This window comes from Catenuloplanes niger, from assembly GCF_031458255.1.
Taxonomy (GTDB): domain Bacteria; phylum Actinomycetota; class Actinomycetes; order Mycobacteriales; family Micromonosporaceae; genus Catenuloplanes; species Catenuloplanes niger.
This window is the reverse complement of record NZ_JAVDYC010000001.1, coordinates 7755827-7812921: the sequence shown is the minus strand read 5'-3', so window position 1 is coordinate 7812921 and position 57095 is coordinate 7755827. Positions and strand designations below refer to the sequence as shown.

The 57095-nt window shown below is 74.3% G+C and carries 51 protein-coding genes (2 of these 51 running past the window's edge); 25 read left to right on the top strand and 26 right to left on the bottom strand.

The features are described 5' to 3' along the window. On the bottom strand, positions 1-968 hold the 5' portion of the coding sequence (locus J2S44_RS34245; protein ID WP_310422602.1) for a serine hydrolase domain-containing protein. Its footprint begins 373 nt before the window's first position; only the first 968 of its 1341 coding nucleotides appear in the window; it begins with the start codon at positions 966-968; its stop codon lies beyond the left edge, outside the window. Between the two features lie 79 nt (positions 969-1047). On the opposite strand from J2S44_RS34245, the gene J2S44_RS34240 reads away from it, so the two are divergent. Further along, positions 1048-2259 carry a saccharopine dehydrogenase family protein gene (locus J2S44_RS34240; RefSeq protein ID WP_310422600.1) on the top strand — a complete coding sequence of 404 codons (1212 nt, stop codon included), beginning with the start codon at positions 1048-1050 and terminating at the stop codon, positions 2257-2259. A gap of 192 nt (positions 2260-2451) precedes the next feature. After that, positions 2452-3873 (top strand): pectinesterase family protein, encoded by a 1422-nt coding sequence (locus tag J2S44_RS34235; RefSeq protein ID WP_310422598.1) that lies wholly within the window; start codon positions 2452-2454, stop codon positions 3871-3873. Here the strand turns inward: J2S44_RS34235 and J2S44_RS34230 are convergent. Both J2S44_RS34230 and J2S44_RS34225 read right to left on the bottom strand, forming a co-directional pair. Then, the gene (locus J2S44_RS34230) at positions 3870-5054 is read right to left on the bottom strand and encodes a DUF5925 domain-containing protein (RefSeq protein WP_310422595.1); all 1185 of its coding nucleotides are present in this window, start codon (positions 5052-5054) and stop codon (positions 3870-3872) included. The two genes, J2S44_RS34235 and J2S44_RS34230, sit on opposite strands and share 4 nt — an antisense overlap. Positions 5055-5106: 52 nt before the next feature. Continuing rightward, entirely contained in the window at positions 5107-5610 is a 504-nt protein-coding gene (locus tag J2S44_RS34225) for a GNAT family N-acetyltransferase (RefSeq protein ID WP_310422593.1), read from the bottom strand. 293 nt (positions 5611-5903) lie between these two features. On the opposite strand from J2S44_RS34225, the gene J2S44_RS34220 reads away from it, so the two are divergent. Then, complete coding sequence (locus tag J2S44_RS34220; RefSeq protein WP_310422589.1) at positions 5904-6455, top strand: TetR/AcrR family transcriptional regulator; 552 nt, start codon at positions 5904-5906, stop codon at positions 6453-6455. Positions 6456-6473: 18 nt separating this feature from the next. Here J2S44_RS34220 and J2S44_RS34215 read toward each other — a convergent pair whose 3' ends face one another. After that, on the bottom strand, positions 6474-7376 hold the full coding sequence (locus tag J2S44_RS34215) for an NmrA/HSCARG family protein (RefSeq protein ID WP_310422586.1): 903 nt from the start codon (positions 7374-7376) through the stop codon (positions 6474-6476). A gap of 89 nt (positions 7377-7465) precedes the next feature. On the opposite strand from J2S44_RS34215, the gene J2S44_RS34210 reads away from it, so the two are divergent. Then, the gene (locus tag J2S44_RS34210) at positions 7466-8074 is read left to right on the top strand and encodes a TetR/AcrR family transcriptional regulator (protein WP_310422583.1); all 609 of its coding nucleotides are present in this window, start codon (positions 7466-7468) and stop codon (positions 8072-8074) included. Positions 8075-8315: 241 nt separating this feature from the next. After that, positions 8316-9521, top strand: a complete 1206-nt coding sequence (locus J2S44_RS34205; RefSeq protein ID WP_310422580.1) for a sensor histidine kinase — start codon at positions 8316-8318, stop codon at positions 9519-9521. Here the strand turns inward: J2S44_RS34205 and J2S44_RS34200 are convergent. Further along, positions 9461-10066: an HD domain-containing protein gene (locus J2S44_RS34200; protein ID WP_310422577.1), complete on the bottom strand. Its 606-nt coding sequence runs from the start codon at positions 10064-10066 to the stop codon at positions 9461-9463. The genes J2S44_RS34205 and J2S44_RS34200 overlap by 61 nt on opposite strands. A 31-nt stretch (positions 10067-10097) precedes the next feature. Between J2S44_RS34200 and J2S44_RS34195 the strand changes: the two genes are divergently transcribed. Continuing rightward, complete coding sequence (locus tag J2S44_RS34195) at positions 10098-10619, top strand: DUF1697 domain-containing protein (protein ID WP_310422575.1); 522 nt, start codon at positions 10098-10100, stop codon at positions 10617-10619. Here J2S44_RS34195 and J2S44_RS34190 read toward each other — a convergent pair. Beyond that, positions 10599-11462 carry an alpha/beta fold hydrolase gene (locus tag J2S44_RS34190; protein WP_310422572.1) on the bottom strand — a complete coding sequence of 288 codons (864 nt, stop codon included), beginning with the start codon at positions 11460-11462 and terminating at the stop codon, positions 10599-10601. The genes J2S44_RS34195 and J2S44_RS34190 overlap by 21 nt on opposite strands. A 22-nt stretch (positions 11463-11484) precedes the next feature. On the opposite strand from J2S44_RS34190, the gene J2S44_RS34185 reads away from it, so the two are divergent. After that, positions 11485-12048, top strand: coding sequence for a TetR/AcrR family transcriptional regulator (locus tag J2S44_RS34185; protein WP_310422570.1), 564 nt, complete (start codon positions 11485-11487; stop codon positions 12046-12048). Between the two features lie 162 nt (positions 12049-12210). Here J2S44_RS34185 and dhaM read toward each other — a convergent pair whose 3' ends face one another. Further along, positions 12211-12597: a dihydroxyacetone kinase phosphoryl donor subunit DhaM gene (gene dhaM / locus J2S44_RS34180; RefSeq protein WP_310422567.1), complete on the bottom strand. Its 387-nt coding sequence runs from the start codon at positions 12595-12597 to the stop codon at positions 12211-12213. 69 nt (positions 12598-12666) lie between these two features. On the opposite strand from dhaM, the gene dhaK reads away from it, so the two are divergent. The 4 genes from dhaK (at position 12667) to J2S44_RS34160 (ending at position 16399) form a co-directional block, all read left to right on the top strand. Then, positions 12667-13659 carry a dihydroxyacetone kinase subunit DhaK gene (gene dhaK / locus J2S44_RS34175; protein WP_310422564.1) on the top strand — a complete coding sequence of 331 codons (993 nt, stop codon included), beginning with the start codon at positions 12667-12669 and terminating at the stop codon, positions 13657-13659. Between the two features lie 2 nt (positions 13660-13661). After that, the gene (dhaL, locus tag J2S44_RS34170) at positions 13662-14243 is read left to right on the top strand and encodes a dihydroxyacetone kinase subunit DhaL (protein WP_310422561.1); all 582 of its coding nucleotides are present in this window, start codon (positions 13662-13664) and stop codon (positions 14241-14243) included. Positions 14244-14327: 84 nt separating this feature from the next. Further along, positions 14328-15899, top strand: a complete 1572-nt coding sequence (locus J2S44_RS34165; RefSeq protein ID WP_310422558.1) for an FAD-dependent oxidoreductase — start codon at positions 14328-14330, stop codon at positions 15897-15899. A 194-nt stretch (positions 15900-16093) separates the two neighbouring features. Next, on the top strand, positions 16094-16399 hold the full coding sequence (locus J2S44_RS34160; protein WP_310422556.1) for an antibiotic biosynthesis monooxygenase: 306 nt from the start codon (positions 16094-16096) through the stop codon (positions 16397-16399). 97 nt (positions 16400-16496) lie between these two features. Here the strand turns inward: J2S44_RS34160 and J2S44_RS34155 are convergent, their stop codons facing one another. Continuing rightward, entirely contained in the window at positions 16497-16838 is a 342-nt protein-coding gene (locus J2S44_RS34155; RefSeq protein ID WP_310422553.1) for a YnfA family protein, read from the bottom strand. A gap of 121 nt (positions 16839-16959) precedes the next feature. Here J2S44_RS34155 and J2S44_RS34150 point away from each other — a divergent pair, with 121 nt between their 5' ends. Next, positions 16960-17970, top strand: a complete 1011-nt coding sequence (locus J2S44_RS34150; protein ID WP_310422551.1) for an SDR family oxidoreductase — start codon at positions 16960-16962, stop codon at positions 17968-17970. 20 nt (positions 17971-17990) lie between these two features. Beyond that, positions 17991-18557 carry a GNAT family N-acetyltransferase gene (locus J2S44_RS34145; protein WP_310422548.1) on the top strand — a complete coding sequence of 189 codons (567 nt, stop codon included), beginning with the start codon at positions 17991-17993 and terminating at the stop codon, positions 18555-18557. A 331-nt stretch (positions 18558-18888) separates the two neighbouring features. Here J2S44_RS34145 and J2S44_RS34140 read toward each other — a convergent pair whose 3' ends face one another. After that, positions 18889-19524 (bottom strand): DUF2306 domain-containing protein, encoded by a 636-nt coding sequence (locus tag J2S44_RS34140; protein WP_310422545.1) that lies wholly within the window; start codon positions 19522-19524, stop codon positions 18889-18891. On the opposite strand from J2S44_RS34140, the gene J2S44_RS34135 reads away from it, so the two are divergent. After that, positions 19523-21382, top strand: a complete 1860-nt coding sequence (locus J2S44_RS34135; protein WP_310422541.1) for a dienelactone hydrolase family protein — start codon at positions 19523-19525, stop codon at positions 21380-21382. The genes J2S44_RS34140 and J2S44_RS34135 overlap by 2 nt on opposite strands. Positions 21383-21424: 42 nt before the next feature. On the opposite strand, the gene J2S44_RS34130 is transcribed toward J2S44_RS34135, so the two are convergent. Continuing rightward, positions 21425-22096, bottom strand: a complete 672-nt coding sequence (locus J2S44_RS34130) for a 4a-hydroxytetrahydrobiopterin dehydratase family protein (RefSeq protein ID WP_310422538.1) — start codon at positions 22094-22096, stop codon at positions 21425-21427. Between the two features lie 35 nt (positions 22097-22131). After that, positions 22132-22806, bottom strand: coding sequence for an excalibur calcium-binding domain-containing protein (locus J2S44_RS34125; RefSeq protein ID WP_310422535.1), 675 nt, complete (start codon positions 22804-22806; stop codon positions 22132-22134). Between the two features lie 178 nt (positions 22807-22984). Here J2S44_RS34125 and J2S44_RS34120 point away from each other — a divergent pair, with 178 nt between their 5' ends. The 3 genes from J2S44_RS34120 (at position 22985) to gap (ending at position 25702) form a co-directional block, all read left to right on the top strand. Then, a complete protein-coding gene (locus J2S44_RS34120) occupies positions 22985-23467 on the top strand; it encodes a DUF2231 domain-containing protein (protein ID WP_310422531.1) in 483 nt (160 codons plus the stop codon). A gap of 93 nt (positions 23468-23560) precedes the next feature. Further along, positions 23561-24496 (top strand): GlxA family transcriptional regulator, encoded by a 936-nt coding sequence (locus J2S44_RS34115; RefSeq protein ID WP_310422529.1) that lies wholly within the window; start codon positions 23561-23563, stop codon positions 24494-24496. A gap of 210 nt (positions 24497-24706) precedes the next feature. Further along, a complete protein-coding gene (gap, locus tag J2S44_RS34110) occupies positions 24707-25702 on the top strand; it encodes a type I glyceraldehyde-3-phosphate dehydrogenase (RefSeq protein WP_310422526.1) in 996 nt (331 codons plus the stop codon). 764 nt (positions 25703-26466) lie between these two features. Here the strand turns inward: gap and J2S44_RS34105 are convergent. The 3 genes from J2S44_RS34105 to J2S44_RS34095 form a co-directional block, all read right to left on the bottom strand. After that, a complete protein-coding gene (locus tag J2S44_RS34105) occupies positions 26467-27336 on the bottom strand; it encodes an NADP-dependent oxidoreductase (protein ID WP_310422523.1) in 870 nt (289 codons plus the stop codon). A 96-nt stretch (positions 27337-27432) separates the two neighbouring features. Continuing rightward, on the bottom strand, positions 27433-29160 hold the full coding sequence (locus J2S44_RS34100) for a cellulase family glycosylhydrolase (protein ID WP_310422520.1): 1728 nt from the start codon (positions 29158-29160) through the stop codon (positions 27433-27435). Between the two features lie 21 nt (positions 29161-29181). Next, complete coding sequence (locus J2S44_RS34095) at positions 29182-29604, bottom strand: cellulose binding domain-containing protein (RefSeq protein WP_310422517.1); 423 nt, start codon at positions 29602-29604, stop codon at positions 29182-29184. Between the two features lie 112 nt (positions 29605-29716). Here J2S44_RS34095 and J2S44_RS34090 point away from each other — a divergent pair, with 112 nt between their 5' ends. Continuing rightward, complete coding sequence (locus tag J2S44_RS34090) at positions 29717-32701, top strand: AfsR/SARP family transcriptional regulator (protein ID WP_310422513.1); 2985 nt, start codon at positions 29717-29719, stop codon at positions 32699-32701. Positions 32702-32874: 173 nt separating this feature from the next. Here the strand turns inward: J2S44_RS34090 and J2S44_RS34085 are convergent, their stop codons facing one another. Then, positions 32875-34068 carry a helix-turn-helix domain-containing protein gene (locus J2S44_RS34085; protein WP_310422510.1) on the bottom strand — a complete coding sequence of 398 codons (1194 nt, stop codon included), beginning with the start codon at positions 34066-34068 and terminating at the stop codon, positions 32875-32877. 147 nt (positions 34069-34215) lie between these two features. On the opposite strand from J2S44_RS34085, the gene J2S44_RS34080 reads away from it, so the two are divergent. The 3 genes from J2S44_RS34080 to J2S44_RS34070 all read left to right on the top strand — a co-directional run bounded on the left by J2S44_RS34080 (position 34216) and on the right by J2S44_RS34070 (position 38544). Further along, positions 34216-35205 carry a hypothetical protein gene (locus J2S44_RS34080; protein ID WP_310422507.1) on the top strand — a complete coding sequence of 330 codons (990 nt, stop codon included), beginning with the start codon at positions 34216-34218 and terminating at the stop codon, positions 35203-35205. Positions 35206-35457: 252 nt separating this feature from the next. Then, on the top strand, positions 35458-37257 hold the full coding sequence (locus J2S44_RS34075) for an alpha-amylase family glycosyl hydrolase (protein ID WP_310422505.1): 1800 nt from the start codon (positions 35458-35460) through the stop codon (positions 37255-37257). Positions 37258-37350: 93 nt separating this feature from the next. After that, positions 37351-38544: a beta-ketoacyl-[acyl-carrier-protein] synthase family protein gene (locus tag J2S44_RS34070; protein WP_310422502.1), complete on the top strand. Its 1194-nt coding sequence runs from the start codon at positions 37351-37353 to the stop codon at positions 38542-38544. A gap of 118 nt (positions 38545-38662) precedes the next feature. Here the strand turns inward: J2S44_RS34070 and J2S44_RS34065 are convergent, their stop codons facing one another. Continuing rightward, entirely contained in the window at positions 38663-39130 is a 468-nt protein-coding gene (locus tag J2S44_RS34065) for a molybdenum cofactor biosysynthesis protein (RefSeq protein ID WP_310422499.1), read from the bottom strand. 103 nt (positions 39131-39233) lie between these two features. Here J2S44_RS34065 and J2S44_RS34060 point away from each other — a divergent pair, with 103 nt between their 5' ends. Together J2S44_RS34060 and J2S44_RS34055 are read left to right on the top strand one after the other, a co-directional pair. Continuing rightward, the gene (locus J2S44_RS34060; protein WP_310422496.1) at positions 39234-40829 is read left to right on the top strand and encodes a Na+/H+ antiporter; all 1596 of its coding nucleotides are present in this window, start codon (positions 39234-39236) and stop codon (positions 40827-40829) included. 309 nt (positions 40830-41138) lie between these two features. Further along, a complete protein-coding gene (locus tag J2S44_RS34055; protein WP_310422493.1) occupies positions 41139-41564 on the top strand; it encodes a PPOX class F420-dependent oxidoreductase in 426 nt (141 codons plus the stop codon). Between the two features lie 143 nt (positions 41565-41707). Here J2S44_RS34055 and J2S44_RS34050 read toward each other — a convergent pair whose 3' ends face one another. The 8 genes from J2S44_RS34050 to J2S44_RS34015 all read right to left on the bottom strand — a co-directional run bounded on the left by J2S44_RS34050 (position 41708) and on the right by J2S44_RS34015 (position 54189). Beyond that, positions 41708-42382 (bottom strand): ABC transporter ATP-binding protein, encoded by a 675-nt coding sequence (locus J2S44_RS34050; RefSeq protein WP_310422490.1) that lies wholly within the window; start codon positions 42380-42382, stop codon positions 41708-41710. Next, complete coding sequence (locus J2S44_RS34045) at positions 42379-43323, bottom strand: ABC transporter ATP-binding protein (protein ID WP_310422487.1); 945 nt, start codon at positions 43321-43323, stop codon at positions 42379-42381. The genes J2S44_RS34050 and J2S44_RS34045 overlap by 4 nt, the downstream gene beginning before the upstream one ends. Beyond that, positions 43323-46043, bottom strand: coding sequence for an FtsX-like permease family protein (locus J2S44_RS34040; protein ID WP_310422483.1), 2721 nt, complete (start codon positions 46041-46043; stop codon positions 43323-43325). Before J2S44_RS34040 ends, J2S44_RS34045 begins: the two co-directional genes overlap by 1 nt. An 11-nt stretch (positions 46044-46054) precedes the next feature. Beyond that, positions 46055-49192, bottom strand: a complete 3138-nt coding sequence (locus J2S44_RS34035; RefSeq protein ID WP_310422479.1) for an FtsX-like permease family protein — start codon at positions 49190-49192, stop codon at positions 46055-46057. Positions 49193-49299: 107 nt separating this feature from the next. Next, positions 49300-49866, bottom strand: coding sequence for a thymidine kinase (locus J2S44_RS34030; RefSeq protein WP_310422476.1), 567 nt, complete (start codon positions 49864-49866; stop codon positions 49300-49302). 753 nt (positions 49867-50619) lie between these two features. Further along, entirely contained in the window at positions 50620-51312 is a 693-nt protein-coding gene (locus tag J2S44_RS34025) for a hypothetical protein (protein ID WP_310422473.1), read from the bottom strand. Between the two features lie 250 nt (positions 51313-51562). After that, on the bottom strand, positions 51563-52573 hold the full coding sequence (locus J2S44_RS34020; protein WP_310422470.1) for a threonine ammonia-lyase: 1011 nt from the start codon (positions 52571-52573) through the stop codon (positions 51563-51565). A gap of 50 nt (positions 52574-52623) precedes the next feature. Then, complete coding sequence (locus tag J2S44_RS34015) at positions 52624-54189, bottom strand: DUF6194 family protein (protein WP_310422467.1); 1566 nt, start codon at positions 54187-54189, stop codon at positions 52624-52626. A gap of 60 nt (positions 54190-54249) precedes the next feature. Here J2S44_RS34015 and J2S44_RS34010 point away from each other — a divergent pair, with 60 nt between their 5' ends. Further along, positions 54250-54951, top strand: a complete 702-nt coding sequence (locus J2S44_RS34010) for a MerR family transcriptional regulator (protein WP_310422464.1) — start codon at positions 54250-54252, stop codon at positions 54949-54951. Positions 54952-55000: 49 nt separating this feature from the next. Here J2S44_RS34010 and J2S44_RS34005 read toward each other — a convergent pair whose 3' ends face one another. Together J2S44_RS34005 and J2S44_RS34000 are read right to left on the bottom strand one after the other, a co-directional pair. Further along, complete coding sequence (locus J2S44_RS34005) at positions 55001-56035, bottom strand: hypothetical protein (RefSeq protein WP_310422461.1); 1035 nt, start codon at positions 56033-56035, stop codon at positions 55001-55003. A 27-nt stretch (positions 56036-56062) separates the two neighbouring features. Further along, positions 56063-56962, bottom strand: coding sequence for an AraC family transcriptional regulator (locus J2S44_RS34000; RefSeq protein ID WP_310422458.1), 900 nt, complete (start codon positions 56960-56962; stop codon positions 56063-56065). Positions 56963-57044: 82 nt separating this feature from the next. On the opposite strand from J2S44_RS34000, the gene J2S44_RS33995 reads away from it, so the two are divergent. Beyond that, a protein-coding gene (locus J2S44_RS33995; RefSeq protein WP_310422455.1) for an SDR family NAD(P)-dependent oxidoreductase crosses the window boundary here: on the top strand, positions 57045-57095 show its beginning. 810 nt of this gene lie beyond the right edge of the window; 51 of the gene's 861 nt are visible here — the first part of the coding sequence; its start codon is at positions 57045-57047; its stop codon lies off the right edge, out of view.

Genomic DNA, 57095 nt, shown 5'->3' with positions numbered 1-57095 from the left:
GTCGTCGCGCGCGGGTCGTTGCCGTACCCGGTGAGGACCAGATCCTGTCCCGGTACGACGGCGAGCAGCGCGACGCCGCCCGGCGAGGCACCGCTCATGGTCAGCACGCCGTCCGGCCGGACCAGCCAGCCCAGCCCGATCGGCGAGATGCCCGGCGTGCCCATGTCGTGGGTGACGGTCCGCATGCGCGTCACCGACTCGGCGGACAGCACGCCGGCGCCGTGGCCGAGGTGCACGCGGCCGAACGCGAGCAGGTCCGCCACCGTGCCGATCACCGTGCTCCCGGCCGGGCCCCAGGTGCGCGGCAGCATGAACATGCTGGTCGGGCGCCGGTCCGGGAAGTGACCGACCGCGGTGGAGCGCAGGATCGCCGCCTCCGCGGACGTGCACGCGGTGGACATCCCGGCGGGCGCGAACAGGTCGCGGGCGAGCAGCTCGTCATAGGTCAGCCCGGTCACCACCTCGAGCAGCCGGCCGGCAACGATCATGCCACCGTTGGTGTAGCTGACGTACTCCCCCGGCGGGAACAACGTGCCGCACTCACGTACCAGCCGCCGCACGTAGATCGTCAGCGCGTCGCGGCCGCGCTCGTCCGGGAAGAACAGGTCCGCGTCGATGCCGCTGGTGTGGTTGAGCAGGTGCCGCACCCGCAACCCCGGGATCGTCAGCTCCGGCAGGTGCGCGGCGACCGGCGTGTCCAGGTCCAGCAGCCCGCGCTCGACCTGCCGCAGGACCAGCGTGGTCGTCATGATCTTCGTGACCGATCCGATCAGGAACCCGGTCTCCTCCCGCATCGGCGCACCGGTGGTCACGTTCGCCACCCCGTGCGCGACCACGTGCTGCGCTCCGCCGCGGTACACGCCGGCCACGATGCCGGGTGCCTGCGTGCCCGCCGCGGCCAGCCGGTCGATTGCTGCGATCTCGTCCATGCCGTCGATGCTGCGGCCCTGCCCCTGGGGCAGGGTCAAGCCCGGCGATCGTGCCGGCGTACGGATCGTCGGCCTGTCGGCTGGCGGCACCCGGCGAACCGGCGAAGAATCGACGTCCATGGCCGATCACGACGTCGTCGTCCACGGTGCCACCGGGTTCGCGGGATTCCTGGTGGCCGAGCATCTCGCCGCGCACGCGCCCGCCGGTCTACGGATCGCGCTGGGCGGGCGGTCGGCCGCGCGGCTGGCCGAGGCCCGGCGGCGGCTGGGTGTCGACTGGCCGGTGATCGTCGCGGACGCCACCGACGACGTGGCGCTGCGGGCACTGGCCCGGTCGGCGCGGGTGGTGGTGACGACCGTCGGGCCGTACGTGCAGCACGGCCACGGCCTGGTGCGCGCCTGCGCCGAGGCGGGCACCCACTACGCCGACCTGACCGGTGAGGTGCTCTTCGTGCGGCGCAGCATCGACGACAACCACGAGCCGGCGCGGCGCACCGGCGCCCGGATCGTGCACTCGTGCGGCTGGGACTCGATCCCGTCCGACCTGGGCGTGCACGTCCTGCACGCGGCCGCGGGCGCGGAGCTCACCGACACCACGCTGGTCGTCACGGCGGCGCGCGGCGGGGTCAGCGGCGGCACGATCGACACGATGCGGCGCCAGCTCGACATGGTCCGGGCGGACCGGGCGCTGCGCCGGGTCGCGGCCGACCCGTACGCGCTGAGCCCGGACCGCGCCGTGGAGCCGGACCTGGGCCGGCAGCCGGACCTGATCAGCATGCCCGGCCGCACGCTGGGCCTGCGCGGCACGCTGGCGCCGTTCATCATGGCCGTCCACAACACCCGGGTGGTGCGCCGCAGCAACGCGCTGCACTCCTACGCGTACGGCCGCACGTTCCGCTACCGGGAGGTGATCAGCACCGGCACCTCCGCGCTGTCGCCGCTGCTGGCCGCCGGGGTCCGGGCCGGCATGGCGGCGCTGCTGGCCGGCCTGCTGCTGCCGCCCACCCGGTTCGTCCTCGACCGCCTGGCGCCGCGGCCCGGTTCCGGCCCGTCCGAGCGGGCCCGGCGGGACGGGCACTTCACCATGGACCTGTTCGCGACGACCCGGGCCGGCACGCGCTACCGGGCGCGGTTCCGGATGCAGGGCGATCCGGGGTACGCGGCGACCGCGGTGATGCTCGGTGAGACCGCGCTGGCGCTGGCCGTGGACACCGGCCGGCTGCCGGCCTCGGGTGGCGGCGTGCTCACCCCGGCGACCGCGCTGGGTGACGTGCTGGTGGACCGGCTGCGCGCCGCCGGTGCGGAGATCACCGCCGGCCCACGACGCTGATAGTTGCCCGCGAAAACTATGTCCGCGCACGTCGGCCAATTACGGCAATCCATTGACTCTAATTGATGCCACTCCTACAGTGAGCGGGACCGGTACCGCCGCGCGATGGCCCGCGCCACGGCCGCACCGGATCGGACGCGCCATCCCGGGCAGCGCGCCGCGCCCGTCACCGTCCTCCCGTAAGGAACTGCCATGCCCCGAAAGCGCACCCTCGGCGTCCTGGCCGCGCTGGCCGTCGCCGTCCCGGCCGCGATCGTCCACGCCGCCGGGCTCTCCCTGGCCGCCGCCGCGCCCGCCGCGGGCGGCGTCTACACGCTGGTGCCCGGCGCCAGCGGCAAGTGCGTGCAGGCACCGTCCACAGCGTCCGGCGCCCTGCTCGCCCAGGCCGCCTGCGCGGCCGGGAACACCGCACAGCAGTGGAAGGCGATCACCGCCGGCAACGGCTACTTCCTGACCAACGTGGCCAGCGGCCTCTGCGCCGACGTACCCAGCGGCGCCACCACGAACAACCTGCAACTCCAGCAGTACGCGTGCGGCAGCCCCCAGACCAACCGGGTCTGGAACTTCACCGCCTCCACCGCCGCACCCGGAAAATACCGGGTCACCAACGCCGCCACCGGACTCTGCCTGAGCACCCGGGACGGCTCCACCGCCGGCAACAACCCGATCGTCCAGGAAACCTGCGCCGACACCGCCCGCATGCAGATCGCGGTCAACCCGGTCGGCGGCGCACCGAGCACGTCACCACCGGCCGCCGGCACGCCCACCGTGGCGAAGGACGGCACCGGGCGCTACTCGACCGTCCAGGCCGCGGTCGACGCCGCGGCGAACAACAGCGTGATCACCATCAAGGCCGGCACGTACCGGGAGATCGTCACGATCCCGGCCACGAAGCCGGGCCTCACGCTGCGGGGCCTCGGCACGTCCGCGAGCCAGGTCGTCATCGTGAACAACCACAGCTCCGCCGGCGGGTACGGCACGTCCGGCAGCGCCACGGTCTTCGTCAACGGCCCGGACTTCCGGGCCGTCAACCTGACGATGGCCAACGACTACGGCGAGGGCAGCCAGGCCGTGGCGGCGAACCTGAACGGCGACCGCGGCGTCTACGACAACGTCCGGTTCCTCGGCAACCAGGACACGCTGCTGGTCAACCGCAACCGGCACTACGTCGTCAACTCGTACGTCGAGGGCACGGTCGACTTCATCTTCGGCAGCGGCACCGCGGTGTTCCACAACAGCGCCATCCACCAGCGGCGGTCGACCGGCGGGCCGATCACGGCGGCGCGGACCGACCCGGCCGTCGCCTACGGGTTCCTGATCTACCGGTCCACGGTCACCGGTGCCACGGACAACACCACCCAGCTCGGGCGGCCGTGGGGGCCGGACGCGCAGGTGCTCTACCGCGAGTCCACGCTGAGCGCCACGATCAGGACGGCCGAGCCGTGGACCGACATGTCCGGCAACGTCTGGGAGAACGCGCGCTTCCGGGAGTACCGGAACACCGGCGCGGGCGCCACCGTGAACGGCAACCGGCCGCAGCTCAGCGACGCGGAGGCCGCGACCTACACCCCACAGAGATACCTCGCGGGTACGGACGGGTGGAACCCGATCTAGAGATACATGCCCGTGTTCGCGGGCGGCTCCGGCACCGCCACCGGCGCGGTGCCGGAGCGCAGCGCGAAGAGCTCCGCGAGCGTGGCGCCGTCCGGGCCGATCCCGTCGGAGCGGCCCAGCCACGCGGACGCCTCGTCGAGCGGCAGCCGGCCCACCTCGATCTGGGCCAGGCAGCGGCCGGGGCGGATCACCGCGGGATGCAGCGCGGTCAGGTCCTCGTTCGTGGTGATCGCGATCAGCGCGTTGCGGCCCTGACCGAGCAGGCCGTCGGTCAGGTTGAGCAGCCGGGACAGCGACTGCCCGGAGCTCATCTTGGCCTCGCCGCCGATCAGTTCGTCGCAGTCCTCCAGCACCAGCAGCCGCCAGCGCGGGCCGTCCTCGTCGTCGCCGCCGAGCGCCACGTTCATCAGGTACGCCGGGTCGGCGAACAACCGCTCCGGGTCGAGCACGCAGTCGACCTGGCACCACGACTTCCACTGCTGGGCCAGCGCGCGGATCAGCGTGGTCTTGCCGGTGCCGGGCGGGCCGTGCAGCAGCAGGAGCCGGCCGTCCAGCGACTCGCCGTCCTGCGCCATCACCCGGTCCAGTGCGGACGCGACCCCGCCGGCGTAGTTCGCCCGGATCGCCTCCCACGGCGCCGCGTCGATCTGCCGCTCCACCCGGCGCGGGCCGTGCGGGCCGAAGTGCCAGAACCCGATGCCCACCGTGTCCGGCGTCGGCTCCGGCTCCTCCACCGCGCCGTCGATCACCTTCGTCACCACGGACTCGGCCAGTTCCGCGCTGATCGCGGTGACCATGACGGTGGCGCGGCGCGACTGCGTCCAGTGGTTGACGTGCAGCGTGAACCCGTCGCCGACGAGCAGGCGGCCGCGGCCGGTGTCCTCGACCGCCTCGCGCAGCACGCGGGCGCCGTCGACCGTGAGCCGCGCGTCGGAGCGCACGTTCTCCAGGTGGGTGGTCCGCCCGTACGGCTCCCGGCCGGTGGTGAACGCGCTGATCGCCAGCAGGTCCACCACGTCGACCAGGCGGTCGCCGTCGTCGACCGAGCCGGCCATCGGCAGCGCGCCGACCAGGCCGTTGTCCTTGTCCACGGTCTTGGCGACGGCCTTCGCCGAGGCCTTCCCGCCGCTACGGGCGGACTTCGAGTCCCGTGAGTCGACGGGCTGCCGGGGCGTGTTCATCTGTCCCATGATCCGGGGCCGGACGGGCGCCGACCAACCTATTTCTGCTTTCTTACACGTGCTTGCGAAAGATCGTGGTAGCGGCCCGGTCACCCGACGGGGTGAGGGCGAACTCCGGGATCTCGCCGACCCGGGTCCAGCCGCGCCGGGCGTAGAGGCCCTCCGCGACGCTGCCGGTCTCGGTGTCCAGCACCAGCAGCGTCCGGCCGAGCGCGCGGGCGCCCTCCTCCGCCGCGACCAGCAGCGCGCCGCCGAGGCCGTGGCCGCGCCCGTCCGGGTGCACCAGCAGCTTCGCGATCTCCGCGCGGTGCGGCGCGTTCGCCTGCGCGGCCGGCAGCAGCCGGACCACGCCGAGGATCCGGCCCGCGTCCCGCGCGACCCAGGTGCGCGCGTCCGGGTCGGCCAGCGCGCCCCGCCAGTACGCGCGGGCGTCCGCCACCGTGAACGGCAGCGTGAACCCGACGCTGGCGCCGCCGAGCACGCATTCCAGCAGCACCTCCGCCAGGTCGGTCTCGGCGGCGGCATGGTCCTCGGCGGTCAGCGGTGCGATCTCCATGCCTTCATGATCAACGATCTGGAGCCGTACCGTGCGGTGAGGTTTTTCATCGGAGTGTCCGGACGGACAGCTCCCACGGCCGGGCCGCGGCGCCGTCACGCAGGATCTCCGCGGCGGTCGACTCCCGGTCGAACATGTCGTCCCCGTCGTGGATCTTAACCGGAGGTTCCTCCGGTAACGTTGCGCATCGGGGGCCGTGCCCGGCCGGGCCCCGACTGATCCACCACAGGCGGGAACAACCAGGCGCGATATCCTGGCCAACCCGTTCGACGACCAGAGAGGGTGTTCAACCCATGCGTGCGGACGCGCAGCGCAACCGCGAACGGCTGCTCGACGCCGCGGTGAACGCCTTCACCCGGGAGGGCCCGGACGTCACGCTCGAGTCCGTGGCCAAGGCCGCCGGCGTCGGCATCGGCACGCTCTACCGCCACTTCCCCACGCGCGAGGCCCTGGTCGAGGCCGCCTACCGCAACGAGCTGTCCCGGCTCTGCGACGCCGCCCCCGAGCTCGCCGCCACGCTGCCGCCGGACCGGGCGCTGCGCGCCTGGATGGACCGTTTCCTCGACTACATGACCACCAAGCACGGCATGGCCGACGCACTCCGCGCCGTCATCGCCTCCGGCGGCAACCCCTACGCGCACAGCCGCGACCGCATGCTCGACGCCCTCGACGGCCTGCTCACCGCGGGCATCACCGCCGGTCTCCTCCGCCGCGACGTCTCCACGGACGACGTCCTGGTGGCGCTGTCCGGCGTCACGCTCGCGGCCGGCAAACCCGACCAGCGCACCCAGGCCGGCCGCCTGCTCGACCTGCTCCTCGACGGCCTGCGGCAGAGGGCCCGCTAACGCTCCGGCGGCCGTGGTCTACAGCGCGGCGCGGGCCCAGGTCTCGAACGAGGTCAGCGGGATGCCGAGCGCGCGGGCGAACTCGGGCCGGGCCGGCTGGCCGGCGACGTTGAGGAACTCGTGGGACAGCGCGGCGTACGGCGGCATCCCGGCCGCGAGCGCCTCGGCCTCGGTCATGTCGGGGGCGGCGACCGGCACCCCGAGCGCGCGGGACAGCGTCGCCGCGACCTCGGTCATGGTCAGGTAGTCGCTCGCCAGCTCCAGCTCGACCCGGTGGAAGCGGTCCGGCTCGATGAACGCGGCCGCGGCGGCGCGGCCGATGTCGTCCACCGCGACGAGCGAGAGGTGGGTGCCGGGCCGGAGCACCGTGGCCAGGCCGCCCTCGACGCCGCGCGGGAAGAGGTAGGCGGCGTCCGGGTGCAGGTTCGACATGAAGAAGCCGGGCTTGAGGATCGTCCATCGGGGGAAGCCGGCGGCGCGGACGCGCTCCGCGGCGGCGACCTTGGGTCGGTACACCGCCTCCATCGGCACCCATCGGCCCTCCGCCCAGCCGGGGACGTCGGCGGTCCGGCCGGCGCCGGAGACGGACGTGTGCACGAACTGCGGGACGCCGCCGTCCCGGGCCGCGTCGATCAGGTTGACCGCCTGGCGCAGCTCGTCGTCGAAGTCGGCGGAGCCGTCGGCGTTCCACGCGGGCATCTGGACGGAGAAGACACCGCGGACGCCGGCCACCGCGCCGGTCAGGGACGCGGGATCGCGCAGGTCAGCGCGGTACAGCGTGGCACCGAGCGCCGCGATCTCCCGCGCCCGGGGCGCCTCGGGGTCGCGGACCAGGGCACGGACGGGCACGCCGGCGGCCAGCAGCGCACGCGCGGTGGCGCCGCCCTGCCGGCCGGTGGCGCCGACGACGAGAACGGTCATGACAGTCCACCTCCAATAAACGGCGTGGCCCGCCGTTTCGATGTCGCTACAATACGGCGGGGTCCGCCGTTTAGCCAGAGGGTGATGCGATGACCGGTCAGCGCGCGGACGCGCGGCGCAACTACGCGCTGCTGCTCGCGGTCGCGTCGGAGGCGGTCGCCACGGACGGCGCGGACGCGTCGCTGGAGCAGATCGCCCGCACCGCCGGCGTCGGTTCCGGCACGGTGCGCCGCCACTTCCCGACCCGGCGCGCACTGCTCGAGGCGGTCTTCCACGACCGGATCGAGAGCCTGTGCACGCTCGCGCGCGAGCTCGCCGGCCACGCCGACGGCCGGGCCGCGCTGCTGGAGTGGCTGGCCGCGGTCACCGCGTCCACGGCCACGATCGGCGGGCTGGCCGTCGCGCTCAACCGCGACCGGATGGCCGGGACCGAGCCGCACTGCGCGACCAGCCGGCTCACCGAGGCCGGATCGCCGCTGGTCGCGCGCGCGGCCGCGGACGGCGTGCTGACCGCCGGCGTGACCACGACCGACCTGCTCGCCCTGGTCACCGGCATCGCGCTGGCGACCCAGGACCACCGGGACGCGGCCACCGAGTCGGCGCGGCTGCTGGCCATCACGGTCGCCGGCATCAGCCCGGACCCGGCCCGGGGCGCCGTCGACCCCGCACGCGGCGACACCGGCGCCGGCCCGGTCTGACACCGCGCCGGCCCGCCCCCGCGGAGGGAACCGCACGCGACCGCGCACGACGGCACCGGTTCGTCCGCACCGGCCGGGAACCGGCCGGGAACCGGCCGGGAGGAACGCCGACGACGGCCGGTGCCCGCGCCGGGCACGCGGACCGCGACCACGCCGGAAGCGGGTACGGCGGAAGTCTCCCGGCCGGAGCCGGTCGCGGATTCGCCGGATTTCGGGGCTGCAGGCCGATATTTTCGGGCGTATGGCCAGTTCCCGGCGGTGGTGGGCCGGGCTGCGCGCGCGGGCCGGGCTCGGCGGGGAGGGTCCGCGGGCCGCCGCGCGGCAGGCCGCCGTGCTGCTGGCGATCTCCGGTCTGGTCGCGCTGCTGGCGCTGGCGGCCGGGTCGCCGCGCACCGGCACACTGGTGATCATCGCGGCGACGGACCTCGGGTCGGCCGCCCTGGTCTGGCTGCTGCCCTGGTCGCGCTGGCCGCCGCCGGCCCCGATCGCGGTGACCCCGTTCGCGCTCGGCGTGCTCGGCTTCTCCACCTGGGCGTTCGGCGGGGTGGCGGCCGGGACCGGGCCGTTCTTCGTGCTGTTCTTCGCGTGGCTCGGGCTGCACTTCGCGAAGTGGGTGACGTGGCTGCTCAGTCCGGTCGCCGCGGTCTGCTACGTGGTGCCGCTGCTGCTCACCGGCCAGCCGCCGGACGTGGTCGGCAGCGTCGCCGGCCTGATGCCGGTCGCGGTCGGCGTCGCCCTCGTGATCAACGAGCGGGTGGAGGCGCAGCGGCGGGCACTGGACGAGCTGGCCGGCGTGGAGCGCTGGCGGCGCGCGCTCACCTCCGCGGTGGCCCACGACGTGCGCTCCCCGCTCAGCACGATCCAGCTGGTACTGGAGATGATCCGCGACGGCGACCTGCCGCCGGACAGGCGCAACCAGTTCCTGGACTCGGCGCTGCGCCAGTCCGCACGGCTCAGCCGCCTCGCCTCCGGGCTGCTCGACCTGGACCGGGTCGAGTCCCGCGGCACGCTCCGGCTGGAACTGACCTCGATCGTTCTGCGCCGCGCCTGCCGGGACGCGACCGGCTTCCTGAACCTGCCGCACGTCGTGGTCGGCGTCCCGCCGGACCTGACCGTGTGCGCGGACCCGCAGCGCCTCGAGCAGATCCTGGTGAACCTGATCGGCAACGCCGCCAAGTACGGCGCCGCGCCGATCGAGATCACCGCCGGCCCGGGCCAGGACGGCATGGTCCGGCTCGCGGTGCGCGACCACGGCGCCGGCGTGTCCGAGGCCGGCCGCGCGCGGCTGTTCGCCCGGTTCGGCACGTCCGGCGACGTACCCGGCGCGGTCGGTCTCGGCCTCTGGCTGGTCCGCGAGCTGGCCCGCGCCCACGGCGGCGACATCCGCTACGAGGACGCGTCCCCCGGCGCCCGGTTCATCGTCACGCTGCCGTCCGCGACCGGGTGAGCGGCTTGGAACGCGAGGCGCGCGTCGGCACCGTCGGCGAGGCCCTGGAGGACATCGTCGAGCCGCAGGAACGCCGCCCACCGGTCGGTCGCGGCCAGCCGGTCGATGACGAGGTCCTCCAGCTCCGGGACGCGCTTCGCCTTCCAGATCTTGTCGGCCAGCGCGATCAGCAGGTCCTCGGTGCGGATGTCCGGCCGGGTCCAGGAGGCGTGGTCCCGCGCGGACCGGGCCAGCGGCTCCGGTTCGCCGCGGTCCAGCAGCAGCGCGTAGCCCGCGGCCTCGTGCGCGTGCCCCGGCCCGGACAGCTCCTCGGGGTGGCGCACCTTGCCGATGTCGTGCAGCGCCGCGCCGGACAGCACCAGTTCCCGGTCGAAGGCGAGCTGCCCGGCCAGGCCGGCGGTCAGGTGGCGGGCCACGTCGTGCACCGCGCGCAGGTGCGCGGCGAGCCGGGGCGGCGCGTGCAGCGCCTCCAGGTGGGCGACCGCGGCCGCGGGGAGCGGTGCCAGGTCGCCGCCGGTGAGGGCGGCCGTGAGCCGTCGGGACATGGCGGGAGAGGATAGTCGATACGCTGGCCGGGTGACCAGGTACGCGCTGCTGCTCCGCGGGATCAACGTCGGCCGGAACCGGCGGGTCGGGATGGCCGATCTGCGGGCGCTGCTGACCGGGCTGGGCTACCGCGACGTCGCCACGCTGCTGCAGTCCGGCAACGTCGTGCTCGGCTCGGAGCAGTCACGCGCGGAGCTGCGGGCCACGGTCGAGGCCGCGATCGAGGAGCGGTTCGGCTTCCCGGTCGACGTGATCGTCCGGGACCGGGCCGAGCTGGCGGCCGTGCACGCGCTCAACCCGCTCGGCGACGTGGCGCACGACGGCTCGCGCTACGCGGTGACGTTCCTGCACGAGCCGTTCACGTTCACGCTGGACGGCGTGGATCAGGGTGCCGACCGTTTCCTGGCCGCCGGCCGGGAGCTGTACGTCTGGTGCCCGCACGGTCTCAGTGACAGCCCGGTGATGACCGCGCTCTCGAAGATCAAGAACGGCCCGCCCGCCACGGTACGGAACTGGAACACCGTCGGGAAACTACTGTCCATGATGGACTGACTCGAGGAAGTTCGTCATCCGCTCGGCGACCAGCTCCGGCGCGTACGTCGGCACGTCGTGCGACGCACCCCTGATGATCTCCACCCGGGCGGCCGGCATCACCGACTCCAGCCGGGCCGCGGCGTCCGCCGCCGGGTAGAGCGCGCTGTGCTCGCCGAGCAGGAACATCGCGGGCGCGGTCACCGACGCCAGCTCCTCGTCGGTGAACACGGCCGGCGCCGGGATCCGCCGGCGGAACCTCATCAGCGACGGCAGCATCGCGGCCAGGTGGTCGTCGCGCAGCGTCGCGTTCCGCACCGGCCCGGCGAGCCGGTGCCGCAGCCCGCGCGGCGCGAGACCGGCCAGCCCGCCCGCGATCAGCCACACCATGAAGCCCGCGGTCACCCGCCCGAACCCGGCCGGGTCGAGCAGCGTCACGCTGGCCACCCGGGACGGTGCCGCGATCGCGTAGCGCAGCGCGGCCCACCCGCCGTACGACATGCCGACCAGGTGCATGCGTGGGGTGTCGAGGCCGTCGAGCGTGGCGGTGAGGCACTCGACCGCCTCGGCCGTGCCGGTGATCGGCCGGGTCTGCTCCGCGAGGCCCGGCTCACCGATCAGGTCCAGCGCGACGACCGGGTGGTCGCGGCCGAGGGGTGCGACGTACCGGTGCCAGGCCACGGCGTTGCCACCCGCGCCGGACAGCAGCACGACCGGCGTGCCGGTGCCGGTGCCGCCGTGGTGCGCCACGGCCGTGCCGAACGGCGTGCGGATCGGCGTCGACGAGGGGAACGGCGCCAGGGCCGGGCGGTACGCGGCGAGGAAGCGCTCCCGGGCGGCGGGGGTGGTGAACGACGAGTTCATGGTACGACCGTATCATCAAAACATGCCGAAGCGAGTGGACCATGACGAGCGGAAGCGGCACATCGCCGGAGCACTGCTGCGCATCGCGGTGGAGCGCGGCCTGCAGCACGCCAGCATGCGGGAGGTCGCCACCGCCGCCGGCGTCTCCGTCCGCCTGGTGCAGTACTACTTCCACACCAAGGACGAGCTGCTGCTGGCGTCGCTCGGTTACCTGGCCGAGCAGCTGGCCGACCGGATGACGTCGCGGTTGGCGGCCACGATGAAGCCCCGCGAGTTCGTCACCGCGCTGCTGCTGGCCGTGCTGCCCACCGACGCGGAGGGGGTGCGCATCACGCGCGCGTTCGCGGCCTTCTACAGCCTCGGCCTCGCCGAGCCGCACCTGAGCCGGCAGGGCATGGACTACCCGGACGGCCTGGAACGCCTGGTCGCGTCGCGGCTACGCGCGGCGGGAAACGCGGCGCCCGAGCTGGCCGCCGCCGGCCTGCTGGCGCTCACGAACGGTCTCGGTTCCAGCGTCCTCAGCGGCCAGCGCGACGCCGAGTCCGCGACCGAGATCCTCCGCCACCACCTGGACCTGGTGTTCTAGGCCCTGTATCGACGTGGGGGTCGGAGCGAGGCGCGGTCCGGGTGTCGTCCGGGTGCGCGGCGCGGAAGCCCTCATACCGGTGTTGTCTGTGGGCTTTTGTGACGTGCGGCCGGGCGGCGCCTGGGCCTCGCCGCAGCCCGGCCATCCACTTCGATACAGGGCCTAGGGCAGCTTGTGCGCGGTCCGTGCGTCCTCGGCCGCGGCCTCCACGAGGGACAGCGCGGCGCCGGTCGACGCGGTCACCACCGCGGCCACGCCGCCCTCGACCAGTGGCGCGTCCGCCAGCCGCAGGTCCGCGCGGTCCAGGTCCTCCAGGACGGTCAGCGTGGTCAGCACCGAGCTGCCGATGTCGGCCAGCAGCAGCACGCCGTCGCCGTGGTCGGCGCGCGCGATCGCGCCCAGGATCAGCTCCTCGCTGGTGCCGAGCCCGCCGTCCGTGGTGCCGCCGGCCGTCTCGACCGGGACCACGCCCTTGCTCAGCTCGGTGAGGAGATCCCGAAGGCCGTCCACGAGCCGGCCGCTGTGCGAGACGAGCACGATCCCCACCATGCCGGGATCGTAACGCCTGGCGTAATCCGGGGCAGCGGGAGAAGCTGAGCGGTGGAAGGGAGCGCACCGATGAAGAAGTTCATCAACGACCCGGGTGAGGTGGTGGCGCAGGCGCTGGCCGGTCTGGCCGCCGCCCACCCCGAGCTGCGTGTAGACCCTGATAATCAACTGGTGATCCGCGGGGACGCGCCGGTCCGCGGCAAGGCGGGCATCGTCTCCGGCGGCGGTTCCGGGCACGAGCCGCTGCACGGCGGCTTCGTCGGCCCGGGCATGCTCGACGCGGCCTGCGCCGGCGAGGTGTTCACCTCCCCGGTGCCGGACGCGATCCTGGCCGCCACGCGCGCGGCCGACGGCGGCGCGGGCGTGCTGCACATCGTCAAGAACTACACCGGTGACGTGCTCAACTTCGAGATGGCGGCGGAGCTGGCCGGCGACGAGGGGATCGCGGTGGAGACCGTGCTCGTCGACGACGACGTGGCGGTGCGGGACTCCACCTGGACCGCGGGCCGGCGCGGCACCGGCGCCACGCTGATCGTGGAGAAGGTGACCGGCGCGCTGGCCGAGGAGGGCGCGTCACTGAAGGACGTGGCCGCGATCGGCCGCGCGGTGAACGAGCGGTCCGGCTCGTTCGCGGTCGCGCTGACCGCGGCGACCACGCCCGCGGCCGGGCGACCCGGCTTCGACCTGCCGGACGACGAGATGGAGGTCGGTGTCGGCATCCACGGCGAACCCGGCCGCCGCCGCGCGAAGATCGCCCCGGCGGCCGAGATCGCCCGCGTGATGGTCGACGCGATCCTCGCCGCCAAACCCGCACAGGGCAGGACGATCGTGCTGCTCAACGGCCTCGGCGGCACCCCGCTGCTGGAGCTCTACCTGCTCTACGGCGAGGTCGCGGCGCTCCTGGCCGAGCGGGACGTCGAGATCGCCCGGAATCTCGTCGGCAACTACGTCACCAGCCTGGACATGGCCGGGGCGTCGCTCACGATCTGCCACGCGGACGACGAGATCCTGCGGTTGTGGGACGCTCCCGTCCGTACCGCCGGCCTGCGCTGGGGGGTCTGATCGTGAACGTCGAGCAGGCGCGCGAGTGGATCGCGGCGATCGCCGAGACCGTGGAGGCGGAGGCGGAGACGCTGACCCGGCTGGACTCCGCGATCGGCGACGGCGACCACGGCGCGAACCTGAAGCGCGGCTTCGCGGCCGTCCGGGTGGCGCTGGACGGGTTCGAGGCACACACCGTCGGTGACGTGCTGACCAAGACCGGCGCCACGCTGATCTCCAAGGTCGGCGGTGCCTCCGGACCGCTCTACGGCTCCGCGTTCCGGGCCATGGGCAAGACGCTGACCAGCCCGGACGTCACCACGGAGCAGCTCGGCGACGCGCTCGACGCCGGGCTGGCCGCGATCCGGAAACTGGGCGGCGCGCAGCCCGGCGACAAGACCATGGTCGACGCGTGGTTGCCGGCCGTGGCGGCGTTCCGCCGGAAGGGCCCGCAGGCGGCCGCCACCGCGGCGGAGGAGGCCGCGCGTGCGACCACCGATCTGCAGGCCCGCAAGGGACGCGCGTCGTACCTCGGTGAACGCAGCATCGGTCACCAGGATCCGGGAGCGACGTCGACCGCGCTGATCTTCCGGGCGCTGGCCTGACTTTTGCCAGAACGGCAAGCTTTCTTGCCGCGGAGGACCGGGCCGGGCCACTCTCGTTCACAGCGAGAACGAGGAGGCAGGACCGTGAAAGAGCAGTACGACGTAGTGGTCATCGGCGGCGGGGCCGCCGGTCTGAGCGGTGCGCTCGCGCTCACCCGGGCGCGCCGCTCGGTGCTGGTCGTCGACGCGGGCGAGCCGCGCAACGCGCCGGCCGGGCACGTGCACAACTACCTGGGCCGGGAGAACACGCCCCCGGCCGAGCTGCTGCGGGCCGGCCGCGCGGAGGTGGCGTCCTACGGCGGCGAGTTCCTGGACGCGGCCGTCACGGACGTGACCGGCGACGCCGACCACGGCTTCACCGTCACCACGACCGAGGTGTCCGTCCGGGCGCGACGGGTGCTCGTCACGACCGGCCTCGTCGACGAACTGCCGGACATCCCCGGGCTCGCCGAGCGGTGGGGCCGCGACGTGCTGCACTGCCCGTACTGCCACGGCTACGAGGTCCGCGACCGGGCGATCGGCATCGTCGCGACCGGCCCGATGGCGGTGCACGGCGCGTTGCTCTGGGGCCAGTGGACCGACGACGTCACGCTCTTCCTGCACGACGGGTTCCCGATCACGGACGAGCAGCGTGAGCGGCTGGAGGCGCGCCGGGTGCGGGTCGTCGAGGGCCGGATCGCCGGCGTGCTGGTGACCGAGGACCGGCTGACCGGCGTCCGCCTGGAGTCCGGCGAGGTCGTCGCCCGGGACGCACTCGTGGTGCAGACCGGCGTGCGGCCGCGCGACGGGCTGCTGACCAGGCTCGGCATCGTCGCCGAGGAGAAGCGGATCGGCCCGGTCTCGATCGGCGCGTTCGTCCCGGTCGCACCGACCGGCGCCACCGGCGTGCCGGGCGTCTTCGCGGCCGGCAACGTCGTCGACCCGATGGCCCAGGTGATCATCGCGGCCGGCAGTGGCCTGTCGGCCGGCGCCGCGCTGAACATGGACCTGATCGAACAGGACACCCGGCGCGCGGTCGCGTTCCGGCGGCTCGGCGTGAGCGGCGACGACCCGGCCGAGCTCCACTCCCGCGACTACTGGGAGCGCCGGTACGCCGAGCACGGCGTCACGTTCAGCGGCGACCCCAACCCGCACCTGGTCAGCGACGTCGCCGGCCGCACCCCCGGCCGCGCGCTGGACGCCGGCTGCGGCGACGGCGGTGACGCGATCTGGCTGGCCCGGCAGGGCTGGCGGACCACCGCGGTGGACATCTCCGCGACCGCGCTGGCCCACGCCGCCGAGCGCGCGGCGGAGGCCGGCGTGACGGTCACCTGGGAAGTGGGCGACCTGCGCGACTGGACGCCGGAACCGGGCGCGTACGACCTGGTCAGCACGCACTTCGTGCACATGTACGGCGCCGCGGCCGAGGACCTGTACCGGCGGCTCGGGTCCGGCGTCGCGCGGGGCGGCACGCTGCTCGTGGTCAACCACAGCTACACCGACGTCGCGCAGCCCCAGCTCAACCGCCCGGACCTGCCCGAGATGTTCATGACCGCCGCGCAGATCGCCGCCACCCTCAAGCCGGACGAATGGGACATCGAGGTGGCCGAGGAGCGGGCCCGGTCCGCCAGGGGCACCACCGTGCACGACGTGGTGGTGCGCGCCCGGCGCCGCTGACCGGCCCGGCGGTTCGCCCGGCACCACACCGTTCCGCACCCGCGCACCGGATGGCCGGTCCCGGCCCTCCGGTGCGCCGGACGCGTCGTTACGGCCGTGTGAACCCGCTGCTGGAGGCGCGTGTTCGCCCCCTGCGTGCGGCGGCCAACGGGCACAATCGACCCGACAACCAACGCTGAAGGCGAGGTCGGTTCGTGATCGCACGAGTCTGGCGCGGCTGGGTCCGCGCCGAGGACGCCGACGGATACGACCGGCACTACCGGGCCGAGGTGCTGTCCACGCTGCGCGCCGTCAACGGTTTCAGCGGCGCCCGCCTGATGCGCCGCGCGGTCGGCGACGAGGTCGAGTTCCTCGCCATCACCTACTTCACCGACATGGACGCGGTCCACCGATTCGCCGGCGCCGACCCGGAGGTCCCGGTGATCGCGGACGCGGTGCGCGCGCTGTTCATCCGCTACGACACGCTCGTCCGCCACTACGAGGTCGACTTCGAAACATAGATCACCCGAGGGTACGGGGGGCACCGTCCCCGCGACGGCACACATCCGGCCCGGTGGTCCCCGCTGCCCGGTCCACGGTGGCTCGCCGGGCGGCCGCTCAGTCCGCGCCCGCGCGCGGGGCGTACATGATGACGGCGACGCCGGCCAGGCACAGCGCGGCGCCGATCAGGTCCCAGCGGTCCGGCCGGAAACCGTCCACGACCACGGCCCAGGCCAGCGAGCCGGCGACGAACACCCCGCCGTACGCGGCCAGGATCCGCCCGAAGTTCGGGTCCGGCTGGAACGTGGCCACGAAGCCGTAGACGCCGAGCGCGATCACGCCGGCCGCGATCCACCACAGGCCCCGGTTCTCCCGCCAGCCCTGCCAGATCAGCCACGCACCGCCGATCTCGGCCAGCGCCGCGAGGCCGAACAGCAGAAGCGATCGCACGATGTCCACGCCCGGACCGTACCCGGTGATGATCGTGACCTGGATCGCGCCGTGGTCCCTACGATGGTCCGGTGACCGACCGACTCCGGGCGCCGGCCCGCCACGCGTCCCGCGACACCGGCGGCCCGCCATGACCGTGCTGGTCACCGGCGGGTCCGGGTTCCTCGGCGGGCACTGCGTCGCACACCTGCTGCGGCTCGGCTACCGGGTGCGGACCACGGTGCGGTCGCCGGCCCGCGCCGACGCGGTCCGCGCCGCGATGGCGACCGCGGCCGGCGTACCGGCCGGGCTGTCGTTCGTGATCGCGGATCTGACCTCGGACGACGGGTGGGACGCGGCGGTCGACGGGTGCACGGCGGTGCTGCACGTGGCGTCGCCGTTCCCGGCGGGCGAGCCGCGCCGCGCGGACGACGTGATCGTGCCGGCCCGGGAGGGCACGCTGCGGGTGCTGCGGGCCGCCCGGGACGCGGGCGTCCGCCGTACCGTGGTGACGTCGTCCTTCGCGGCCGTCGGCTACGGCCGGCGGGACCCCGGCCACGTCTTCACCGAGGACGACTGGAGCGACGCGCCGACCGGTGCCTACATCCGGTCCAAGCTGATCGCCGAGCGGGCCGCGTGGGACTTCGCCGAACGGCACGGGACCTCGCTCACCGTGATCAACCCGACGGGCATCCTCGGCCCGCCGCTCGGCCGCGACCACTCGCTCTACGTCGCGCTGATCGCGCAGCTGCTCAACGGCCGGCTGCCCGCGCTGCCCCGCCTCCGCTACCCGCTGGTCGACGTCCGGGACGTCGCCGACCTGCACGTGCGCGCCCTCGACGCCCCCGCCGGGCACCGTTTCATCGCCACCGCCGGGCAGCTGTCCCTGGACCGGATCGCCGCGCTGCTGCGCGCCCGTCTCGGCGAGGCCGCCCACCGGGTGCCCACCCGCACGGTGCCGGACCGGCTCGTCCGCCTCGCGGCCCGGGTCAGCCCGCGGCTGGCCCTGGTCGCGCCGGACCTCGGCGTCACCCGGCTCACCACCGCCGACAAGGCCCGCACGCTGCTCGGCTGGACGCCACGCCCGGTCGAGGAGTCCATTATCGACACTGCCACCCGGCTGTCCCGGCTCGGTCTCCTGCGTACCCCGATCCGTTCATGAAACGGAGGTAATGTCCGTGAATGCCCGCGCGCCCGTTACCCGTGCTGTGCCGGCCGACCGGCCTGCACGTGACACAGACCGACCGGCTGTGGCTCGTCACCGACCGGGTCACCGACCACGCGCGCTGGGCCCGGCAGGCGGCCGACGACCCCGCGCCCGCCGCGGAGTGGCCCGCGGAGCTCCTCCGGCACGGCCGCGGCGTGCTGCTCGGACCGGTCGCGGACGCCATCGTGGACGGTGACGGCCGGGACCTGCTGCCGCCCGACCCGGACCGCTTGTTCGTGGCCGCGATCAACCGGTCGACGCACCGCCTGATCGGCGGCGTGTCCCTCACCGGCCACCACCTTCTCGGCGGCATCGACCGGGCCGAACGGCGCCGGGGATACGGTCACGAGATGCTGTCCGCGGTGTGCCGGCTCGCCCACCGCCACTTCGACCTCGCCCGCCTCACCGCCGTCTGCACCCCCGGCAACGAGCCCGCCCGCCGCTGGCTGGCCGCCGCCGGTTTCACCCCGGACGGCGCCACCTGGGAGCACACCGACCCGGGCCACACCCTCCGCTGCCCCGGTCGCCGCCCCCGGCGATAGCCACCCGCGCCGGCCGGCACGTTCGGCGCGCCCAGCGCGATCCGCGCACCGGACGGGATTCGCGCGCCCCACGCAATCCGTGCACCCCACGCGGCCTCCGGTGCAGGCCCGGGATCGCCCCGCATCCACGTTGGACGGTTTCCGGACGGCGGGGTGCGACGTCGCGCGGTGAGGCAGACGAACCGCACTGGGTGCGATCCGCGGACGAACCGGCCGAAGGATCGGGACGGGCAGCGGCGGAACCGATTGCGCCGCCGGGAGCGGCGGCGGAGGCCGGGGCGGCGGCGGAGGCCGGGGCGGCGGGTGGGCGAGAAGTGTCCCGGCCGGTGGGTCAGGTGCCGGTGGCCGGGGAGAGCGCGGCCGGGACCGGTGGGTCGGGTCGGCGGCGTGGGGTGCGTTCCAGCCACCACTCGGCGATCAGCGGCGGGACGGTCCAGCCGAGCCAGGTGGTCATGCCACCGATGAACCAGCCGGTCGGCACGGGGTCCTCGCTGATCGCCGGTGGCAGGCCGGGAAGTACGGAGATCGCGATCAGCGCGCCCCAGATCCGGTTCGAGATGATCGAGGTGGAGAGCACGTAGCTGCGGATCATCCAGCGGCGGTGCTCGCGGGGGCGCCGGCGCCGGGCCGCCCGCCAGCCGGCCGGCGTGGTGCCGAACCAGAGGATCGCCAGGATGACGCTGCCGGACATGGCGATCGGGCCGAACGGCGAGTGGATCGCGAGGAGCAGCGCGGTGGCGGCGGCGGGGAGCGCGCCACCGAAGACGTAGACGCGGCCGGCGCGCCGGTGCAGCGCGGGCCGGGTCTGCCGCGACCAGGGCCGGACCTGCAGCGCGCCGGCGAGCGGTGCCACGGAACCGGACAGCACGTGCGCGGAGATCCACCAGTCGCGGGCGCTGACGCTGGAGCGGATCGTCACGGCGGCCATCGAGATCGCGGACGCCGACGGCATCGCCGCGCTCTCCATGGCCCGCCTCGCCGAGCGCCTGGGCAGCGCGACCATGTCGCTGTACCGGCACGTGGCCAACAGGGAGGAGCTGCTGGTCCTCATGGCCGCGGCGGCACCGGGCACGCCACCGGCCGTCGACGCCGAGCGCGGCTGGTGGCCGGGCCTGCGGACCTGGGCGCACGCGTTGCGCGAGGTCCACCTCCGGCACCCGTGGATCCTGACCGTCAACCCGGGGCGCCCGCCGATCGACCCCGGTCAGCTCCGGTGGGCGGACGCCGGCCTGGCCGTGCCGAGCCGCACCGGGCTGAGCGGCGACCGGCGGCTCTCCGCGATCATGGCGGTCCTGCACTACGTGCGCGGCGAGGCACAGCTCGGCGCGGGCCTGGCCGACTCCGACCGGGCCGACGACGCGACCCAGGAGGCGTACGTCCGGCTGGTCGCGGCCGACCGCTTCCGCACCTGTCGGCCGCGATCCGGGACGGCGCGTTCTCCGGGGAGGGCGCGGTGGTGGGCGCGGACGTCGAGTTCGGCCTGGCGCGAGTGCTCGACGGGATCGGCCACCTCATCGACACCGCTTGATGGAAAGCGCTTTCCCGCCTACCATCGGCGCATGAAGCGCCGGGCCTTCACCGCACTCCCCGCCGCCGCGCTGCTGCCGGCCGCCACCGCACCGTTCCCCGGGGCCGCACCGGCCCACGCGACCGCCGGCCCGCCGGCCCCTACACCGGGCGTGCATCCCCCGGGCGCGGGGCCGGGCACACCACCCGGGCCGGGGACGCCGCTCGGCTCGTTCGAGTCGCCCGGCGTCGTCCACGGCAACCTGCCCGCGTTCTACGAGCGGCTGCGCGCCGATCTGCGGTACCCCGACGCCTGGGGTAGCTCCCCGATCCGCGACTTCGACGGGTGGCGCCGGCACGCCCGCGCGCTCGTCGAGCGCCATCTCGTCCATCCCGCCGACGACCGGCTCCCGTTCCGGCCGCACGTGCTCGACGAGCGGCGCACCACCCGGGGGTACGTGCGGCGTCTGGTCGCGTTCGACATCACCCGGTACAGCCGGGTGCGCGCCGCGTTGCTCACGCCGGACCGGCCGGGCCCGCACCCGGCCGTGCTGCTGCTGCACGACCACGGCGCCCGCTTCGACATCGGCAAGGAGAAGTTCGTCGAGCCGTGGTACGACGAGGCCCGCCTCAACTCCGCCCGGGAATGGACCACCCGGCTGATGAGCGGCCGTTTCGTCGCCGACGAGCTGGCCGCCCGGGGTTACGTCGTGCTCGCCGTCGACACGCTCGGCTGGGGCGACCGCGCCGGCCTGACCTACGAGGCGCAGCAGGCGCTCGCGAGCAACCTCTACGAGCTCGGTTCCTCGCCGGCCGGCCTGGCCGCCCGCGAGGACGCCCGGGCCGCCGCGTTCCTGGCCTCGCTCCCCCAGGTGGACCGCCGCCGGATCGGCGCGGTCGGCTTCTCGATGGGCGCGTTCCGCGCGTGGCAGGTCGCCGCGCTCTCCGACCACGTCGCCGCCGCCGTCTCCGCCTGCTGGCTCACCACGGTCGCGGACATGATGGTGCCCGGCAACAACACGCTGCGCGGCCAGTCCGCGTTCTGGATGCTGCACCCCGGCCTGCACCGCCACCTGGACATCCCGGACGTGGCCACGATCGCCGCCCCGAAACCGCTGATGGCCTTCGACGGCGAGCTGGACACGCTCTTCACCCCGGCCGGCGTGGCCGCCGCCCACGCCCGGCTGCGCGAGGTCTGGGCCGGCCGGCACGCGAGCCGCAACCTCGTCACCGAGGTCTACCCCGGCAAGGGCCACGTCTTCGACGCCGACATGCAGGAGGAGAGCTTCGCCTGGCTCGACCGGACCCTGCGGCGCTGACCCGACGACGACCCGGCGGCCCGGAGGACGGCCGCGGGACGGTCAGGCGGCCGGTGCGTCGCGGCCCTCCCAGCCGCTGACGCACGCCTCGTTGCCCTCGGGGTCGGCGAGGACCCAGAAGGCCGGGGCCGCGGCGTCGGAGAGCAGGGTGCCGCCGGCGTCGAGCGCGGCGGCGACGCGTGCCGGTGCGACGTCGTGCGGGACGCTGATGTCGACGTGGACGCGGTTGCGCTGCGGGCGTGCGGCGTCCATCCGCTGGAACCACACGGCGGGGCCCTGGCCTCGGGGATCGTGCAGGCCGGCGTCGCCGCGGTAGCCGAGGACCGCCCGCCAGAACGGACGGATCGCGTCGGCGTCGAGGGCGTCGACGGCGATCTCCAGGGCCTGGACGGCGTGCTCGGCGACCGCGTCCGCGGTGAGGCCGGCGGCGCGGATCTCGGCGGTCAGGACGGCCGCGAGGGCCAGGCTCTCCGGCGTCAGCCACCGGGCCGGCCAGGTGCTCAGCGTGAGCAGCACGCGGTCCGCGCGCAGATCGGCGCGCAGGTGCTCGGTGCTGCCGTCGACGGCGGCGAGGCGGGTGACGAGCGCGGCGGCCTCGGCGAGGTCCCGGGTGCGGACGGTCGTGCTGACCGCGCCCAGGACGTATCGCCAGCCGAGGTCGTGGACGGTGTCGGAGGCGTGCTGGCGGGTCAGGCCCGCGGCGATCTCACCCATGCCCGCCAGCATTCCATCCGGCACCGCGGGTTCGGCTACTCGCAGCCGACGCCGTCGCCGTCGCGGTCCAGATGCCTGCCGTAACCCGGCTGGCCCGCACGGACCGGCGCGGCACCGGCGGCACGCGCGGCGGAACAGTTCTCGTAGTACACGGCACCGCCCCCGGAATCACCGGACCCGCCACCCGAGGACGACCCACCGCCCGAGGAGGACCCGCCGCCCGAGGAGGACCCGCCGCCCGAGGAGGACCCGCCACCGGAGGACGACCGCTCGCACACCACGCCGTCGCCGTCCGCGTCGCGGTACCACGCGTACTCCGGATCCGTGCCTTCCCGGTAGGGTCCCAGCCCGTCGGCCAGCACCTCCGCGCACGTCTTGTAGCGCTTGTCCCCCGCCGGGGCCGCCGACGTCACGACCGGCTTCGGCGACGGAGAACCCGACGGCGACAACGACGGCGACAACGACGGGGAGGGTGACGGAGACGGGGACACGGACGGGGACGGCAGCGGGGAGCGGGACGGCGCGGACGAGGGCGAGGAGACGACCGCGACATCCGCCGGTGGGCCACCGTCCCGGCCGCCGTCGCCGTCGTCCGCGAAGAGTCCGATCGCACCGCCGCAGCAGCACAGCCCGAGCAGGGCCGCGCTGATCGACGCCCATATCGCCTGCTGCGGCGTCGGCTTCCGCAGCGCATTGGCCTGATTACTCACAGGGAGGATCATCCGATCGCCGGGCGGGACGCGGCACCGGCCGACCGGATCGCCGTCGCCGCACGCAGCTGATCCGGCATCCGCGCCTCAGCCCCCGTACCCTCGATCGATTGTGGACTTTGCGGGCCGAACGGCCGGTGCGTTCCGTATTGTGTGAGCACCCGACCCAGGAGGCACCGTGTTCGAGACCGTGATGGGCATTCCGGCCCACCCGCTGATGGTGCACGCCGCGGTGGTGTTCGTGCCGCTGCTGGCCGTGCTGGCGATCGTCTACGCGTTCGTGCCGGTCACCCGCGCGCACACCCGGTGGGTGCTCGGCCTGCTCGCGATCGGCGCGCCGCTGTCCGCGCTGCTGGCGAAGCTGAGCGGGGACGCGTTCTACGCCCGGCTGGACTCGCAGGGCCGGATCAGCGACGGCTACTACCCGCGGCTCAACGAGCACAGCGACCTGGGCACCACCACGCTGCTCGTGTCCGTCGCGCTCGGCGTCATCACGCTGGCGCTGGTCTGGTTCGTCCGCCCGAAGGACGGCTTCGCCGCGTCCAACCGGGTCCTCGGCATCCTGCTCGGCGTGCTGGCGCTCGCCGCGTCCGGTGCCACGCTCTACTACGTGATCCGCACCGGTGACACCGGCGCGAAGGCGGTGTGGGAGGGCCAGTAGGCCCCGGGTGACCTCATGTGTCGGTCCACGCACCGGGCGTCATGCCGCGCGCCACCGGACACGCACGACCGTGGGATCCGGCATGATCGCCGGGTGCATCAGATCGCCGTACTCGTGCTGGAGGGCGCCAAGCCGCTGGACGTCGGCATCCCGGCGCAGGTCTTCTCCAACCGGCCGAGCATGCCCTACGAGGTGCGCGTCTGCGGTCCCGCGCCCGGCCTGGTGACCGGCGGTGACGGCCTGTCGTACCACGTGGCCGAGGGCCTGGACGCGTTCGACCGCGCCGACACGATCTTCATCCCGGGCTACCGGGAGCCCGCCACCACGGAACCGCCGCCCGCGGTCGTCGAGGCGCTGCGGCACGCGCACACCCGCGGCACCCGCCTCGCCGCGATCTCCACCGGCGCGTTCGCGCTGGCCGCGACGGGCCTGCTGGACGGCCGCCGGGCCACCACGCACTGGCACTACACGCGCGCGCTCGCGGACCGCCATCCGCTGGTCCGGGTGGACGAGAACGTGCTGTTCGTGGACGAGGGCGCGGTACTCACGTCCGCCGGCGCCGCGTCCGGCATCGACCTGTGCCTGCACCTGGTCCGCCGCGACCACGGCGTCGGCCTGTCCAACCACGTGGCACGCCGGCTGGTCGCAGCCCCGTACCGCAGCGGCGGCCAGGCACAGTACGTGCCGCGCAGCGTGCCGGAGCCGCTCGGTGATCTCTTCGCCGGCACGCGGGAGTGGGCGCTCGCGCACCTCGACGAGCGCCTCACGCTCGAGGTCCTGGCCCGCAACGCGCGCGTCTCCGCGCGCACGTTCTCCCGCCGCTTCGTCGAGGACACCGGCTACACACCCATGCAGTGGGTGCTGCGCGCCCGCGTCGACGTGGCGCGCGAACTGCTGGAACGCAGCGACCTCAGCGTCGAGGCGATCGCCCGGCGGGTCGGCCTCGGCACCGGCGCCAACCTGCGCCTGCACTTCCACCGGATCCTCGGCACCTCGCCGTCGGAGTACCGCCACACGTTCTCGGCGTAGCGCGCGAAGAACCCTTCCGAAGCGGATCTTCGGCGCTTCCGGCGTGGCCGGGGTCCGCATGCTCCCGCGGGCACCGGTCGCACGTCGCGCGGTGGCCGGGCGAGAGCCGCCGCGGCGCGGCGGAACCACGCCGCGGCTTTGGCGGGATCCTTGCGTGCGATGGCGTTCCGGTCGCTGCCGCGGCCGCGCGCGACCCCGCAGCATGGAGGCATGACACGCATCGCCGTCAACGGATTCGGCCGTATCGGACGCAGCTTCCTCCGTGCCCTTCTCGATCGGGACAGCAAGCTCGAGGTGATCGCGATCAACGATCTCACCGCCCCGTCGGCGCTGGCCCACCTGCTCAAGTACGACAGCACGCTCGGCCGTCTCGGCCGCCCGGTCGAGGTGGACGGCAACACGTTGGTCGTCGACGGCCACCGGATCACCGTCCTGTCCGAGCGCGACCCGGCCCACCTCCCGTGGCGGGACCTCGGCGTCGACATCGTGCTGGAGTCGACCGGCCGGTTCACGTCCGCGGACGCCGCCCGCGCGCACCTCTCCGCCGGTGCCTCGAAGGTCCTGGTCAGCGCGCCCGCGTCCGGCGCCGACGTGACGCTCGCCTACGGCGTCAACACGGACGCGTACGACCCGGCGCACCACACGATCGTCTCGAACGCGTCCTGCACCACGAACGCGCTCGCCCCGCTGGCCGCCGTCCTCGACGACCTGGCCGGCATCGAGCACGGCTTCATGACCACGGTGCACGCGTACACGCAGGAGCAGAACCTGCAGGACGGCCCGCACCGCGACCTGCGCCGTGCCCGCGCCGCCGCCGTCAACATCGTGCCCACCACCACCGGCGCCGCCAAGGCCATCGGCCTGGTCCTGCCCCGGCTCGACGGCCGGCTCTCCGGCGACTCGATCCGCGTCCCGGTCCCGGTCGGCTCGATCGTCGAGCTGAACACCACGGTGGCCCGCGACGTGACGCGCGACGAGGTCCTCGCCGCCTACCGGAAGGCCGCCGAGGGCCCGCTGAAGGGCATCCTCGAGTACGCCGACGAGCCGCTGGTCTCCGGCGACATCACCGGCAACCCGGCCTCGTCCGTCTTCGACGCCGCCCTCACCCGCGTCGACGGCCGCCACATCAAGGTCGTCGCCTGGTACGACAACGAGTGGGGCTTCTCCAACCGCGTCATCGACACCCTCGAACTCCTGGCCGGCTGACCCAAGGACTGGATGTGTCGGGGGCGCGCGAATCCCGCCCCTGACACATCGGCGTCATGAGCCTTAGGATTCTCTACTTACTGAGCAGCGACTTCTGGGCCGCGGTGGCCTCCTCCACGGTTTGTATTGCAAGTGCCGCAGGAAAGCGTCCCCGTCCGAGCGTAGCCCGCATGGTTGCCACACAGTAATCACGAGCCGAGTCGACTCGCTTACGCTCGTAGTGCTCCTCTAGATTCATCTCCGCGTCCGACGTACGCACCGATTTGCGCCACGCCTGCTTCATTTGTTCACCGACCTCGGCCTTCGCCTCTTTCGTGAGCCATCGGCACGCCGGGATCCCTGACCGAAAATCTCGTAGGGCCGGGCCCCGAGCAGAGGCGATCCGTGCAATGCCTCGCGCAGCTGCCCAGCGGCCCAGGCCATTAGAAATTCTTCGGGATGCAAGCCTCGAGCTGCTGCCGCCTCTCCACAGAATGCAAGACGTGGAAGTGAAGACTTGACAGTAACGCCTGACATTAGGGGCGACCGGGCTGCCGAGACCACCACGGATCGCGGCAACCAAGCCGACGAATCTCACAGATCCGACAATCCGTCTCACGCAACGTAACGGCCATGACGCTAATTATGCACCTGGGCTCCACACCATGCGCACCTCAATCGAGTGGTGAGGTGGTGGGGAATTTGCATACTGGCTACACACCGGCGCGTCAGCGCGGGCCGGTGTCGTGAACGCGAGGACACAGGCGTGGGACACATACCGCCCGCTACAGCACGAGGGCCAAGCGGTGGCCGGAGTCGCTGAGGCGGTGGGCCTCGGGGGCGTCGGCGAGCGGGAGCGTGCGGTCGACGGGGAGGCGGAACTCGCCGCGTTCGAAGAGGCCGGCGGCCTCGGCCAGGCCGTGCCAGGCGCGGCGGGGCGCGTCGGTGGTGAGGCTCAGCGCGCCGGTGTCGCCGGCCGGGCCGGTCGTGACCACCCGGTCGGCGGCGCCGGCCAGCGCGATCAGGCCGGGCGTCACCGCGCCGGCGGCGTCGAAGACGCAGTCGATGCCGTCCGGGATCAGCGACCGCACGGCCTCCGGCGCGGTGACCGGCGTGATGCCGGCGTCGCGCAGCAGGTCGTGCGCGCCCGCGTCAGCGACGCCGGCGACCAGCAGGCCGCGGGCCCGGGCGAGCTGGGCCGCGGCCAGGCCGACCGCGCCGGCCGCACCGGTGATCAGCAGGACGTCGCCGGGGGCCGGGCGCAACGTCTCCAGCGCGCGCACCGCGGCCTCCACCGCGGTGGGCAGACCGGCCGCGTCGGCCCAGCTCATCGCGGGTGGCTTGTGCGCGAAGTGGGTCAGCACCGCGTGTTCGGCGCAGGCGCCGCCGGGCGCGATGCCGAAGACCTCGTCGCCGATCCGGTAGCCGCGCACGTCCTCGCCGACCTGGTCGACGACGCCGGCCGCGTCCAGGCCGGGGATGCGCGGCAGCGGCACGGGCGGCGTGGCACCGGCGCGGATCCGGGAATCGGCGGGGCTGACGCCGGCGGCGCGGACCGCGATGCGGATCCGGCCGGGACCGGCGTTCGGCGCGGGCGTCTCGACGACGCTCATCACCTCGGGCGGTCCGAACTCGGCGAAGCGCAGAGCTTTCATGACGGCACCTCGATCAACCGGCGGAGGGGCGCCGGCCGCCCAGCGGCCCGTTACAGACCGGCCGCAGCGCTGTTTCGCCACGGTAACACCGCAGGTCTACCAGGTGGCGTCGGCCCAGGCCTCGAGTTCGGCGCGGGCGGCGGCGAGCTGCGCCGCGGTCGGCGGCGCGCCGGTCGACGCGTTCACCACGAGCGCGACCCGGACGGACGTGCCACTCGCGGACAGCGACAGCTTTCGCTCCGACACCGTGGCGGCGGCGGAGGACACCACGACGGTGCGCGCGGGAGCGAACGACGCCGGCAGGTGCATCTCGGTGGGCGCGTCGAGCCCGGTCGTGCGCCACACCAGCACGCCGTACTGACGGCCGCTCACCAGCGCGGACACCGTGGGCAGCCCGGCCGGCGGCGTCATCCAGGCCGCGGTGCTGCCGGCCCCGCCGTACCCGTCGCGGGCCAGGTCCTCGTAGCCGAAGGCGAGCTGCCGGCCCGCGATCGCGGTCGGGTGGAGCCGGTCCAGCACGCGTGGGTCGAGCCGGAGCGCACCCGCGCCGGAGATCACCGAGTGGTCCTCGTCGTTCCACGCGTCGCCCTCGGTCCGCACCTTCGCCGGGTTGCCGTTCATCGCCTCGGCGTGCCGTCCACTGTAGATGTCCCAGTGCCACTGGGTGGACGAGAGCACCGGGCCCGCGGCGGCCGCGTCCCGCCACCAGTTCGCGCCCGGCAGCCGCGAGTCGAGTCCCTGGTACATCGCCCGGATCATCCACGGTGTGCGGGCGGCGCTGCCGGTGCCGGAGAGCGCGTTGCCGAACTCGGAGACGAACGCGGTGGTGCCGAGCGCGGCGGCCCGGTCCCGGATCCGGTTCATCGCGGCGGAGTAGCTGCCGTCCCGGGCCGGGGTCGGGTCGAGCGTCATCCGCGCGCCGTCGTAGTAGTGGGCGTTGAACACGAACCGGGTGCCCAGGGGTGGGACGGTGTCGAAGCCGCCGGCCTCGCCGAACGTGGTGTTCCAGAAGACCAGCGGCTCCACGAACGCCGGCCGGGCGGCCCAGCCGTTCGCGTCCATCACGGCCCGGAAACGCTGGTGGAACGGCATCAGCCGCTGCCGCTCCCACTCGCTGCCGGACATGCCGTCCAGGCCGCCGTCGAACGGCTCGTTGAGCGGGTCGACGCCGAGCATCAGCGCGAACGACGACGGCGGCAGCGTGTCCGCGAGGTGTCGCATCGCGGCGCCGGCCTGGGCCAGGAACGCGTCCTGCACGCCGCGCTCGTTGAGCCAGAAGTCGTGCGCCGCCTCGCGTACCGCCGCGTTGGTCAGCATGTTCTGGCCCCACAGGATGCAGATGCCGCAGGACTCGTCCGGGTAGTCGCCGGCCTCGATCACCCAGGCGGGCGCGCCGTCGCCGGTGTACCAGCTGTCCGCGTCGAACAGGTGGCGCGACCAGAGGTCCTGGTGATAGTCGAGCAGCACCCGGATGCCCCGGTCGGTGAACGCGCGGATCTGCGCGGCGGCCCGGTCCAGGTAGGCGTGGTCGATCACGCCGGGCCGCGGCTGCACGCCCTCCCAGGAGATCAAAAAGCGGATCGCGGTCGCGCCGGTGAGGTCGCGCATCGCGGTCGCGGAGGCCGCCGCGTCCGCGGTGCTGCGGAACGGGAGCAGACCGGTCTCGCGCAGCTTCGTGCTGCCGGAGACGTTGAAGCCACGCAGCACCAGCTCCCGGCCGAACTCGTCCCGGAACACGTCCGGCAGCGGGGTGGCGGACGCCGGGGCCGGCACCGCGACGAGCGCGACGCCGGCCAGCACGATCAACGCGAGAAGCCTTCGCATAACCAGCGATGCTAATCGATGTCAGGGCGATACCGAACACTTCTTGCCGTTGATGAGGAACTCCGTCGGCTCGATCTGCCAGTTCGGGCCCCTGACCTTGAAACCGAGGCCGACCGTGCCCCGGTCCACGACCGTGCCGTTCCACGGCTTGTTCCAGCCGTCCACCGCCTGGTCCGCGGTGGAGATGTTCACCTCGTACTCGCTGCCGCGCACGAACGACTGCCCCGGCGGCAGCACGAACGCCAGCGTCCAGCCGTTGATCTCGTACCCGCTGGTGTTCCGGATGACGAGATACACGTCGAAGACCTCGTTGCCGGGCGTGGGCCGGTAGCTGATGTCGCAGGGCTCCCCCGCCGACACCGCCGGACCCGCCGCCGACGCCGGCACCGCCGGGATCAACGCCATCACGCACGCCGCCGCCAGTGCGGCGATTCCCCCTCGCACGTTCCGTCCCCCAGTTTCTGTCCTGTATCCACACTGAGATCTATCGTTTCAATGGCAGCGTCGACCCGCACACTGAACGCGTACTGGACGGGGACTGGAGAGGAGGCGCCGCGTGCGGATCCAGGTGCTCGGCACGGTCCGCGCCTGGTTCGGCGAGCAGCCGGTCGAGTTCACCTCGGCCGGGCAGCGCGCCGTTCTGGGCCTGCTCGCGCTCGCCGGTGGGCAGCCGGTGACCCGGCCGGAACTGATCGACTCGATGTGGGGTGACGACCCGCCGGCCAGTGCCGTCAACGTACTGCAGACCTACGTCAAGCACCTGCGCCACCGCCTGGAACCGGAGCGGCCGGCCCGCTCGCGCAGCCTGCTGCTGCCGCACGTCGGCGACGGCTACGCGCTGCGCGCCACCGCGGACACGCTCGACCTGCTCTGCTTCCGCCACCTGCACGCACAGGCCGCCGCGGCCCGGCACGCCGGCGACGACCGGCGCGCGGCGGCGCTGCTGGAGCAGGCACTGCGGCAGTGGCACGGCGCACCGCTGGCCGACGTGCCGCAGCTCGCCGGGCACCCGAAGGTGGTCGCCGTCGCGGCCGAGCGCGCCGCCGCGCTGGCCCGGTACGGTGAGCTGAAGATCGCGCTGGGCGAGGTCGCCGAGGCACTCCCCGCGCTGGAGGAGGCGGTCGCGGCGCAGCCGCTGGACGAGGCCGGCCAGGCCCGGCTGATCCGCGCGTACGCGGCGGCCGGCCGGCGCGCGGACGCGTTCGAGGTCTACCACGCGGCCCGCCGCCGCCTCGCGGACGAACTCGGCGTCGACCCCGGCCCCGAGCTGCTCGCCGCGCACGACGCGGTGCTGCGCGCCGAGGCGCCGGTCCCCGCGGCCGTGCCGCACCCCCGCCGGCGGGTGCCCGCGCAGCTGCCCGCGGACGTGCCGGACTTCGTCGGCCGGGACGGCGAACTCACCCGGCTGGACGCGCTGCTCGGCTCGCCCACCGTCGTCATCTCCGCGCTGTCCGGCACGGCCGGCGTCGGCAAGACCGCGCTCGCGGTGCGCTGGGCGCACCGGGTCCGCACCGGCTTCCCGGACGGCCAGCTCTACATCAACCTCCGGGGGTACGACACGGAACGCCCGGTCGAGGCCGGTGAGGCGCTCGCCCGGTTCCTGCGCGCGCTCGGCGTACCCGGTCAGGAGGTGCCGCTGGACACCGAGGAACGGGCCGACCGGTACCGCAGCCTGCTGGACGGCCGCCGGATGCTGATTCTGCTGGACAACGCGTCCTCGGTCGCGCAGGTCCGCCCGCTGCTGCCCGGCGCGGCCGGCTGTCTCACGGTGGTGACCAGCCGGGACGCGCTGCCCGGCCTGGTCGCCCGGCACGGGGCCCGCCGCCTCGACCTCGACCTGCTGCCGCACGCGGACGCGCTCGCGCTGCTGCGCCGGCTGATCGGGCCGCGCTGCGACCGGGACCCGGACGCGACGGACGAGCTCGCCGAGCGCTGCGCCCGGCTGCCGCTGGCGCTGCGGGTGGCCGCGGAGCTGGCGCTGTCCCGCCCGTCCGTACCGCTGCGGCAGCTGGTCGGTGAACTGGCGGACGAGCGGCGGCGACTCTCCATGCTGGACGCGGGCGGCGACCCGGAGACCGGCGTCCGCGCGGTGTTCTCGTTCTCCTACCGGCAGCTGCCGGAGGCGGCCGCCCGCGCGTTCCGGCTGCTCGGCCTGCACCCGGGGCCGGACGTCGAGCCGTACGCCGCGGCCGCGCTCTTCGACACCGGCGTGCCGCGCGCCCGTGACCTGCTGGAGTCGCTGGCCGCCGCGCACCTGGTGCAGCGCACCGGCGCCGGCCGGTACGCGCTGCACGACCTGCTCCGCGCGTACGCGTCGGAGCTGGCGCTGCTCGACGGTGACGAGACCGGCACGGACCGCCTGCTGGACGCCTGGCTGCACACGGCGCGGACCGCGATGACCACGCTGCTCCCGGCCGAACGCGAGCGGCACCGGCTGTCCACCGCTCCCCCGCCGCCGATCCCGCCGATGAACGACCCGGTGGCCGCGCAGGTGTGGCTGGACGACGAGCGCGCCAACCTGGCCGCGGCCGTGGCGTACGCGGCCGTGCACGGCCACCCGGCGCACGCGGTCGCGCTCACCGTCACGCTGCTGCGCTACCTGGAGGGTGGCGGGCACGTGGCCGAGGCGATCGCGATGCACACGCACGCGCGGGACGCCGCGCGGCGCACCGGCGACACCGCGGCCGAGGCGCAGCTGCTCAACAACATCGCGCTGATCTACAGCCAGCAGGGCCGGTTCGCGCAGGCCGCCGAGTACCTGCGGTACGCGATCGACGCGGCCCGGCGCTGCGGGGACATGGCCGCGGAGACCCGCGCGCTCGGCAACCTCGGCCACGTCGACGCCTGGCTCGGCCGGTACGGTTCCGCGGCCGCGCACCTCCGTCAGGCGCTCGCGCTGTGCCGCCGCACCGGCGACCGGCCGGCCGAGGCACGCGTGCTCGGCAACCTCGGCCAGATCTACCGGCGGCAGGGCCGGCACGCGGACGCGGAGACCCACCTGCGCCGGTCCGCCGAGCTGTGCCGGAGCATCTCCGACCACATCGGCGAGGCATACGTGCTGGTCACGCTGGGCCATGTGGAGGCCGGCCGGGGCCGGCTGATCGACGCGGCGGACCATCACCGGGCCGCGCTCACGCTGTTCCGGCGCAGCACCGAACGCGGCGGCGAGGCACTCGCGCTGGACGGCCTCGGCACCACGGAGCTGGCGCTCGGCGACGCCACCGGCTTCGACCGCCTGCTGGAGGCGCTGACCATCTTCCGCCGGCTCGGCGAGCGCGCCGGCGAGGCCCAGGCCGGCAACAGCATCGGCGAGGCGCACACCGCGGCCGGGCGACCCGACGCGGCCCGGGAGGCGCACACGGCCGCGCTCGCCGTGGCCCGCGAGATCGGCGACCGCTACGAGCAGGCCCGCGCGCACAGCGGCCTGACCGCGGCCGCCGAGGGCCTCGCCGACACGGCGGCCGCGGCCACCCACCGCCGCGCGGCCGAGGCCATCTACACCGAGATCGGCGCGCCCCGCCCCGCGCCGATCCTGGGCTGACGAAGGACGACGGCGCGGGGCCGGCGAACGCGCTTACCCGGCGGATCGCTTCTGCCGGGACTGCCGAACCCAGGACCACAAAGCGTTTTCCCGCTTCCGGCGTGGTCGCGCCGGGCGTGCTCCCGCGGGCACCGGTCGGCCGCGGGCGGCCTCCCTGCACGTCGCGTCGTGGGTCAGAGCGCGCCGACCGCGCGGTGCAGCCAGACCGAGCCGAGCGTGCCGGGTGCGGTGGCCGGCGGCCGCGGCGCACCGTTGATCGTGGCGACCAGCGCGTGGTAGCGGTCGAACAGGGCGGCGCCCCGGGCCGCGTGCGGTTCCGGATCGCTCGCGACCACCTGGCGCCGGACGGCGTCGAGGCGCGGATCGTGCCCGGCGACCGCGTTCCCGGTCCGGCCGCGTCCGGCTTCCGGGGTGCTCCCGGCTCCCTCGGCCAAGGCGGTGGCCTCGGCACTCCGGACGCCCTCGGTGCTCTCGGCCCTCTCGGCCCCCTCGGCGCTTCCGGCGCTCCCGACGCTCCCGGCGCTCCCGGCGCTCCCGGCGCTCCCGGCGCTCCCGGCGGTCTCGGTCGTCCCGGCGGTCTCGGTCGTCCCGGCGGTCTCGGTCGTCCCGGTGGTGAGGTCGGCGAGCGCTGCCAGGTAGCGGAGCGCGAGCTCGCGTGCCCGTGGTGCGTCCGCCGGCACGCCGGCACCGGCCGCCGCCCTCGCCTCGATCAGGATCGCGGAGAGCCGGTCGGCCGCCGCCTCCGGCCAGGCCGGCGCGGTGGCCCGGGCCGGCGCGGCGAACGTCTCGTGCAGGTAGCCGCGGACCGCCGCGCGGAACTCCGGGTCGCGGACCGTGTCGGCCAGCGCGATCCAGGCCTCCAACTGCGCGACGTCCGGTGTCTCGGGCAGCCGGGGCCGCATGCGGACCAGCTCGCCGACCACGTCCGCCAGGTCGAGCCCGTCGGTCACCTCGGTCCAGAACTCCTCGATCAGCCGGGCGCGGTCGTCGTCGGACATGGACACCAGCCTGTGCATCAGATTCACCTGTTCCGTCGGACTCTGTTGCCGGACGATGGTCCGCAGCACCGCGCGCCGGGCCTGGAAGTCACGCATCCGCGCCTCGACGAGGTCGAGGTGCGCCGACGCGAGGTCGTGCAGCGAGGTCTCGCCGGCCAGCAGCCGGCGGATCTCGTCCAGGCCCGCGCCCAGGTCGCGAAGGGTGCGGACGAGTTCCAGGCGGGCGATCGCCCGCACGTCGTAGAGCCGGTAGCCGGTGCCGGTGCGGCCACTGGGCGCGATGATGCCGGCGTCCGCGTAGTAGCGGATGGCGCTGACGCGCAGGCCGGTGCGCCGGGCCACGTCCCCGATCGAATAGAGCTCGTCCATGCCGGTCACTGTGGCGTCTCAAGCCGCTGGAGAGTCAACGTCTTTTGCTCGAGAACCCGTGCAACCGAGTCGCCGGATGCCGCGTGTTCCTCACGTCGAGCGGCTGACACACGGGGGTCAGTCGCGACTCGAGCAGGGGGAACAGCCATGAACAGTCCACTTAGGACGATCGCGCCGATGCTCGCCGCCGCCGGCCTCCTCGGTACCGTCGCGCTGACCGCCACGCCGGCCGTGGCCGCACCGGAGGCCACCGCCACGACGTGCCGGGTGAACCACCTGCCGTTGCCGCAGAACGCGACCGGCTACACCACGATCATCGCGGGCGGGGACGTGAAGGGCCGGTACGCGGTCGGCAGCGTCGAGATCGCCGGCCGGACCGAGCAGGTGCTGTGGAAGGACGGCGCGGTCAGCGTGCCGCCGCTGCCGTTCGGCGAGGGCGAGCTGCGGGACGTGAACTCGTCCGGCGTCGCGGTCGGCTACGGCCTCACCATGAACCGGCACGTGGTGCCGGTGGCCTGGTCCGCGGCGGGCGGGCTGCGCGAGCTGCCGGTGCCGTACGAGGGCTGGGCGGGCGACGCGTTCGCGATCAACTCGCGCGGCGACATCGTCGGCCAGGTCAACGACCCGGCCGACGTCGACGACCAGCTCGCCGTGCGGTGGCCGGCCGACGCGCCCGGCACCGTCGAGGTGATGGCGGCCGAGGGCCCGCACTACGGCCTCGGCGTCGACGAGGACGGCACCGTGCTGGCGCAGCTCGGCAACTACGTCTGGAACCCGGGCCCGGCCGCGGTCTGGGACCCGGACACCGACGAGGTGGAGCTGCTCGGCGAGGGCACGTTCGCCACCGAGATCAGCGGTGGGTACGTCGCCGGCTCGAAGCCGGGCCCGGACGGCGACCTCCAAATGATCTTCAACCTGAACGGCCGGGACCGCGAGGTCCGCGCCCTGGACACCGTGACCACGGTCAACCGCTTCGGCGACGCCGCCGGCTGGGGCCCACTCATCGAGCGCCGCAACGGCTCCACGCTCACGCTGGAGTCCCCGGCCGGCTACCCGTTCGTGTCGGTCCTCAGCGACACCGGCATCGCCTACGGCAAGTCCGCCGGACTGCCCGTGCGCTGGACGAACTGCCGCTAGGCGCGCAACGGGCCCGGGCCCGGGTCCAGCACCGGACCCGGGCCCTCCCGTCGCTCACGACCATGATGCCGGCGGGCCCGCACGACCGTGGCGCCTCGGACCACCGCGAAGCCGTAGCGGGTGCACCGGCCCTCGTCGTGCATCGCGATCCAGGCCGGCGGGGCCGCGGGCGTCACCCCGCGTACCCCCGAACGGGTCCGAAAAGCGGCAGCGGGCTATCTCCGGGGCGGACGCGCGCAGTAGAAACGAGGGATGCGCAGTGTCGGTGACATCGATTTCGAACGGCTGACCGGGCGGGCGTTCCATCCGTCGCCGGTGGCCTGGGAGGACGAGGTCCTCTACTTCCTGATGGTGGACCGGTTCTCGGACGGCCGGGAGCGGGACTGGCGGGACAACGACGGTGTGTCGGTCGCGTTCGGCGAGACGCCGCGGCTGCGGCCGGAGAACCACGGCAACGCGCTCGGCACCGAGGCGGAGCGGGCGGCCTGGCGCGACGCGGGCGAGCGGTTCGCCGGCGGCACGCTGCGCGGGCTGCGCGGCAAGCTCGGTTACCTGCGGCGGCTGGGGATCACCGCGGTCTGGGTGAGCCCGATCCTGAAGCAGGTGCCCGGCGTCGAGAGCTACCACGGGTACGGCATCCAGGACTTCCTCGACGTGGACCCGCACTTCGGCACCCCGGAGGACCTGCGCGACCTGGTGACGACCGCGCACGCGATGGGCATCCGGGTGATCCTGGACGTGGTGCTCAACCACACCGGCGACGTGTTCGACTACGCGGTCCCGGCGCCGGTCTGGGACGGCTCGGAACATCCGGTCGCCGGTTTCCGGGACGCCGACGGCAAGCCGGCGCTGCCCGTCGGCCCGCTCACGGACCGGGACAGCGGCGTCTGGCCGGCCGAGCTGCAATCCCTCGAAACGTTCACCCGCCAGGGCCGGATCCGGCACTGGGACCGCTGGCCGGAGTACCTGCGCGGTGACTTCCAGACGCTGAAGGACGTGTCGCTGCTGCGGCCGGACGGTGGGCCGTCGCCGGCGCTGGTCGCGCTGACCCGGGCGTACCAGTTCTGGCTCGCGTTCGCGGACCTGGACGGTTTCCGGGTGGACACGGTCAAGCACATGGACCCGGCCGCGGCCCGCTACTTCGCCTCCGCGATCCACGAGTTCGCGGCCGGCATCGGCAAGGAGAACTTCTACCTGATCGCGGAGATCACCGGCCCGCGGTCGTTCGCGTTCCAGACGTTGCAGGCGGTCGGGATGGATGCGGCGCTCGGCATCGCGGACGTGCAGGACCACCTGGAGTGGCTGGTCAAGGGCCGGCAGGACCCGGCCGAGTACTTCGGGCTGTTCCGGGACGCGCTGCAGGACGGCAAGGACTCGCACACCTGGTACCGCAACCGCGTGGTGACCGGCTACGACGACCACGACCAGGTGCGCAAGGGCGCGCACAAGGCCCGGTTCGCCGCGACCGAGCACGGTGACCGGCTGGCCGTGGCCGCGCTCGCGCTGAACGCGGCCACGCTCGGCATCCCGTGCGTCTACTACGGCAGCGAGCAGCTGTTCGACGGCGCCGGCGGCGACGATCGCTACCTGCGGGAGGCGATGTTCGGCGGCGCGTTCGGCCCGTTCCGCAGCCGCGGCCGGCACGCGTTCGACGAGGAGCACCCGGTCTACCGGCAGCTCGCCCGGATCCTGGCGCTGCGCCGCCGGGTGCCCGCGCTGCGCCGGGGCCGGCAGTACCTGCGCCCGGTCTCCGGCGACGGCGTCTCCTTCGGCCTGCCGCGGGTCGTCGGCGACGGCCCGATGCGGTCGGTCGTGCCCTGGTCACGGATCTTCGCCGACCACGAGGTGCTCTGCGCGATCAACACCGATCCGTTCGCGCCGCGTACCGCGTGGGTGACCGTCGACGCCGGTCTGCACCCGCCGGGCAGCGAGCTGACCTGCCGATTCAACACCGACCCACACCTCGAGGGTACGGTCGTGCGCGCGGAGCCCCGCAACGGCAGCGCGATCCCGGTCACCGTGCCCGCGGGCGGTTTCGTGGCGTATTGGTGATCACGTGAGCACTGGTTGGACTGGGGTTTGACGCCCGGCGGGCCGATACTGGATCACGCAGATATCCATGTCGGAAATATCAGGGGATTGTCGATGCTCGAGTCTCGGGACGGACGGCGGGTCGTGGTCACCGGCGTCGGGGTGGTGGCACCGTGCGGGATCGGCGCGGCCGACTTCTGGACGGGGCTCGCCACACCGGTACCGCCGTCGGTCACCCGTGAGGTGCCCGGCTTCGATCCCACCACGATCGGCCTGTCCAAGGTGGAGGTGCGCCGCCTCGACCGGTTCGCCCAGCTCGCACTGGTCGCGGCGGACGAGGCGATCGGCGACGCCGGCCTGGCCGACGAGTCGGCGCGGGACGGTGAGCGCACCGGTGTGCTGATCGGCTGCGGCATCGGCGGCGCCTGGTCGTGGGAGTCGCAGGTCCGGCTGATAGACGAGAAGGGCCCGTCCCGGGTCTCGCCGCTGACCGTCCCGATGGTGATGCCGAACGCGGCCGCCGGCGCGGTCTCGATGCGCTGGGGCCTGGCCGGCCCGTGCGAGACGATCTCCACCGCGTGCGCCACCGGCACCCAGTCCATCGGCAACGCGGCCCGCTGGATCGCGGCGGGCCGCGTGGACACGGTCGTCGCCGGCGGCACCGAGTCCTGCCTGACCGGTGTCAACCTGGCCGGCTTCGGCAACATGCGCGCGCTCTCCCCGACCGGCGTGTCCCGTCCGTTCGACACGGAGCGGGACGGCTTCTGCGCCGCCGAGGGGGCCGGCATCCTGGTCCTGGAGGAGTACTCCCGGGCCGTGGCCCGCGGCGCCCGCATCTACGCCGAGATCGCCGGTGTGGGTTCCGGCGCGGACGCCTACCACATCACCGCGCCGGCACCGGGCGGCCGCGGCGCGGCCCGCTGCATGCGTGAGGCGCTCTCCGACGGCGGCGTCGCACCGTCCGACGTCACGCACATCAACGCGCACGGCACGTCCACGCAGCTCAACGACGCCGGCGAGGCCGACGCGATCGCCGCGGTCTTCGGCGGCCACCGGCCCGCCGTCACCTCGATCAAGGGCGTGACCGGCCACTCGCTCGGCGGCGCGGGCGCGATCGAGGCCGCCGCGCTGTCCCTGACCTTCGCGCACCGCTCGCTCCCCCCGACGATCGGCACCACCACGGTCGACCCGGCCCTGGACATCGACGTGGTCCTGTCCCCGCGCGACTGGGAGCCGGCCCCGGCGCTGACCAACAGCTTCGGCTTCGGCGGCCACAACGCGACGCTGCTGTTCACCCCGGTCGGCTAGGAATCCCGCACCGGCCCGGCCCGACGGCCGGGCCGGGCGCGGCCCGGGTGCCGGTGCGCGGATCCGGAGCCGCGGCCGGGCACCCCGGGCGCGCCGGGTCACGGAACCGGCTCGGGCGTCAGGAGACCGTGACCGGGCCGACGCGGAGGAGCCCGTCGTCCAGCGGCGTGCAGCGGACCCCGCCGCGGCGGCGGAGCGCGCGCCAGGCGCCGGGCTCGACCGTCACGTCCATCCAGGCGCACGGGTGCGCGGCCCGGTTGACCCGCAGACGGACCGGGCCGTCGCCGGAGTCGAGCGTGAGGACCGTGCCGACCAGGTCGTCGACGGCCACGCCGGAGAGCAGCACGTTGCGGCGCACCTCCGCGAGCCCGGTCCCGGGTGGCAGCGACTCGGCCGCGATCAACGTGACGCTCGCGTCGCGGTGCGCGGGGTGGCCGAAGTACCGGTCGCCGACGACGCCCAGGCCGGCCCGGACCCGCACCGAGTCGCGCAGCTCGCCGGCCGGCGCCGGGGCCGGCCCGTCCTGCGGCCGGCCCTCGAACCGGTGCACCGGCGAGGCCAGCAACTGCATGATCACGGCGTTCATCGGGCCATGGTGCCGCACCGCCCGGCACGTCCGCGTACCGCCATGACATGGTTTGGTGGGGAGGATCGCGCAGAGGGGAAAGCCGGTACGGATGGTCGAAACAATGGCGCTGGTGCTGGGCGGGCTCGTGGTGGTGATGGTGGCGAACGCCGTCGCGCACCGCACCGGCCTGCCGGCCTCGGTCCTGCTGGTCGTCGCCGGGATCGGGTACGGCTATCTGCCGGGACCGAATCTCGAGCTGGACCCGGACGTAGTGCTCTACCTGGTCATCCCGCCGCTGCTGTACGCGGCGGCGCTGGAGTCGAGTCTCACCGCGATCAAGCGGAACATGCGTACCGTGCTGGGCCTGTCCGTGGGCCTGGTGCTGGCGACCGCGCTGCTCGTCGGCCTCGGCCTGGACCTGTTCGTGACCGGGGTGACGTTGGCGGCCGGCATCGCGGTCGGTGCCGCGGTCGCGCCGCCGGACCCGGTCGCGGCGCTGTCGATCGGCCGCAAGGCGGGCCTGCCGCCACGGCTGATCACGCTGGTCGAGGGCGAGGGGCTGCTCAACGACGCGACCGCGCTGACGATCCTGAAGGTCGCGGTGCTGGCCACGGTGAGCGGCCACTTCTCGCTCGGGCACGCGGTCGGCGAGTTCTCCCTGATGGCCGCGGGCGGCCTGGCGATCGGCCTGGCGTCGGCGTGGCTGCTCGGGCAGGTGCGCCGCCGGATCACGGATCCGCTGATCGACACGGCGCTGTCCCTGGGTACGCCGTTCGCGGTGTTCCTGGTCGCCGAGGAGATCCACGTCTCCGGCGTGCTGGCCGTGGTGGTCTGCGGCCTGTGGCTGGGTCACCGGGCACCGTCGATGACGACGAGCCGGTCGCGGCTGCAGTCCCGCCCGGTGTGGCACTTCGTGGAGTACCTGCTCGAGGGGTACGTGTTCGTGCTGATCGGCCAGCAGCTGCCGTCCGTGCTGCGCGCGCTCACCGAGTACAGCTGGACCACGATCGTCTCCGCGGCCGGCATCACGGTCGCGGTGGTGCTGTTGCTGCGGCCGATCTGGCTGTACGTGATGGCGCACCTGCCGGGCCACATGCACGCGCGGCTGGGCGGCGACCCGAACCGGAACAACCCGGCGCTGTCGATGCGCGAGCTGACCGCGCTGACCTGGGCCGGCACCCGCGGCGTGATCACGCTGGCCGCGGTGTTCACGCTGCCGGCCGACACGCCGAACCGGGATCTGCTGCTGTTCTGCGCGTACATCGTGGTGCTGGTGACGCTGATCGGGCAGGGCCTGACGTTCGGGCCGCTGCTGCGCGTGCTGCGGATCCCGGGCACGGACGTGAGCCGCGCCCGGACCCGCAACGAGGCGCGCGCGGCCGCGATGGAGGCCGCGGTGGCCAGGCTGGACGAGCTGGAGGAGTCGGAGGACCCGGCGGTCCGCGCGTCGCTGCCGGGTGCGCGCCGGCTGGCCGAGGCCCGGCTGCAGCGGTACCGCGACCGGCTGGCCGTGCTGAACGCGACGGAGGACGAGGCGCTGCCGGTCAACGAGGAGTACCGCGCCGCGCAGCAGGCCCGCCGCGAGATGATCATGGCGCAGCGGGAGGAGCTGCTGTCCTGGCGGGACTCCGGCATGCTCGAGGACACGGACCTGCGGATCCTGGAGCGCGAACTGGATCACGAGGAGAGCATCCTCCCCTCGCCCGGCAAGCACTGAGTCGTGGCGGGGGCCGGCTCCCGGCCCCGCCACGATCGGGCCGACTCCCGGCCCTCGCCACGACCGGGCCGGCTCCCGGCCCCCGCCACGACCGGGCCGACTCCCGGCCCTCGCCGCGATCGGGTCGGCTCCCGGCACCTTCCACCGGGCCACGGCGGCGCCGGAACCAGCGGGCCGACACGGCCGCGGCCGGAACCAGCAGGCCGGCACGGCGGCGCCGAACCAGCGGGCCGACACGGCCGCGGCCGGAACCAGCAGGCCGGGCGGGCGGCCGGAATGTGCCGCGGCCGGCCCGGGTTGGGGCGGAGTATGACGCCTGACGAGCTGCACGACCTGCTGGCAACCACCAAGATCGGCATCCTCGCCACCATCAAGCGGGACGGCCGGCCGCAACTCTCCCCGGTCACGCACTTCTACGACCGGGACGCCGGCACCATCCTGGTCTCGATCACCGACGGACGGGCGAAGACCGCCAACCTGCGCCGCGACCCGCGCGCCACGCTGGAGGCGACGAGCGCGGACGGCTGGTCCTGGGTGACGGCCGAGGGCACGGCCACGCTCACCGGGCCCGGCACCGACCCGGACGGGCCGGAGGTCGCGGCGCTGATCGACTACTACCGCAAGGCGGCGGGCGAGCACCCGGACTGGGACGACTACAAGCGTGCCATGGTCGCCGACCGTCGCGTGCTGCTCACCATCACCGTCGACCGCGTCTACGGCGCACGCGTCCGCTGAGGACACGCGTCCGCCGAGGACACACGTCCGCTCAGGACCGGCCCCGCCGAAAACCGCGGACCGCGCCCCGCCGAAAACCGCGGACCGCGCCCCGCCGAAAACCGCGGACCGTGCCCGGCCGGTGACCCCGGCCGGGCACGCCGTCACAGCGCCGGGACCGGGGCCTCGGCCAGCCGGCCGTCGCGCAGCGTGAGGACGCGGTCGGCCAGGTCGATCAGCGTCGGGTCGTGCGTGGCGACGAGGACGCACATGCCGCGCGAGGCGACCAGCGCGCGCAGCAGGTCCATGATCGACCGTCCGGTCTCCGAGTCCAGCTGCCCGGTCGGCTCGTCCGCGATCAGCAGCGGCGGGTCGTTGGCCAGCGCGCGGGCGACCGCGACGCGCTGCTGCTGGCCGCCGGACAGCTCGTACGGCCGCTGGTTCGCGTGACCGCCGAGCCCGACCAGCTCCAGCAGCAGCGAGATCCGCTCCTCGCGTACCGCCGCGGGCTGTTTGTTGAGCCGCAGCGGCACGCTGACGTTCTCCGCCGCGGACAGGATCGGGATCAGGCCGAACGACTGGAACACGAAGCCGATCGTGGTGCGGCGCAGGTCCAGCAGCTCCCGCTCGCTCGCGGCGGTCACGTCGTGGCCGTCGATCACGATCTGCCCGGAGGTCGGCCGGTCCAGGCCGCCGACCATGTTGAGCAGCGTGGTCTTGCCGGCGCCGGACCGGCCGCGGACCGCGACCAGCTCGCCCCGGTTCGCGGTGAACGAGACGTCGCGCACGGCCTCGACGTCGCCGTAGTTCCGGCTCACACCGGACACTGAAATGATCATGATTCCTGCCCCGGGAAAACGGCGACGTGGTCGGTCTCGAGCGTGAGCTTGACGCGCTCGCGCAGCGCCAGCTCGTCGACGAACGTGGCGGGCAGCTGCAGCCGGCCGCTGCGGTCGATCACCGCGTACTCCTCGGAGATCAGCTCCTCCACGCCCTCGTCGGTCAGCCGCGCGGACCGGCGGACCTCCGCGGAGGTGCGCCCGTCGCGGATCTGCACGGTGCGGCGGACCTGCGACGACACCGAGTGGTCGTGGGTGACGACGACGACCGTGACGCCCAGCTCCGCGTTGATCGTGCGCAGTGCGCCGAACACCTCCGCGGCCGTGGCCTCGTCCAGCTCGCCGGTCGGCTCGTCCGCGAACAGCACCTCCGGGTTGTTCGCCACCGCCACCGCGACCGCGACGCGCTGCTGCTGGCCGCCGGACATCTCGCCGGGCCGCCGGTTCGCCAGCTCGCCGACGCCGAGCATGTCGAGCAGTTCCGACGCGCGCCTGCCCGCGCCACGCCGGCGCCGGGCCAGCTGCTGCGGCAACTCCACGTTCTCCCGGGCGGTCAGGTAGGGCAGCAGGTTCCGCGCGGTCTGCTGCCAGATGAACCCGACCGTGTGCCGCCGGTAGGTCAGGCGCTTGCGCGGCGACATGGTGAGCAGGTCGTACCCGGCGACCCGGGCGATGCCGGCGGTCGGCACGTCCAGGCCGGACAGCACGTTCAGCATGGTCGACTTGCCGGAGCCGGACGCGCCGACGATCGCGATCAGCTCGCCGCGGTCGACGACCAGGTCCAGCCCCTGGAGCGCGAAGACCTCCACGCCCTCGGTCTTGAAGATGCGCACCAGGCCGTCGCAGACGATGTGCCCGCGCAGCCGGTCGGTGCCGCCCGCCCGCGCGGCGGCACGTTCGGCCGCCCGTCGCTGCAGGATGGCCAGATCTGGGGCCGCCATCAGTTCTCCTCTCCGAGGCGGAGCACCTCGCCGAGGCGCATCCGGCGATTCAGCCCGCTCTCCACCAGCAGGGCCAGCAGCAGCGCCGGCACCATGAGCAGCGGAACACCCAACACCAACACCGGGTCCACGTGGGTACGGACCGGAGCGCCGGCCGTGAACCCACCGAGCCCGAGCGCGGGCCCGAGCACCTGCGGCAACGCGATCCCGACCGCGCCACCGGCGAGCACCGCCACCGCGACCAGCGGCAACAACTCGTAGATCAGCAGCCCGCGGCCCTGCCCGGCGGACAGGCCCATGGTCCGCAGCCGGGACAGCGTCCGGCCGCGCCCGGCCGCGTCGGCCAGCACGGTGAAGCCCACCGCGAGCAGCGCCAGCAGCGTCGCACCGACCGCACCGGCCGCGAACGTGAAGCTGAGCACGCCGTTGACGCCGCCGGCCTCCATCGCGGCCCGGTACCCGGCCCAGGTGGTGACCGCGGCCCGCTGCTCCAGCTGCGTGTCCGGCACCGGACGGCCGAACACGCCCGCGAAGTAGTCCAGCTGTCCCTGGTCACCGGTCGCGGTCAGCTCCGCGGTGGAGAAGCCCTCGCCGGCGATCAGGAACCGGTTCGGCACGAGCTCCGCGTTCCGCGGCAGCGGCAGCGCGGCGGCCGGGAGCGCGATGAACGAGCGCGTGCCCAGGTCCAGGCCGGGCAGCGAGTCGACGACCGCGGCCACCCGGAACGCGTACCGGCGGCCCTGCACCTCGGTGGCGCCGGCCTCGCCGACCTCGGCCGCGACCGACGGCGACACCACGGCCGGGACCGGTGCGTCGTCCGTGGCGACCCGGGCCGCGTCCAGCAGCACCGGCGGCAGCGTGACGCCGCGCCCGCTGTCCCGCAGCACCCGCGCCATCGCCGGCCCGTCCACCACCAGCTGCTGGGCCTGGACGGTCTCGTGGCTGCCGGTGCCGAGCCGGTCCTGCAACCGCACGCCGGACTCCACGCTCAACGGCACCACCGAGGTCACCCCGTCGAGATCGGACAGCGCCCGCGCGGTACCGGACCCGAACGCGTACCCGGTCAGCTGTGCGTCGCCGGCCACCGCGCTGTCCGCGGCACGGTCCCGGGCGTACCCGACGGTGCTGGTGACGACGCTGGTGAACACGCCGGTGGCGATCGCCACGACCAGCACCGCGAGCGGCCCGAGACTGACCGGCGCGGCCCGGCCGGCCCGGGCCAGGCCGAGGAACGGCACCACGCTGCGGGACCGGTGCGCGAACCGGCCGACCTGGCGCAGCGGCCACGGGACCGACCGCACCGCGACCAGCGCGGCCGCGACCGCCAGCAGCACCGGCACGGACGCGAGGAACGGGTCCACGCCGACGTCCTGGCTGAGCCCGCGGCGGCGCAGCACGACCACGCCGAGCACCGCGAGCAGCAGCAGGAAACCCTCGACCGCGAGACGCCGTACCGACGGCCGCTGCGTGGTCAGGTCCTGCCGGCCGCCGAGGAACCCGGCCCGCATCGACATGGCCAGCACCGGTACGGAGACCGTGGCGACCAGCCCGATGCCGAGCACGGACCACCACTCCCCCGGCGCCGCCCGGCCGGGCAGCAGCGTGCCGGCGGCCCAGCCGGCGATCACCGCGGCCGGCACCACCACCGCGGTCTCGGCGAGCGTGCGCACGCCGATCGCGGTGCCGGTGCCGCCGCGGGCGCGCAGCAGCGACAGCTCGTCCCGCCGCCGGTCCACGGCCAGCCGGGCCGCCAGCACGATCAGGCCGAGCAGCGTGGCGACCAGCCCGGAGAGCACCACCGCGAGCAGCGCCGCGACCGCGCGCTGCCGGCCCTGGAAGGTCAGCAGTTCCCGGTCCAGCGAGGTGGTCAGCCGCAGGCCCTCGTCCGGCGGCGTGCGGGTGGCCTCGGCGATCGCGGTGATCAGCGGGGCCAGGCCGTCCGCGGTCAGCCGGTTCTCGTCGACGCGGTACCGCCACTCGTAGGCGAGCATCCCGGTGCCCTCCGCCGCCCGCCCCACGCCGGCCGCGTCCGTCAGCAGGGCGACCCGCCACGTCGTGTCCGTCGAGGCGGGCCCGCAGGCCACGGTGGCCAGCACGACGTCGTCCCAGTCCGGTGCGGCCGGGTCCAGCGGCGCGTAGACGCCGACGATCGCGGCCTCGACCGGGACGCCGTCCGGGCCGGCCACCGCGAACGCGGTGCCGACCTGCGCGCCCAGCCGGAACGCGGCCGCCTCGGAGATCATCACCTCGACCGGGCCGCTCGCCTTCGTGTCCGGCGCCCGGCCGGCCGTGATCCGCGTCCGGTCCGCGAGGCCGGCCTGATAACGGAACGACAGGCTGGGCGGGCAGGGCGTGGCGAACCGGCCCCGCGCCACGGTCACCGCGGGCTCGCCCGGGGCGGACGGGCCGCCACCCACCCGGGCGGCGAACCAGCGCTCGCCGATCGCACCGGGCAGCGGCGCGGGCAGCGTCACCCGGTAGCGTTCCAGTCCGCCCTCCGCGCCGGCGACCTGGACCCGGCCGTCGATCAGCGGTTCCGCGCCGTACGTGAGGTCGCGGGCCGCGTGGTGCAGCCCGCGCACGTCCGCGCGCAGGCCGTCGTCGGTGAACCCGTTCGCCAATCGGGGCACGCCGCTGACCAGCAGCGACGCCACCAGCCCGAGCGCCGCGAGGAGCGCCAGGTACCCCGCCGTGGCCCTGATCCGATGCAACAGCCTCATCGTCGCGTTCCTCACCGGTCCTCACCGATCCGCAGCTGCGCCACGGCCAGCTGGTTACGCAGGTTCACCCCGGACAGCGCGGACAGCGCGAGCGCCAGGCCGAGCAGCAGCGCGCCGGTCACCCCGACCGCCGGCCAGTCGACCTGCAACACCGGCTCCGGCACCGGCCGCTCCGCGGACGGCGTCAGCACCACCAGCGGCGCCATCGTGGCCGCGACCGCGATCCCGACGCCGAGCCCGGCCAGCACGCCCAGCCCGGCCAGGAACGCCTGCTCGATCAGCAGCGCGCGGGCCAGCTGGCGGGCGCCGACGCCGAGCGTGTGCAGCACCGCCATCTCGGTCAGCCGGCGGCGCCCGGTGGCGCGCACGTCCACCGCGATGCCGACGGCGGCCAGCAGCACCGCACCGAGCGCGGCCGCGAACAGGGCGGCCCGCGCGCCGACGCCGTACGGGTCGGAGTCCGCCGCGCCGCCGAGCGCGACCCGGTCCAGCACGGTCAGGCCGCTGAGCGCCCCGGCCGCGTCCGCGGCCTCGGCGCGGGCGCCCGGCCCGGCCGCCACCCACCACTCCTGCGGGCCACGGGTCAGGCCCCAGGTGTTGAACACGGTGGAGCTGAGCGACGGCAGGTCCACCAGCAGCGACGCGGACTGGGTGTCGCCGGGCAGCGAGTCCGCGCGGCCGGTGACGACCACCTCGACCGAGGCGCCACCGAGCGACAGCCGGGTCGTGCCGCCGACGTCCAGCCGCAGCGCGGAGAGCGCCGCCGGGGTCGCGACCACCGGCACCGACAGCCGTTCGGTGGCCTTCGGCACGACCGCGAACGTGAACGACCGGACCCCGAAGATCACCCCCTGCACCGTGAACGCGGCGCGCACCCCCGCCCCCTCGGCGGACGCCTCGCCGACCCGGCCGGCCCGGTCCGTGCCGTTCCACCGCGGCGTCGCACCGGTCAGGTCCAGCGGCGTGCCGTCCACGGCCAGCCCGGTCAGCGTCCAGTCGAGCCGCTCGCCGTTACCGCCGACCGCGTCGACGACGAACCCGGCCAGCCGGTCCGCGCCGGGCGGCAACTCCACGTCGAAGCGGGCCGTGTCGCCGGGCCACGTCTCGCCGAGCGGGAGCCGGTACGTCGTGCCGTGCCCGTCCGCGAGCACGGCCGTGGTCCGGATCGGCGAGCCGACACCGTCCCCGGAGAACGTGCCGGTCAGCCGGGTGCCACCGGCCGGCAGCGACACCGCCGGCGCGGTCCGCCGCGCCTCGGCCAGCCCACCGAGCAGCGCCTCCGCGCCGCCACCGGCCAGATCGTCGCGCAGGCGCAGCACGCCGGGCGCGGCCGCCGCGTCCAGCGCCACCATGTCGCCGAGCGCGTTCTCCGGGCCCATCCGCAGGCTGTCCCGCCAGGCGGGCAGCACGGTCGCGGCGCCGGGCAGCCCGGCCAGCTGCGCGGCGCGGCCGGCCGGCGCGACGCCGTTCTGCTCGACCAGCCGCAGGTCCGCGCCGGTGACGTGGTCCGCCTGATCCGCGTTGGACCGGGCGGACGTGCTGGCCAGGCACCACGCGACCGTGCTGACCGCGACCGCGAGCGAGAGCAGCAGCACCGGCCCGGCGTGCGGGCGGCGCCCGGCCTGCCAGGCGCCGAACGTCGCGGAGATCCACTGCTTGCGGTCGACCAGGCGCTCGGCCAGCCTCGTCACCGGCGGCAGCAGCCGCAGCGCGACCACCGTGCCGCCGAGCACCGCGATCGTCGGCGTGGCCGCGAGCAGCGGGTCGATGCCGAGTCCGCCGCCGGACCCGGCCAGTGGCGACGAGTACTGCCGCAGCTGCATCCAGCCGAGCCCGGCGAGCACGATCAGCAGCAGGTCCAGCCCGGCCTTCTGGAACACCGTACGTCTCGCCGGCCGGGCGCGGGCGGCCAGCTCACCGGCGTACGTGCCGCCCTTGCGCAGCGCGGGAGCCAGCATCGCGACACCGCAGCCGAGCGCGGCCAGCACCGCCACGATCCAGGCGAGCGCGTCCGTCGACGGGTCGAGGTCGATCGCGGCGTCACGCAGCAGCGGCAGGTCACCGGCCGCGCCGACCAGCCAGGTGGCCAGCGGCGGCGCGACGAGCACGGCCGGCAGCACCACCAGCAGCGCCTCGCGCGCGGCCAGTACGGCCAGCTGGTTACGGGCGGCACCCCGGGCGCGCAGCAGCGCGGTCTCGTCCCGGCGCTGCTCGGTCAGCAGGCCGGCGACCAGCAGCAGCGCGTACCCGCTGAGCACGATCACCAGCAGCATCGGGGTGACCAGCGCGGACCGGCCGACCAGTTCCGCGGTGGCCAGCCGGCCGGCGAGCGCGCCGATGTCCGACGTGACCAGCCCGGACCGGCCGAGCCCGGTCGCCTCCGGCAGCCCTTCGGAGACCACGGCCGCGTCCCGCGCGATCCGGCGCAGCTCCGCCAGCGCGACACCGTCCAGGTCCGGTTCCACCAGCCAGGCCGCGGACGCGTTCGTCAGGAAGGTCGCGGTGAACGTGTCCCGGCCGACCACGAACGGGCCGTAGCCCGACGACTGGTCCGGGGTCAACCGCCAGTAGGCGTCGTTGGTGTCCCTCGGCACCCACAGGCCGGTGACGGTCACGTCGGTGATCTTCTTGCTGACCCGGTCCAGGATCGGCACCGTGTCACCGGCGCGCACGCCGAGCACGGCCGCGGCGTCGTCGGCCAGCGCGGCCTGCGGCGCGTCCGGCGCCGGCCACGCGCCCGCCACCAGGTCCGCGTGGTCCTCGATGCCGTCCAGGAACACCACGGACGCGTACACCGTGCCGTCGTCGTCCGGCTGGGCGGTCCCGGTCGCGCCGACCAGCTGCCGGCCGGCCGCGTAGCCGGCCCCGGACACCACGGTCTCCCGCCCGCCGAGCCCGCCGGCCAGCCGCTCCCGCACCCTGCGGTCCCGCTCGTCCAGGCCGGCCGCGTCCCCGCCCGCCGATCCCCGGATCAGGATCGAGCGCTGATCACCGTCCGCCGCGGACACCGCGCCACGTGCGCCCGCGTCGACGACCTCCCGGCTGTAGCCGGCCAGGCCCGTCAGCAGCGCCGTCGCGATCAGTGTCGCCGCGACGGCCGCGACCAGCAGGCTCCTCGCCGCGCGGGCGCGCCGCATCACCAGCCTCATCGCCGCCGTCAACTCCTCACCCGGGCGGCGCTGTTCGCCTCCCTCAGTCAGACAGGAGAGGCGAGGCCCACGAAAAGGTTCGCAGGCGTCTCCGATTCGTGATCTAGCTACCGCTCGTCATGATCAGGAAACACGAAGCAGCGGCGGCAGCGGGCCTCATACGTGTAGGTTCCGTCGTCCGGCAGCGCCGTCGACGGCGCCAACCGCCTGATCATGGGCGTGCCGTGCTCCAGCACCTGCGTCCAGCCCGCGTCCATGCTCCGGCACACGTCACAGACCGCACGACGGTGGATCACCTTCTCCGGCGCCAGCTCCAGCAGCGCCCGGATCGGCGCGAACAGCTCACCGCGATGATCCAGGTCGATGCCGGCCGCCACCACCTTCACGCCCTTGCCCAGCGCCTCACCGAGCACGCCCACGTCCGCGACCGAGAACATGTGCACCTCGTCCACGCCGATCACCTGCACCGGCCGGTCCAGCGCGCCGCGCAGGCTCGCGACCTTCTCGGTCCGCAGACTGCCCCCGGCACGCGACACGATCTCGGTGTCCCGTCCGTGCCGCATCGACTGGAATATCCGGTGCGGCACACCGGCGTGCTCCAGCGGCGAGAGCAAGCTGATCATCTCCAGGCTCTTGCCACCCTTGACCGGGCCCACGATCACCGTCAGATCCACGGCGCCGATCCTGCCGCCCTGGCCCGGGGCTGCCAACCACGACCCGCCCGGGGGTCACGTTCATCACCCGGATGAAGATCAACCGCCGGATCTTCCCACTTCCGGCGGGGGCGCTCAGCGGTGCTCCCGCGGGCTCCGGTCAGCTGCCACTCACCATCCGGGGCCCGCGGTCGCGCGGGTTCAGCGAGCCCCGCGGTCGCGCGGGATCAGCGGGACCCCCGCGGTCGCGCGGGTCTCAGCAGGACTGCGGTCGCGCGAGATCAGCGGGGCCCCCGCGGTCGAGCGGGTCTCAGCAGGACTGCGGCGCGCGGGTTTCAGCAGGCGCCGCGGGCGCAGATCTCAGCAGGACCCGCCTGCGCGGGTTCCAGCAGGCGCCGCGGGCTCACGGTGCCTGCCGGAACCCGCGCGGGCGGTGGCTTCGATCGCCGTGATGCGGAAGCCGGCGCGGGAGTCGCCGGCCACATGCCTGGAGGCCTGCCGGTGGGCCGGTTGCCGGGTCCGGGCGGCCGACGTTTCTTGACTATGCGAGGTATGGCCGTTTGTGGGTTGCGTCCAGTGCATGCCTCCGGCGGGCCTCGGGCTCCGGGGAGGGCGGAGGTTCCGGCGTGCCCGGGGTTCGCCGGCCCGGCTGCTTCTTCGTGGGTGGAATGGGTTTCGTCTCGTGTGCCTGGCCGCGGTCTGCGCGGTGCGCACGAGGAAACGACGCACGCGTGGGGACGGTCGGGAGCGGCTCCGTCGCCGGTGGGCGGCCGGTCAGCTCTTGATGTAGGAAGTGGCCGTGCGCTGGTCGCCGGCCGCGGTCGCGAACTCGACGGAGAGCAGCCACTCCTGGCCGGGTGGCAGTGGGGTCGTGCCGATGGCGGTGCCGTCGCTGACGCGGGTGATCTGGAAGGGGACGGCGGTGCCGCCGGTCCGGGGGGTGACCGAGGCGGTCCAGGTGGAGATGACGCCGCCGGTGGTGCAGAGGCGCAGCCGGTACGAGCCGGTGGCGCCGTTCGGTTCCAGTGTCGCGCTGACGTCGCCGCCGGCCGCGGCCATGGTGACCTGGCCGGGTGGGCAGGTGGGGGCGGAGGCGGCGTCGGTGGGACGGAGGATGTTCCACAGCGAGGAGATGACCGGGATCAGGATCAGCAGCGCCAGCGTCACCCACCGGGACAGTCGCGACCCGCGCGTGGCGAGCGGCATCTCCTCCGGCTCAGGCTCCGGCCACGGGCAACCGTCCGCGCAGGGCTCCCAGGACAGCACGTGCCGGCTGCCGGCGTGGGTCAGGCGGGGGCCGCGCCAGCGGCCGCAGCCCCGGGAGTGGGCGCGCCGGTCGGCTCCGCCCATCAGCTCCGCGTGGACGCGCCGGACGTCCGCGGCGACCGAACCCTCGACCGGCCGGATGGCACGACGGCGCACCGGCGCCGCGTTGCGACCCGGCCACAGGGTATGCCGCCCGTCCATCCTCACCCCCTGCCCTAGATCCTAGGTCGCCCGCACCCGCCCGGGCGAGGCCCCGTCACCCCTCGGGACGGCGTGGCACGGTGTGGCTGATCCGCCCGGCGGCACTGCCGGTGGACCGAAGGACCGGCGCACCGTTCACCGAAACGGGCGACGGCGGCCCGGGCGCCCTGATGCCCGGCCGTGAGGCCGTCGCGCGGAATGCGACCGCGGAACGGATCGCCCGGTTTTCCGGCCGCGGGCGGATCACCCCTCAGGCAATGATCTTGGAGAGCGCAGCGGCGGCGATGTTGCGGCCGGTGAGCAGCAGCACGACCGGGCCGGCCGGGGACAGCGTGCCGGCCAGCAGCGCGGCCAGGCCGACCGCGCCGGCGCCCTCGACGATCAGGCCGCAGCGGGTGGCGAGGAGCCGTACCGCCTCGGTGATGTGGTCCTCGCCCACCGCGGCGAACTCGACGCCGTGCGCGGCGGCGAGGCCCGGCGTGATCGATCCGGGCTCCAGGTTGCCGGCCAGCCCGTCGGCGAGCGTGGGACCGACCTCGACCTCGGTGATCTCGCCGGCCTCGGCCGCGGCGGAGACCGCGCGAGACGCGGCGGACTCGACGCCGATCACCCGGATGCGCGCGGCCGCGGACGACCACGGCGAGGCCGCGGCACGGGTTGGGCCGTGCGCGGCCAGCACGGAGCCGGCGAGCAGGCCGCCGCCGCCGACCGGGACCACCGCGGTGAAGCCGCCGTGCAACTGGTCGCGGACCTCGGCCAGGCAGGTGGCCTGGCCGGCGATCACGTACGGGTCGTTGTAGGCGGAGACGAACGCGGCGCCGGTCCGCTGCGCCAGCGCGAGCGCGTGCACCTCGGCGTCGTCGTAGGACGAGCCGTGCAGCACCGGGTCGACGCCCAGCCGGCGCAGCCCGTCGATCTTGGCGGGTGACGCGTTCGCCGGCACGACGACCGTGACCGGGACGCCGAGCCGGGTGGCCGCGTACGCCACGCCGAGCCCGTGGTTGCCGGCGGACGCGGTGACCACGCCGGCGTCGGTACCGCCGAGCGCGGCGACGGCCGCGAGCGCACCCCGGACCTTGAACGACCCGGTCGGCTGCATCGTCTCGAGCTTGGCGTAGACGTCCGCGCCGACCAGGTCGTCGAGCGGGAGCCGGACCAGCGGCGTGGGGGCCAGTTCGGCGGCGACGACGTGGCGGGCGTGGTCCAGGTCGGCCGCGGTGGGCGGTTCGACCGTCCGGAGCGGGCTCCCCACGTCGGTCATGACGACCACCTTTCCCTACGGTGACGGTCGACACCGTAACAGGCGAATGATCAACCGGCCTCTCCGGAGGCCCGGCGCCGGGCCCGGTCGAGCAGGTCGTCGAGCTCGGGCAGGAGCGCGACCGGTGGGTTCAGCACGGCGGCCCAGCCCTGCACCGCGTACGCCGGGTGCGGCATGAGCACGCCGATCCGGGCGAGGTCGACGCCGGCGCGGTGCTCGGCCGCGTCCGCGGGCGGGTAGCCGAAGCGGCGGGTGAACTCGGTCCGGCCGAGCGCGATGTTGAGCCGGAACACGCCGGGCCGGTCCAGCCGGGACTCCTCGTCGACGCCCGGGGTGTCCCGGGTGACGATCGTGGCGAACGGCATGCGGTGCGAGACGCCGGCGAAGAAGAAGCGGTCACGGTTGGCGGACTCGTCCGCGACGAACTCGGTCACGCCCGGGATGTTGCGGATCCGTTCCGCGATCTCCGGTGCGGTCGGCCCGTCCAGGCCCACGGACGCGAGGTGCCAGATCGCGTCCGCGTCCGCGATCAGGTCCGCGGTGAGCGGGAAGTGCCCGTGCCCGGCGTCGTCGCGGCCGACCAGGTCACCGGCGGTGGCGCCGACGTTGAGCCCGTCCGCGAGCGCGGCCTCGAACGTACCCTCGGCCGGTTCCGCGAGGCCCACCGCGGCGCTGGCGCCGAGGCTGCCGGCCACGAAGAGGTACCGGTCGCCGAGGACGCCGGCCGCGATCCGCCCGGCCGGGTTCCAGCGCAGGTTCAGGTCGCCGTGCTCCCAGCCGGCCGCGTCCCAGGAGGCGCCGTGCCGCTGCAGGTGCGCGTTGTGCGCGTGCAGCAGCGTGGCGCCGCGCCGGCGCTCGCGCTCCCGGATGTCGATCAGGTTGCGGGCCATCCAGGCGTCCCGGAGCCCGATCAGGCGCGTGACCCGGACGTTCAGCTCGTCCGGCGCGGCCGCCGCCGCGTGGTACCGCAACAGCCACAGCGCGGTCTCCGCGTGCGTCACGTCGTCGGTGAGCCCGGCCGCCCAGAGCGCGCCGAGCAGGTCGTCCGCGATGATCCGCAACGCGGCCGCGTCCGGGCTCAGGCCGGGCGACCTCGCCGGGTCCAGCACCGCCTCCGGGCTCGACCAGCGCGCGTCCGGGCCGGCCAATTCCTCGATCCGCGCCCGGCTCGCCGAGATCCGGTCACCGACCAGATCGAACGCGCGCAGCAGGTACGGGCGGGGGCTCGGCGCGGAGTCCACCTCGGTCGGCGCGTCGAAGCCGTGGAACGAGATCCGGTCCGCGGGCGCCACCGACGCGTTGTGCTCGCGCAGCCGGACCACCAGGTCCCGGTTGCCGGTGACGGTGCCCCAGCCGTGGCTGAAGCCGTCGGCCAGCACCGTGTCCAGGTCGGTGTCGGCAGCGCCGCGGACGTGGTCGTCGACGAGCCGGGCACGCACCCGGTCCGTCTCCAGCGCGATCGACCGGAAGCCGCGCGCGGCGACGGCGAGGAGCACCTCGTTGCGGAGGGTCTGGAACGCGGGCTCACCGTGGTGCGGCTCGCCGATCGCGAGCACCTCCACCGGTGTCGGGCGGGTGTCCAGCAGGGCGAGCAGCGGGGCGAGATCGAACGTCATAGGCCTCTACCGTATCGTTGAATCTCCTGTTGAGGCTTTGCTGCCTCTTGACCTCGGAGCGTGGCGTTGAAGTCTCAACGACCGGTCGACCTGGCGCGGGAGCACGGGCTGTCCGCGCAGGCGATCCGCAACTACGAGGCGGACGGCGTGCTGCCGCCGGCCGAGCGCACCGCCAGCGGCTACCGGATCTACACGGACGCGCATGCGGCGGCGCTGCGGGCGTTCCTGGCGCTGATCCCGGCGTACGGCCACGCGACCGCGCGGACCATCATGCGCGCGGTGCTCGGCGGCGACCCGGACGCCGCGTTACGCGCCGTCGATCAGGGCCACGCGCTGCTGCTGCGGGACCGGGAGACGCTGGACTCGGTCGAGATCGCCATAGCCATATTGTCCGAGATATCGCCGGAAAAGCGGGTGAATCTGCAGATCGGGGACGTGGCCCACCGGCTGGGCGTGACACCGGCGACGCTGCGCAAATGGGAGGCGGCCGGCATCCTGACACCGCGCCGGGACCGCACCGGCCAGCGGATCTACGACGAGGACGACCTGCGCGACGCCCAGCTCGCCCACCTGCTCCGGCGCGGCGGCTACCGCCTGGACCACATCGCCACGGTCACCGCGCAGGTCCGCGCGTCCGACGGCACCGGCGCGCTGGCCGAGTCGCTGACGCGGTGGCGGAGCCGCCTGACCGCCCGCGCCCGCGCGATGCTGACCGCGGCCGCCCGGCTGGACGCCCTGCTCGGCGCCGAATCCGGCCGGTGAGCGCCCGGCGCCGTGGTGCCGCCCGGCGTGGGCGGCACCACGACCCCGCTCAGTCCGTCACGCGTGGCAGCGTCTGCGCGGCCTTGAGTGCGGCCGCCGCGGACGAGTACGGGTTGTACGTGTAGGACCGGGACAGCGTCCCGGGAATCGTCCAGTACTCCGCGGACAGCTTCGCCGGGTCGGTCGCGATCTCGCCGCGGACCGGTACGTCGTCGCCGTCGTCCCAGCCCCAGGGGGCGTTCGCCGAGTTCGTGCCGCAGCTGAACGTGCCGGTGCCGCACCCGCCGGACGTGTCACCCGCGAACGTGCCGAGGCCGGCGAACAGGCTCGCGTTCGCCCGCTGCGCCCACAGGCCGTCGCCGGCGAAGATGTCGATCAGGCGGTACCGCACGTCCCGGTCGTCCGGCCCGCTCGGCGTCTCGCCGGTGGTGGACGGGTAGTAGACGACGCCGTCGCCGTTGATCTGGTACTGCGGCCACGCCTTCAGCCCGTGCCCCTGCGCCTCCTGCGCGGTGACCGGGTGCTGGAACGAGTCGTGCGGCGAGGACGCGAACTGCAGCGTGCCGTCGCTGTTCTCCCGCCCGGCGGTCCAGCTGCTGCCGGCCGGCAGGTAGGAGAAGAAGTCGCTGTGCGCGACCGTGACCGCGGAGCGCAGCACGCCGTAGTCGGTGCCGTTCTTCTCGATCGCGAGCAGCACGCCCTCACCGTCGTTCTCGTGCTCGGTCTCGAAGAACGGGTGGTCCACCCAGTCCCGCGGGTGGAAGAACAGGTAGGTGATGAACCAGTGCGAGCCGGTCTCGGCGACCGAGTAGTACGCGGCCGCGGACAGGTCGGCGCCGGCCGCACCGGTGTTGTCCCAGTTGTCGCGGCCGTTGAGGTTGCCGTCGAAGTCGACGCGGGTGACGTAGTCGGACTTGCCGCCGAGCGCGTGGCTCCCGGTCTGGTCCACGTCCTGGTGGTGGATCGGCGCCCAGCGCAGCGCCAGCTCCGCCCGGCTCGGTGCGGCCGAGGCCGGTGCGGCGGCCGCGAGCACCGCGACGCCGGTGGTGATCAGTGCGGTGGCGATCGCCCTCTTCGCATTCATGCACGGGAATATAGAGGGGACGACTGATCACCTGAATGTCCCGGAAACGAACGATCGGTACGACCGTGGTGTGGTTCCGGTGACGCGCTTGAACGCGACGCTCAGCGCGCTCTCCGAGCCGTACCCGACCGCGTGCGCGATCGCGGCCACCGTCTCGCCGCGCCGCAACCGGTCAGCGGCCAGCTCGATCCGCCATCCGGTGAGGTACTCCAGCGGTCCGCGCCCGACCGTGGCCTTGAACCGCGCGGCGAGCGTGGACCGGGAGACCGCGGCCGTGGCGGCCAGCTCCGCGACGGTCCACGGGTGCGCCGGGCGGGCGTGGATCGCGCGCAGCGCCGGCGCGACCACCGGGTCCGCGAGGCCGCGGAGCCAGCCGGTCGCGGCCGGCAGGTGCAGGCGCAGCACCCGGATCAGCATGGCCAGCGCGAGATGCTCGGCGACCAGCGTGGCACCGGCCCGGCCGGCCCGCAGCTCCGCGTCGATCTCGCCGACCGCCCAGCCGACCGCGGCGGCCTCGGGCGTCCCCGCGGGCACGTGGATCACCGGCGGCAGGCCGTCCAGCAGCACCTCCCGCGACCGTCCGGCCATCTCGAACCGGCCGCCGATCGCGACGAAGTCCGCCCCGTCCCCGGCGTGCGCGAAGCCGTCGCGCACCTCCCGGAAGACCTCCGACGCGGGCGACGGCGCCACCTCCACCGCGCCGGCCAGCACGAACGGCACCGGATGGGTGACGATGAAGCAGTCCCCGGCGGCCAGCGGAACGGTGGTGCCGGCCACGATCAGCAGCGCCCGTCCGGTGCGGACCAGGTTGAACTTCACGTCCCGCGACGCGTCGAACGCGACCGCCCACTCGCCGCCCGCGATCAGCCCGGCGGACACCCGCCCGGTCGCCCCGAGCAGCCGCAGCACGTCCTCGAGCGGATCCACGCGCGGCCCTCCTGGACGCCGGCTAAAGAAACAAAGACATTCAACCATTCAGGGTACGAGCGCCACCTCGTACGGTCGACGCATGAGACCAACGGCAGAGGACGTCACCCGCGGCCTGGACCTGCGCGGCAGG

Bases quoted from the DNA above. Each gene is read 5' to 3' on its own strand.
- J2S44_RS34240 (WP_310422600.1), top strand. From the start codon at position 1,048: ATGGCCGATCACGACGTCGTCGTCCACGGTGCCACCGGGTTCGCGGGA.
- J2S44_RS34235 (WP_310422598.1), top strand. From the start codon at position 2,452: ATGCCCCGAAAGCGCACCCTCGGCGTCCTGGCCGCGCTGGCCGTCGCC.
- J2S44_RS34230 (WP_310422595.1), bottom strand. From the start codon at position 5,054: ATGAACACGCCCCGGCAGCCCGTCGACTCACGGGACTCGAAGTCCGCC.
- J2S44_RS34225 (WP_310422593.1), bottom strand. From the start codon at position 5,610: ATGGAGATCGCACCGCTGACCGCCGAGGACCATGCCGCCGCCGAGACC.
- J2S44_RS34220 (WP_310422589.1), top strand. From the start codon at position 5,904: ATGCGTGCGGACGCGCAGCGCAACCGCGAACGGCTGCTCGACGCCGCG.
- J2S44_RS34215 (WP_310422586.1), bottom strand. From the start codon at position 7,376: ATGACCGTTCTCGTCGTCGGCGCCACCGGCCGGCAGGGCGGCGCCACC.
- J2S44_RS34210 (WP_310422583.1), top strand. From the start codon at position 7,466: ATGACCGGTCAGCGCGCGGACGCGCGGCGCAACTACGCGCTGCTGCTC.
- J2S44_RS34205 (WP_310422580.1), top strand. From the start codon at position 8,316: ATGGCCAGTTCCCGGCGGTGGTGGGCCGGGCTGCGCGCGCGGGCCGGG.
- J2S44_RS34200 (WP_310422577.1), bottom strand. From the start codon at position 10,066: ATGTCCCGACGGCTCACGGCCGCCCTCACCGGCGGCGACCTGGCACCG.
- J2S44_RS34190 (WP_310422572.1), bottom strand. From the start codon at position 11,462: ATGAACTCGTCGTTCACCACCCCCGCCGCCCGGGAGCGCTTCCTCGCC.
- J2S44_RS34185 (WP_310422570.1), top strand. From the start codon at position 11,485: ATGCCGAAGCGAGTGGACCATGACGAGCGGAAGCGGCACATCGCCGGA.
- dhaM (WP_310422567.1), bottom strand. From the start codon at position 12,597: ATGGTGGGGATCGTGCTCGTCTCGCACAGCGGCCGGCTCGTGGACGGC.
- dhaK (WP_310422564.1), top strand. From the start codon at position 12,667: ATGAAGAAGTTCATCAACGACCCGGGTGAGGTGGTGGCGCAGGCGCTG.
- J2S44_RS34150 (WP_310422551.1), top strand. From the start codon at position 16,960: ATGACCGTGCTGGTCACCGGCGGGTCCGGGTTCCTCGGCGGGCACTGC.
- J2S44_RS34145 (WP_310422548.1), top strand. From the start codon at position 17,991: ATGCCCGCGCGCCCGTTACCCGTGCTGTGCCGGCCGACCGGCCTGCAC.
- J2S44_RS34135 (WP_310422541.1), top strand. From the start codon at position 19,523: ATGGCCCGCCTCGCCGAGCGCCTGGGCAGCGCGACCATGTCGCTGTAC.
- J2S44_RS34140 (WP_310422545.1), bottom strand. From the start codon at position 19,524: ATGGAGAGCGCGGCGATGCCGTCGGCGTCCGCGATCTCGATGGCCGCC.
- J2S44_RS34130 (WP_310422538.1), bottom strand. From the start codon at position 22,096: ATGGGTGAGATCGCCGCGGGCCTGACCCGCCAGCACGCCTCCGACACC.
- gap (WP_310422526.1), top strand. From the start codon at position 24,707: ATGACACGCATCGCCGTCAACGGATTCGGCCGTATCGGACGCAGCTTC.
- J2S44_RS34105 (WP_310422523.1), bottom strand. From the start codon at position 27,336: ATGAAAGCTCTGCGCTTCGCCGAGTTCGGACCGCCCGAGGTGATGAGC.
- J2S44_RS34100 (WP_310422520.1), bottom strand. From the start codon at position 29,160: ATGCGAAGGCTTCTCGCGTTGATCGTGCTGGCCGGCGTCGCGCTCGTC.
- J2S44_RS34085 (WP_310422510.1), bottom strand. From the start codon at position 34,068: ATGGACGAGCTCTATTCGATCGGGGACGTGGCCCGGCGCACCGGCCTG.
- J2S44_RS34080 (WP_310422507.1), top strand. From the start codon at position 34,216: ATGAACAGTCCACTTAGGACGATCGCGCCGATGCTCGCCGCCGCCGGC.
- J2S44_RS34075 (WP_310422505.1), top strand. From the start codon at position 35,458: ATGCGCAGTGTCGGTGACATCGATTTCGAACGGCTGACCGGGCGGGCG.
- J2S44_RS34070 (WP_310422502.1), top strand. From the start codon at position 37,351: ATGCTCGAGTCTCGGGACGGACGGCGGGTCGTGGTCACCGGCGTCGGG.
- J2S44_RS34065 (WP_310422499.1), bottom strand. From the start codon at position 39,130: ATGAACGCCGTGATCATGCAGTTGCTGGCCTCGCCGGTGCACCGGTTC.
- J2S44_RS34060 (WP_310422496.1), top strand. From the start codon at position 39,234: ATGGCGCTGGTGCTGGGCGGGCTCGTGGTGGTGATGGTGGCGAACGCC.
- J2S44_RS34055 (WP_310422493.1), top strand. From the start codon at position 41,139: ATGACGCCTGACGAGCTGCACGACCTGCTGGCAACCACCAAGATCGGC.
- J2S44_RS34050 (WP_310422490.1), bottom strand. From the start codon at position 42,382: ATGATCATTTCAGTGTCCGGTGTGAGCCGGAACTACGGCGACGTCGAG.
- J2S44_RS34045 (WP_310422487.1), bottom strand. From the start codon at position 43,323: ATGGCGGCCCCAGATCTGGCCATCCTGCAGCGACGGGCGGCCGAACGT.
- J2S44_RS34040 (WP_310422483.1), bottom strand. From the start codon at position 46,043: ATGAGGCTGTTGCATCGGATCAGGGCCACGGCGGGGTACCTGGCGCTC.
- J2S44_RS34035 (WP_310422479.1), bottom strand. From the start codon at position 49,192: ATGAGGCTGGTGATGCGGCGCGCCCGCGCGGCGAGGAGCCTGCTGGTC.
- J2S44_RS34025 (WP_310422473.1), bottom strand. From the start codon at position 51,312: ATGGACGGGCGGCATACCCTGTGGCCGGGTCGCAACGCGGCGCCGGTG.
- J2S44_RS34020 (WP_310422470.1), bottom strand. From the start codon at position 52,573: ATGACCGACGTGGGGAGCCCGCTCCGGACGGTCGAACCGCCCACCGCG.
- J2S44_RS34015 (WP_310422467.1), bottom strand. From the start codon at position 54,189: ATGACGTTCGATCTCGCCCCGCTGCTCGCCCTGCTGGACACCCGCCCG.
- J2S44_RS34005 (WP_310422461.1), bottom strand. From the start codon at position 56,035: ATGAATGCGAAGAGGGCGATCGCCACCGCACTGATCACCACCGGCGTC.